General features: G+C 54.4%; 54 protein-coding genes (2 of these 54 cut by a window edge). 36 read left to right on the top strand and 18 right to left on the bottom strand.

The features are described from left to right. From BLR09_RS19395 to BLR09_RS19370, 6 genes are all read right to left on the bottom strand, one after another. Window positions 1-2,194, bottom strand: partial view of a SusC/RagA family TonB-linked outer membrane protein gene (locus BLR09_RS19395; RefSeq protein ID WP_093206036.1) — the 5' portion only. 1,166 nt of this gene lie to the left of the window's left edge; the window shows 2,194 of its 3,360 coding nt (coding positions 1-2,194); the start codon lies at window positions 2,192-2,194; the stop codon falls past the left edge of the window. A 115-nt stretch (window positions 2,195-2,309) separates the two neighbouring features. Next, window positions 2,310-3,275: a FecR family protein gene (locus BLR09_RS19390; protein WP_093206034.1), complete on the bottom strand. Its 966-nt coding sequence runs from the start codon at window positions 3,273-3,275 to the stop codon at window positions 2,310-2,312. A 78-nt stretch (window positions 3,276-3,353) separates the two neighbouring features. After that, entirely contained in the window at window positions 3,354-3,938 is a 585-nt protein-coding gene (locus BLR09_RS19385; protein WP_093206032.1) for an RNA polymerase sigma factor, read from the bottom strand. Window positions 3,939-4,017: 79 nt separating this feature from the next. After that, window positions 4,018-4,521: a hypothetical protein gene (locus tag BLR09_RS19380; protein ID WP_093206030.1), complete on the bottom strand. Its 504-nt coding sequence runs from the start codon at window positions 4,519-4,521 to the stop codon at window positions 4,018-4,020. Beyond that, window positions 4,518-5,321, bottom strand: coding sequence for a fimbrial biogenesis chaperone (locus BLR09_RS19375; protein ID WP_093206028.1), 804 nt, complete (start codon window positions 5,319-5,321; stop codon window positions 4,518-4,520). The genes BLR09_RS19380 and BLR09_RS19375 overlap by 4 nt, the downstream gene beginning before the upstream one ends. Window positions 5,322-5,429: 108 nt before the next feature. Then, window positions 5,430-5,951 carry a hypothetical protein gene (locus BLR09_RS19370; RefSeq protein WP_093206026.1) on the bottom strand — a complete coding sequence of 174 codons (522 nt, stop codon included), beginning with the start codon at window positions 5,949-5,951 and terminating at the stop codon, window positions 5,430-5,432. A gap of 90 nt (window positions 5,952-6,041) precedes the next feature. Here BLR09_RS19370 and BLR09_RS19365 point away from each other — a divergent pair, with 90 nt between their 5' ends. The 14 genes from BLR09_RS19365 to BLR09_RS19305 all read left to right on the top strand — a co-directional run bounded on the left by BLR09_RS19365 (window position 6,042) and on the right by BLR09_RS19305 (window position 25,147). Next, a complete protein-coding gene (locus tag BLR09_RS19365) occupies window positions 6,042-8,756 on the top strand; it encodes a hypothetical protein (protein WP_093206024.1) in 2,715 nt (904 codons plus the stop codon). 72 nt (window positions 8,757-8,828) lie between these two features. After that, a complete protein-coding gene (locus BLR09_RS19360) occupies window positions 8,829-10,352 on the top strand; it encodes a serine hydrolase domain-containing protein (protein WP_093206022.1) in 1,524 nt (507 codons plus the stop codon). Window positions 10,353-10,364: 12 nt separating this feature from the next. Next, window positions 10,365-11,360, top strand: coding sequence for an aldo/keto reductase (locus BLR09_RS19355; RefSeq protein WP_093206019.1), 996 nt, complete (start codon window positions 10,365-10,367; stop codon window positions 11,358-11,360). A gap of 299 nt (window positions 11,361-11,659) precedes the next feature. Next, window positions 11,660-11,983 (top strand): NADH-quinone oxidoreductase subunit NuoK, encoded by a 324-nt coding sequence (gene nuoK, locus BLR09_RS19350; RefSeq protein WP_093206017.1) that lies wholly within the window; start codon window positions 11,660-11,662, stop codon window positions 11,981-11,983. Window positions 11,984-12,032: 49 nt separating this feature from the next. Next, window positions 12,033-13,949 carry an NADH-quinone oxidoreductase subunit L gene (gene nuoL, locus BLR09_RS19345; RefSeq protein ID WP_093206015.1) on the top strand — a complete coding sequence of 639 codons (1,917 nt, stop codon included), beginning with the start codon at window positions 12,033-12,035 and terminating at the stop codon, window positions 13,947-13,949. 27 nt (window positions 13,950-13,976) lie between these two features. Beyond that, window positions 13,977-15,422: a complex I subunit 4 family protein gene (locus tag BLR09_RS19340; RefSeq protein ID WP_093206013.1), complete on the top strand. Its 1,446-nt coding sequence runs from the start codon at window positions 13,977-13,979 to the stop codon at window positions 15,420-15,422. 46 nt (window positions 15,423-15,468) lie between these two features. After that, the gene (locus tag BLR09_RS19335) at window positions 15,469-16,869 is read left to right on the top strand and encodes an NADH-quinone oxidoreductase subunit N (protein ID WP_093206011.1); all 1,401 of its coding nucleotides are present in this window, start codon (window positions 15,469-15,471) and stop codon (window positions 16,867-16,869) included. A 23-nt stretch (window positions 16,870-16,892) separates the two neighbouring features. Further along, window positions 16,893-17,438, top strand: coding sequence for a GtrA family protein (locus tag BLR09_RS19330; RefSeq protein WP_245689953.1), 546 nt, complete (start codon window positions 16,893-16,895; stop codon window positions 17,436-17,438). Window positions 17,439-17,683: 245 nt separating this feature from the next. After that, complete coding sequence (locus BLR09_RS25570) at window positions 17,684-17,860, top strand: hypothetical protein (protein WP_176785614.1); 177 nt, start codon at window positions 17,684-17,686, stop codon at window positions 17,858-17,860. Window positions 17,861-17,918: 58 nt separating this feature from the next. Further along, window positions 17,919-18,515 carry a hypothetical protein gene (locus BLR09_RS19325; RefSeq protein ID WP_093206007.1) on the top strand — a complete coding sequence of 199 codons (597 nt, stop codon included), beginning with the start codon at window positions 17,919-17,921 and terminating at the stop codon, window positions 18,513-18,515. A gap of 60 nt (window positions 18,516-18,575) precedes the next feature. Beyond that, window positions 18,576-21,839, top strand: a complete 3,264-nt coding sequence (porU, locus tag BLR09_RS19320) for a type IX secretion system sortase PorU (protein WP_093206005.1) — start codon at window positions 18,576-18,578, stop codon at window positions 21,837-21,839. Between the two features lie 120 nt (window positions 21,840-21,959). After that, window positions 21,960-23,162 carry a type IX secretion system outer membrane channel protein PorV gene (gene porV / locus BLR09_RS19315; RefSeq protein WP_093206003.1) on the top strand — a complete coding sequence of 401 codons (1,203 nt, stop codon included), beginning with the start codon at window positions 21,960-21,962 and terminating at the stop codon, window positions 23,160-23,162. Between the two features lie 145 nt (window positions 23,163-23,307). Further along, on the top strand, window positions 23,308-24,591 hold the full coding sequence (locus BLR09_RS19310) for a M16 family metallopeptidase (protein ID WP_245689952.1): 1,284 nt from the start codon (window positions 23,308-23,310) through the stop codon (window positions 24,589-24,591). Window positions 24,592-24,712: 121 nt separating this feature from the next. Then, window positions 24,713-25,147, top strand: a complete 435-nt coding sequence (locus BLR09_RS19305) for a CBS domain-containing protein (protein WP_093206001.1) — start codon at window positions 24,713-24,715, stop codon at window positions 25,145-25,147. Between the two features lie 106 nt (window positions 25,148-25,253). On the opposite strand, the gene BLR09_RS19300 is transcribed toward BLR09_RS19305, so the two are convergent. From BLR09_RS19300 to cysS, 3 genes are all read right to left on the bottom strand, one after another. Then, entirely contained in the window at window positions 25,254-25,664 is a 411-nt protein-coding gene (locus BLR09_RS19300; protein ID WP_143011160.1) for a hypothetical protein, read from the bottom strand. A gap of 68 nt (window positions 25,665-25,732) precedes the next feature. Then, window positions 25,733-26,746, bottom strand: coding sequence for a M28 family peptidase (locus BLR09_RS19295; protein WP_093205997.1), 1,014 nt, complete (start codon window positions 26,744-26,746; stop codon window positions 25,733-25,735). Window positions 26,747-26,792: 46 nt separating this feature from the next. Then, on the bottom strand, window positions 26,793-28,283 hold the full coding sequence (gene cysS / locus BLR09_RS19290; protein ID WP_093206100.1) for a cysteine--tRNA ligase: 1,491 nt from the start codon (window positions 28,281-28,283) through the stop codon (window positions 26,793-26,795). A 268-nt stretch (window positions 28,284-28,551) separates the two neighbouring features. Here cysS and BLR09_RS19285 point away from each other — a divergent pair, with 268 nt between their 5' ends. Further along, window positions 28,552-29,727 carry a hypothetical protein gene (locus BLR09_RS19285; protein ID WP_317039236.1) on the top strand — a complete coding sequence of 392 codons (1,176 nt, stop codon included), beginning with the start codon at window positions 28,552-28,554 and terminating at the stop codon, window positions 29,725-29,727. Between the two features lie 145 nt (window positions 29,728-29,872). Here BLR09_RS19285 and BLR09_RS19280 read toward each other — a convergent pair whose 3' ends face one another. After that, entirely contained in the window at window positions 29,873-30,682 is an 810-nt protein-coding gene (locus BLR09_RS19280) for a glycoside hydrolase family 16 protein (RefSeq protein WP_093205995.1), read from the bottom strand. Window positions 30,683-30,824: 142 nt separating this feature from the next. Here BLR09_RS19280 and BLR09_RS19275 point away from each other — a divergent pair, with 142 nt between their 5' ends. From BLR09_RS19275 to ftsY, 6 genes are all read left to right on the top strand, one after another. Further along, entirely contained in the window at window positions 30,825-32,249 is a 1,425-nt protein-coding gene (locus BLR09_RS19275) for a DUF1800 domain-containing protein (protein ID WP_093205993.1), read from the top strand. Window positions 32,250-32,252: 3 nt separating this feature from the next. Continuing rightward, a complete protein-coding gene (locus BLR09_RS19270) occupies window positions 32,253-33,443 on the top strand; it encodes a DUF1501 domain-containing protein (protein ID WP_093205991.1) in 1,191 nt (396 codons plus the stop codon). 46 nt (window positions 33,444-33,489) lie between these two features. Then, the gene (recO, locus tag BLR09_RS19265; protein WP_093205989.1) at window positions 33,490-34,167 is read left to right on the top strand and encodes a DNA repair protein RecO; all 678 of its coding nucleotides are present in this window, start codon (window positions 33,490-33,492) and stop codon (window positions 34,165-34,167) included. Window positions 34,168-34,279: 112 nt separating this feature from the next. Continuing rightward, a complete protein-coding gene (rpmG, locus tag BLR09_RS19260) occupies window positions 34,280-34,462 on the top strand; it encodes a 50S ribosomal protein L33 (RefSeq protein ID WP_093205987.1) in 183 nt (60 codons plus the stop codon). Between the two features lie 104 nt (window positions 34,463-34,566). Then, window positions 34,567-34,719, top strand: coding sequence for a DUF4295 domain-containing protein (locus tag BLR09_RS19255; RefSeq protein ID WP_093205985.1), 153 nt, complete (start codon window positions 34,567-34,569; stop codon window positions 34,717-34,719). 119 nt (window positions 34,720-34,838) lie between these two features. Then, the gene (gene ftsY, locus BLR09_RS19250) at window positions 34,839-35,819 is read left to right on the top strand and encodes a signal recognition particle-docking protein FtsY (RefSeq protein WP_093205983.1); all 981 of its coding nucleotides are present in this window, start codon (window positions 34,839-34,841) and stop codon (window positions 35,817-35,819) included. A 51-nt stretch (window positions 35,820-35,870) separates the two neighbouring features. Here ftsY and BLR09_RS19245 read toward each other — a convergent pair whose 3' ends face one another. Next, window positions 35,871-36,299, bottom strand: a complete 429-nt coding sequence (locus BLR09_RS19245; RefSeq protein ID WP_093205981.1) for a VOC family protein — start codon at window positions 36,297-36,299, stop codon at window positions 35,871-35,873. Between the two features lie 85 nt (window positions 36,300-36,384). Beyond that, on the bottom strand, window positions 36,385-36,858 hold the full coding sequence (locus BLR09_RS19240; RefSeq protein WP_093205979.1) for an Lrp/AsnC family transcriptional regulator: 474 nt from the start codon (window positions 36,856-36,858) through the stop codon (window positions 36,385-36,387). Window positions 36,859-37,261: 403 nt separating this feature from the next. Here BLR09_RS19240 and BLR09_RS19235 point away from each other — a divergent pair, with 403 nt between their 5' ends. From BLR09_RS19235 to BLR09_RS19210, 6 genes are read left to right on the top strand one after another with little or no spacing between them, the layout of a single operon-like run. Further along, entirely contained in the window at window positions 37,262-38,383 is a 1,122-nt protein-coding gene (locus BLR09_RS19235) for a DNA polymerase III subunit (RefSeq protein WP_093205977.1), read from the top strand. A 13-nt stretch (window positions 38,384-38,396) separates the two neighbouring features. Beyond that, window positions 38,397-39,320: a hydroxymethylbilane synthase gene (gene hemC / locus BLR09_RS19230; RefSeq protein ID WP_093205975.1), complete on the top strand. Its 924-nt coding sequence runs from the start codon at window positions 38,397-38,399 to the stop codon at window positions 39,318-39,320. Window positions 39,321-39,328: 8 nt separating this feature from the next. After that, complete coding sequence (locus BLR09_RS19225; RefSeq protein ID WP_093205973.1) at window positions 39,329-40,027, top strand: peptidylprolyl isomerase; 699 nt, start codon at window positions 39,329-39,331, stop codon at window positions 40,025-40,027. 47 nt (window positions 40,028-40,074) lie between these two features. Next, window positions 40,075-40,989, top strand: a complete 915-nt coding sequence (locus BLR09_RS19220; protein WP_093205971.1) for an SDR family oxidoreductase — start codon at window positions 40,075-40,077, stop codon at window positions 40,987-40,989. A 23-nt stretch (window positions 40,990-41,012) separates the two neighbouring features. Continuing rightward, on the top strand, window positions 41,013-41,996 hold the full coding sequence (locus BLR09_RS19215; protein WP_093205969.1) for an aminodeoxychorismate synthase component I: 984 nt from the start codon (window positions 41,013-41,015) through the stop codon (window positions 41,994-41,996). Further along, on the top strand, window positions 41,996-42,595 hold the full coding sequence (locus tag BLR09_RS19210; protein WP_093205967.1) for an aminotransferase class IV: 600 nt from the start codon (window positions 41,996-41,998) through the stop codon (window positions 42,593-42,595). Before BLR09_RS19215 ends, BLR09_RS19210 begins: the two co-directional genes overlap by 1 nt. On the opposite strand, the gene BLR09_RS19205 is transcribed toward BLR09_RS19210, so the two are convergent. Beyond that, window positions 42,590-43,264, bottom strand: a complete 675-nt coding sequence (locus BLR09_RS19205) for an N-acetylmuramoyl-L-alanine amidase (RefSeq protein WP_093205965.1) — start codon at window positions 43,262-43,264, stop codon at window positions 42,590-42,592. The two genes, BLR09_RS19210 and BLR09_RS19205, sit on opposite strands and share 6 nt — an antisense overlap. 148 nt (window positions 43,265-43,412) lie before the next feature. On the opposite strand from BLR09_RS19205, the gene BLR09_RS19200 reads away from it, so the two are divergent. The 3 genes from BLR09_RS19200 to BLR09_RS19190 all read left to right on the top strand — a co-directional run bounded on the left by BLR09_RS19200 (window position 43,413) and on the right by BLR09_RS19190 (window position 46,241). Next, window positions 43,413-44,222, top strand: coding sequence for a lysophospholipid acyltransferase family protein (locus tag BLR09_RS19200; protein ID WP_093205963.1), 810 nt, complete (start codon window positions 43,413-43,415; stop codon window positions 44,220-44,222). A gap of 252 nt (window positions 44,223-44,474) precedes the next feature. After that, window positions 44,475-45,689, top strand: coding sequence for an NADH-quinone oxidoreductase subunit D (locus BLR09_RS19195; protein WP_093206096.1), 1,215 nt, complete (start codon window positions 44,475-44,477; stop codon window positions 45,687-45,689). 27 nt (window positions 45,690-45,716) lie between these two features. Beyond that, entirely contained in the window at window positions 45,717-46,241 is a 525-nt protein-coding gene (locus tag BLR09_RS19190) for an acyl-CoA thioesterase (protein WP_093205961.1), read from the top strand. A 45-nt stretch (window positions 46,242-46,286) separates the two neighbouring features. Here BLR09_RS19190 and BLR09_RS19185 read toward each other — a convergent pair whose 3' ends face one another. Together BLR09_RS19185 and BLR09_RS19180 are read right to left on the bottom strand one after the other, a co-directional pair. Then, on the bottom strand, window positions 46,287-47,357 hold the full coding sequence (locus BLR09_RS19185) for a dipeptidase (protein ID WP_093205959.1): 1,071 nt from the start codon (window positions 47,355-47,357) through the stop codon (window positions 46,287-46,289). Between the two features lie 4 nt (window positions 47,358-47,361). After that, window positions 47,362-47,844, bottom strand: coding sequence for a RidA family protein (locus tag BLR09_RS19180; RefSeq protein ID WP_093205957.1), 483 nt, complete (start codon window positions 47,842-47,844; stop codon window positions 47,362-47,364). Window positions 47,845-48,065: 221 nt separating this feature from the next. On the opposite strand from BLR09_RS19180, the gene BLR09_RS19175 reads away from it, so the two are divergent. Continuing rightward, window positions 48,066-48,824 (top strand): DeoR/GlpR family DNA-binding transcription regulator, encoded by a 759-nt coding sequence (locus tag BLR09_RS19175; protein WP_093205955.1) that lies wholly within the window; start codon window positions 48,066-48,068, stop codon window positions 48,822-48,824. A gap of 1 nt (window position 48,825) precedes the next feature. On the opposite strand, the gene hpt is transcribed toward BLR09_RS19175, so the two are convergent. Further along, window positions 48,826-49,356 carry a hypoxanthine phosphoribosyltransferase gene (gene hpt / locus BLR09_RS19170; protein ID WP_093206094.1) on the bottom strand — a complete coding sequence of 177 codons (531 nt, stop codon included), beginning with the start codon at window positions 49,354-49,356 and terminating at the stop codon, window positions 48,826-48,828. A gap of 182 nt (window positions 49,357-49,538) precedes the next feature. Here hpt and BLR09_RS19165 point away from each other — a divergent pair, with 182 nt between their 5' ends. Genes BLR09_RS19165 through BLR09_RS19155 form a run of 3 tightly spaced genes read left to right on the top strand, consistent with a single transcriptional unit; the run spans window position 49,539 to window position 51,778 of the window. Continuing rightward, window positions 49,539-50,765: a tetratricopeptide repeat protein gene (locus BLR09_RS19165; RefSeq protein WP_093205953.1), complete on the top strand. Its 1,227-nt coding sequence runs from the start codon at window positions 49,539-49,541 to the stop codon at window positions 50,763-50,765. 3 nt (window positions 50,766-50,768) lie between these two features. Continuing rightward, window positions 50,769-51,434 carry a metallophosphoesterase gene (locus BLR09_RS19160; RefSeq protein ID WP_093205951.1) on the top strand — a complete coding sequence of 222 codons (666 nt, stop codon included), beginning with the start codon at window positions 50,769-50,771 and terminating at the stop codon, window positions 51,432-51,434. A 47-nt stretch (window positions 51,435-51,481) separates the two neighbouring features. Beyond that, window positions 51,482-51,778 (top strand): YciI family protein, encoded by a 297-nt coding sequence (locus BLR09_RS19155; protein WP_093205949.1) that lies wholly within the window; start codon window positions 51,482-51,484, stop codon window positions 51,776-51,778. On the opposite strand, the gene BLR09_RS19150 is transcribed toward BLR09_RS19155, so the two are convergent. Then, window positions 51,775-52,884, bottom strand: coding sequence for a C1 family peptidase (locus BLR09_RS19150; protein ID WP_093205947.1), 1,110 nt, complete (start codon window positions 52,882-52,884; stop codon window positions 51,775-51,777). The two genes, BLR09_RS19155 and BLR09_RS19150, sit on opposite strands and share 4 nt — an antisense overlap. A 164-nt stretch (window positions 52,885-53,048) precedes the next feature. Here BLR09_RS19150 and BLR09_RS19145 point away from each other — a divergent pair, with 164 nt between their 5' ends. Further along, window positions 53,049-55,352 (top strand): ATP-dependent helicase, encoded by a 2,304-nt coding sequence (locus BLR09_RS19145; RefSeq protein WP_093205945.1) that lies wholly within the window; start codon window positions 53,049-53,051, stop codon window positions 55,350-55,352. Between the two features lie 245 nt (window positions 55,353-55,597). On the opposite strand, the gene BLR09_RS19140 is transcribed toward BLR09_RS19145, so the two are convergent. Then, window positions 55,598-56,182: a Crp/Fnr family transcriptional regulator gene (locus BLR09_RS19140; RefSeq protein WP_093205943.1), complete on the bottom strand. Its 585-nt coding sequence runs from the start codon at window positions 56,180-56,182 to the stop codon at window positions 55,598-55,600. 308 nt (window positions 56,183-56,490) lie between these two features. On the opposite strand from BLR09_RS19140, the gene BLR09_RS19135 reads away from it, so the two are divergent. Continuing rightward, window positions 56,491-57,089: the 5' portion of a DsbA family oxidoreductase gene (locus BLR09_RS19135; RefSeq protein WP_093205941.1), read on the top strand. Its footprint extends 100 nt past the window's final position; the window shows 599 of its 699 coding nt (coding positions 1-599); it begins with the start codon at window positions 56,491-56,493; its stop codon lies beyond the right edge, outside the window.

Genomic DNA, 57,089 nt, shown 5'->3' with positions numbered 1-57,089 from the left:
TCTTACCCCAGCTCGCGCGGAGCTTCAGGTTCGACAACCAGTTGACGTCTTTCAGGAACCCTTCTTCCATGATATTCCAGCCCGCAGAAAGCGAAGGATACCACTCCCAGCGATTGGCTTTCAGCAACTTGGAGGTTCCGTCGCGACGGATAATCGCCGAGAACAGGTACTTCTCGCCATAGTTGTAGTTAACCCGGCCGACATACGATTCCAGCCCGCGTTCGTACACGTTCGACTGGTCATACACAATCAGCTTGGCATTTTTGAGGTACCGGAGCGACGGATCTTCGTTGTCGAAGCCGGTACCCTTCACCCCGAAGCTCTCGCTCTTGGTGTACTGGTAGGTATGGCCGGCGAGGAGTTCGAGGTTATGCTTGCCGCCGAAGGTATGCTTGTATGTAACCGTCTGCTCGTTGAGGAAGTCGGTCGTCGACGCATTACTCTGGTACAATTCATTGTAATCGAAGATCTTACCCGGCTCCGTGATGCGGACGTTGAACTGCTTGTAGTTGTTCTTGATCTGCGTGATACCCCAGTTGCTGCGGAATTTCAGGTCTTTCAGGATATCCCACTCCAGGTACGGGTTGATGAAAACATTCGACACCGGATTCCGGTTGTCAAGGCGCTTCAGGTAGGCGACCGGGTTGATAAGGTCTCCATATGAACCGGCATATTGCTCAGGTACCCCGCCGAAACGACCGGAGCCGTCGGTGCGGTAGATCGTCGCATTCGGCGGATAGAAAATCGCCGTCAGAATGGCGCCGGTATACGCGCTGTTGGTATTCCCGGTCTGCCCGTTGTTGACAGTATAAGACATGTTTTCGCCAATCGTCACGCCGCGGGCAATCTTATGCGAGGAATTCAGGCGGAAGGTATAGCGATCGGAGAAGGTATTCAGCAGTACCCCTTCGTTTTTACGGTAACCTCCTGAGAAAAAGAAGGTTGACTTTTCTGATCCGCCGCTCACTGACGCATCGATGTTGTAGATTTTCCCGGTCTGGAATACTTCGTCCATCCAGCGGGTTTTGGTAATGCGGGAATCCGGGTTGATGGTAGCATCAAAAGCCGGAATCCGGGGCAGCCCGGCATTGTCGGTTGCCGTGTTCATCGCGTCGGCAAAGCCGGCTGCGTCGAGCGGTTTCAGGCGTTTCGCTACCTGCTGGAATCCCTGCTGATAATTGAGGTTGACTTTCACCTGACCGGCGGCGCCTTTCTTCGTCGTCACCAGAATAACCCCGGCAGACGCCCGCGCACCGTAAATCGCTGCCGACGCATCTTTCAGTACGCTGACCGACTGGATGTCATTCGGGTTGATGGAGCTGAACGTTCCGGGATAGATCACACCGTCGACAACCAGCAGCGGGCTTTCGTCGTTGAGTGAGCCGATACCCCGGATTTTGATCGTGGGCGAAGCGGTAGGATCGCCGCCTTCGTTTACGACCGTCACCCCGGCAACCGTTCCCTGAAGTACTTCGGCCGCGCTGTTGTAGTTCCGGCTGCCGATTTCCTTGGTCGGGATCGTCGATACCGCGCCAAGTACTTCTTTTTTCTGCTGGGAACCGTACCCGACAACGACCATTTCTGACAGCTGGCGGGCGGTAGGCGTCAGGGCGACGTCCACCGATGTACGGCCCTTCACGTCTACTTCCACCGAGTTGTACCCGACGTAGGAAATAACCAGCATCGTATTTTCATCGGGGACATTGAGGCGGAACCGGCCGTCCGCGCCCGTAGTCGCGCCGGTCGTTGTTCCGCGGACGACTACCGTGGCGCCTGAAAGCGCTTCGCCGGTCTGCTGGTCGCTGACCCGGCCGGTGACGATAAAACGCGGACTTTCCGGAGCGGCTTCTTCTTTTTTACTGATTTTCAGAAGAATATGTTCTTCAACCTGCTGATAACCCACGCCGCAGGCCGGTAGTACTTCGTTCAGAACACTGAAGATAGCCCGGTTGCGGGCGTGAACGGATACTTTCTGTTTAAGCGCTTCGCTGAGTGACGAATTATAGACAAACCGGAAGGTTGTCTGATTCTCAAGGCGGGTGAGGACGTCTTTCAGCGGGACGTTAACGGCCTCCAGCGTGATGGTAGCTTCGGGGCGATCCGGCTGGACATGGCCCTGAGCAAGGGGAAGAATGCCGGCGAGGAGCATCAGCATCATCCACACAGTCTTTTTACTCGAATAAATGTGGCGCATAAGGTGATCGGTAAGTAATGTTCAGGGGAGAGTCTTTTTCAGACCTGTACGAAGAGAGGGTGATCTGAAAAGCAGTTGAGCATAGGCAGTTGATGAATTTTGGGTGTGTAAGGGGCTAGTTGCATCCTTTTCCGGTGAGCGTCACGCTGTTTCCATCCTGCCGGTAGCGCGCGCCTACATAGGCGCTCACGACGGCCAGAACTTTCTCCAGGCGCGGATGATCAAATCGGGTAGTCAGGCGGCAGTTTTTCAGTTTTTCGTTGGAAAAAGTCAGGTCAATACCGAAACGGCGGTGAAGCATGCGCCCGATTTCGGCCAGAGAGGCGTTATTCAGGACCAGGTTATCTTCGGTCCACGAACGGTAGATACTCACATCCGGAACGACTTCGCTCATTAGTTTTTGCGACGATTTGTCGAATACCGCCCGTTGTTTCGGCGTCAGGTTTACCGCTGTTTTTTCGTCGTGGGAAACGTTCACTTTGCCGGTGAGAACGGCCACTTCCACCTCCGGCTCGTCGGCATACGCCCGGACGTTGAAGCTGGTACCGAGTACTTTCGTCTGCACGGATCCACTCCGGATCACAAAGGGGTGAGCCGGATCCCGGTGTACTTCGAAGTAGGCTTCCCCTTCCAGTTCAACATTCCGGTCCCGGAAGGATTTGGGGTACTTCAGGCGGCTGTGCGCATTCAGCCATACCCGCGAGCCGTCGGGTAGTGTCAGCCGGGCCGTTTTGCCGGTAGGCACCGAATATTCCGCGTAAACAGGTATTTCAGCCACCTGCGGCACCGATCGGGTAAACCAGTACGCGCCGGCGCCGACCAGTAGCAGCAGCGAAGCCACGGCGCCATAGCGGTACCAGGTAGTCAGGCGGCGGGGCATTCCGCTCCGCAGGCGCGACCAGATACGCTGATACGCTTCCTCTTTATCGTCCTTATCTTCAGCGAATTCCCAGCTTTCCTCCGCAATGACTTCCCGGAGCAAGGCCTCTCCTTCCGGCGTGGCAAGCAGCCGCAGGGCTTCTTCCCGTTCCGGTCCGGTGCACTCGTCTCTCAGGTAGCGTTGTATCAATCTTTTTTTCAATTCGTGTTGCTTTTAACCGCCATACACGAAAGCCCGGGGAGCAGGGTAGTCCGGGGATACCATTTTTTTGAAAAAATTTCAGCGAAAGAGAAATGCGAGGAGCAGGGTCACGTCCAGGTGCCGGCGCAAGACGGCGCGGAGCAGCTTTCCGGCCTTGACCATGTGGTCTTTGACAGCATCGCGGGTGATGCCGAATTCGGTAGCTACTTCTTCGTAGGATTTTTCCTCAAACCGGCAGCGTTCGAATACTTCCCGGCGTTTGGGGGGCAGCAGGGCGAGGGCGTCGCGGGTGAGCTGTTCGTACTCCTGTCCGACGAGCGGGTCTTCGTCGGTCGAAACCGGCAGTTGCCGCGCGGCTTCTCCCGTCAGCCGCTCCCGGCGGGCCTGCTCGCGAAAATGATTGAAGACGTGGTTCCGGGCGAGGGTGTGGAGGTATCCGCCGGCGGACCGGTCAGGGTCGAGCTGCTCACGCGTATCCCAGATCTTCAGAAACACGTCATGCGTAAGTTCCTCAGCCACAGCATCTGATCCGGTCAGGCGAAGGACAAAATGGTAGGTTGTTTTCTTGTAGGCGTGGAAGAATTGTTCGAACGCGGCGGGGTCTCCTGCTATCAGTCGATGCAGCAGTTGCTTCTCGTCGTTTATCCTTGCGTGAATCGCCATGACCTGTCAAATGTCTGCAAAATAGAGGACCTTCCGGAAGAGGCCCCCTACTTCAGCCATTATCTTATCATGAATTTTCCTAGAGACCCGTCGTTGTGACCGTCAGCGTAGTCGTATAATTTCCACCCGGTTTGTAAAAATCTGGCCCTCCCAATGCGCGGTAGCGCACATTGACCGTGATATCAATCGCAAGCAGCGTCAGCAATCCTGTAGCCAGATTTTGATTCACAGTCGAAAGAAAAAATTCCGAGCTGGAGGTCAGCAGCGACACACCTGTACCGGAAAACGAACTGGCATACATCGCCACCTGCGACACGGGAATGGTGTAGCTTCCGTTGGTCAGGTTACCAGAAGCCCGCACCTGTATCGCCCAGGCAAGGCCGAGCGTACCGGTTACTTTGAAGGTATTATGATTGATGGTCACCCCGTTTTTGTAGTCATTGACGGTAACGAACGAGATAGTCGGGCTGCCCAGGGTTGTGACCGTCAGGGCGGCAGGCTTTTCAACCGGCTTATCGCGGTCGTCTGCCTGTGCGTCAGGACATACCCAAAACAGCGTAAGGAGTGCGGCGAGGTACTTCATTCGATTTTCATTTCCAGTTCGGCAACTTTCACGTCGGCATCGGGACCGCTGTCGGCGATGGCTGAGAGCAGGTATTTACCGGGTTTAACAGTTGCCGGCAAATCAATTGTCACCCAAAACGACTCTCCCGGAAGCGAATTGAACGGCACCGGATCGAGTTTGACTTCCGCATCGGTGTCCATATTCAGCAGTTCCAGCCGCATGAAACTCTCCAGCGGGAGGTTGCCTCGGTTTTCGATACGGGCCTGAATCTGGCGGACAGAGCCGTTTTTTGTCGCACGGATATCCGTCACTTCCACCTGCCGGTGTTTATTGGCCGATGGCAGAAAATACGCGTGAACGCCCAGTTGCAGCTTAAACAGCAGCATCGCCTGGGCTTTCGATTTGGCGGCGAGCTCCTTTTCGTTCACCTGAGTCAGGAAAATCATGGCGTTCCGAAGCTGCCGGTCGGCCGGTTCCGGCGCGCGGAAAGACACCAGAACCTGTGCTTCCTGACCGGCGTTGAGTTCAACGGATTCAGGACTGAAGCGCAGGTAGCGGCAGCAGGTAGTAGGCAACTGGCCGGGGTCGTAATAGACCTTGGAGCCCAGGGAGTCCCGCTTCCAGTCGGCACAGCTCAACTGCAGCACAATTTTCTCGGCGGAGGGATTGACGACCCGGATGAAGGCCGTCTGCGCAGTTCCGACCGATTCCGGAAAAAACAAGCGCACCGGACTGACCTGAACGCCGGTCTGCGCCCGGAGGGACAGGGAGATTCCTCCTGCCAGCAGCGTCAGGAGTATACGGGTAAATAGGTTCATAAAACGCGTCAGGCGCCCGGCGGACGTCAGATAACTAAGAGCTCATGCAACTAAGAGGAAGGGTCGCCGGAGCGGCAGCCCTTCCTCCAAATACCTGATACCGCTTTCTTACAGGGCGGTGGCAGTGTACGTTAAGGTGGTCGTATACGTACCGCCCGGCTTGAAGAATGCCGCGTCGCTGCCACCCGGGGTGCTATATCTCAGGTTAAGCGCTTTGGACATGGTCCCCGGAACATTGGAGGCCAGGGCCTGGTCGGCAGTCGTCAGTGCCACACCCGTAGCAGGCGTTACGCCGAGATCCGTGTTCGTGATGGCTACGGTTACTTTTCCAATGGCGATGGTATTGCTGCTCGGTCCGGTGAGATCGCCGGCAGCCTTTACTTTCAGGTCAAAATTCCGGTTGCTGGAAACAACCAGCTGGCCCGCCACATTCACCGTCACTCCGGAGGTATAATCGGCTACTGTCGTATAGTTGATGTCAGTCGTTGCAACCGATGTTGTCAGCGAAAGGATGTTGGTCAGGTTGACATTCAGCGTCACGCTCTGAGCCTGCGCACGGATACCAAAAAGCAATACAATAATCATAAAAGACCAGACGGTCTTCCCGGCGGAAGGGACAATCTTTTTCATGAAGGAGGGGATTTTTTTGTTAGGATTTTTTTTACTTTAGCATCAGGTATTTGTTCCCCCTAGTTTAGAGAATATTATCTGTTCCGCCAAATGCATTTCCGTTTTTTTGGTTTAGTACTCCTTATCTGTATAAGGGCGTCGGGACAGACCGTTCCGGACCAGGCTTTCTCTATACGTTTTACGAAGGATTCGCTGGTCGCCGAACCGGGCACGACCGTCTCCACCCGCCTGCTGATCCGCAATATTTCTGATCGTTCGCTGACGCTTCCCGCACAGTGGGTATATAGCCCTGACTGCAAGAATATTAGTACATTACCTACTCAAATTACATTAGCTCCCGGCGCAGAAACCGGCTTTCCCGTCAAATTTCTCCTTTCGCAAAATCCGCACTCCGGCCAGCAATTGATTACCGTCCGGATTACCACTTCTTCCGGAACGGTACAAAGCACCTTACGTATAAGGTTAAGCGACCCGAATCCGGCATGGTTATTAAGTACCGATCAGGATCAGCCGTCTTTTCTCAATCCGACAGAGGGATTACGCCTTTCCGTACGCATACGCAATCAAACGTTTCGCGCGCGAAATGTCCGGTTCGAGCTCGGCTCCTACCCCGCCGGGTTCGATCTGCCCGCCGCCCGTGAAAAACTCCTGATTCCGGCGCGGACCGATACCACGATTACCGTCTCCTGCGTCACCAACCGCTATGTCAATACCCAGGCCAACTACCTCCTGACACTGACGGTCAAAGACTCCACCGGCGACCACATCGGCTCCCTTCTCTTTAAACCCTTTTTCCAGACCAGCGAGCGGCGTTTTACAAGTGCCGACCCCGGGCGGAATCTGTTCCCGAATGCCATTCAGGCGGGGTTTGCACGACTGGGTTCGGGCATCACGAACCGGGAAATCAGGCTTTGGGGGCAGGAAACCTCCGAAAACGGATCCTTACGCTATCAGGCTCAGTACCTGAACATTACACCCGGCCCGCGCAATGAACTACGTGACGCGTTCGTGGAACTGCAAAAAAAGAGCACCACCATCCGCGCCGGCAATCTTTATGATTACCAGGAACTGGCCCTGCTCGGGCGGGGCCTTCATATAGGAAAGGGCCTGCCTGCCGGCAAACTGGACTTCCGGGTGCTCGACAACAATTGGAACCTGCTCCATTCCTTCCGCGATACGACCAACGTCACTACCTATTCGCTTCAATGGCAGGGATACGCCGGCAAAAACAAACGGCTGCTGCTTGGCCTTTCACCCAACTACCAGACCGGGCACCGGTTTCAAAACGGTCTGATCTATACGACGGCTACCTATCAACCCAATTCCCGCCATTTCTTTTCCCTTGTTCTGGGAGGCAGCAAAACCTGGTCTGCAGACCGGCGCTATGCCCGCGACGGCCAGGCAGCCGGTCTTTCCTATACGTTCGATATTCCGGCGCTTGAATTCCGGAATCGCCTGTACTTCAGCACACCGGGCTATGCCGGTTTTCAGAAAGGCGCCCGCAACATCGATTCCTGGCTCGTCGCCCGGAAATCCTTTCGAAACCGGTATGCCCTGCACCTGAATACGTTCCGGTATGAAGACGCCCGGCAACCGGACCTTCCGCGATACGGCATGACCATCGCGGAAGGCATCTATACCCGCACCTCCGGCCGCTGGGTATTTACGCTGAAGCCGTACTATTTCGGTCAGGTCGGCGGCGATACAGTGGCACGGCGAAGCGATGCCTATCGGCTTGCCTCCTCTGTCGCTTACCAGGCAAAGCAGACCCGCATCGAGGCCGGATACGATCCCGGACGAACCTTCGGTGTGGATCCTGTCTTCAGCCAGCGGTTCAACCTTATCCTGTCATCTCCCGTCTTCGGTCTCTATGCGCTGTATCAGCGCGGGCCGTATTTTCTGACGGATGTAGCGGAACATCCCTCGGATTTTCGTCTTTTCTCTACGACGCCCAGCGTCCATTTCAACGGAAAGACCTTTAAAGGATATGTAGGCGTCAATGCTACGTTTGACACGCGCGCAGGTGGGTGGACAACCCAGCTGGTCGGCCAGATGACCGTCCGCATTACAGACGATGTATTTCTGCTGGGAGAAGCCGCTGCTTTTTCCCGGGATGCAACCCTGTTCCGGCAGCCGGAAACGATCGTCACGACCGGGCCGCAATACCGCCTGAGCGTACAAAAACGGCTTCGCAGTTTCCGGAAGCCTCCGGGACGGACCCTCCGCCTGCGGTTTTTCGAAGACCTGAATCTAAACGGACTGCCGGATACCGATGAACCGGGCTTGCCCCGGCTGGTAGTCCGGATCAACGGCTCTACGCTCGTGACCGACGAAAAAGGAGCGATTGTGTTCAAAGGACTGCCGGAAGACACCTATGAGATACAAGCCTACGGCACCTTCCAGTCAGGCAACCCGGCCATGTACACCGAACGAATTTCCCTGACGCTGTCCGTTTCCCGGGAAATTCCGCTCAAGCGAACCGTACGCGTATCAGGCGTACTCCGGGCGCCGGAACAGAAATACCTGCAGCAAAAGGTGGACTTCAGCCAGTTCAAGCTGGTCGCAAGCGATGCGGCCGGCGTCGGATACCCGGGATACCCGGATCGTGACGGGCATTTCTGCCTCTTCCTGCCGGCAGGAAACTACCGGGTCGATATCCTCGACCTCCGGCGACCGGCAGCGGAAGCTGTGGTGTATTCAGCCCCGCTGACGGTTGAAAGCCGCAAAGAGCCCGGCTCTTTCGATATTCTGCTGGAACACCTGCACCGGTCGGTCGAGGTACGTCGCCTGCAAAGCCGGCTGTGAACAATTACTTCCGTTTTCCGGTCCTTCCTGCTTTCTTTACGGGCATTGGCTCATCGCTTCTTCCTTCCTGCTATGAAAAAACTCGTTACTCCGCTATTGCTGCTGGCCGGCCTGCATACAGCCGCCGCACAGGTTTCGTATCAACCTCCTGTTTTTACGGATGAAAACAGGGCTCAGAAAGTCTCGGCACTCATTCCGGCTGTCGAAAAAATCTACAAGGAGTATGCCGAGAAAAACCACCTGCCCGGCATGGCATGGGGTATTGTGGTAGACGGCAAACTCGTCGCTTCCAATGGATATGGCTACACCGATGTAGCTAAAAAAGTAGCGGCTACACCGAAATCCCTTTTCCGGATTGCGTCGATGAGCAAGAGTATCACAGCGATGGGTATTTTGAAGCTTCGGGAAGAAGGCAAGCTTAAACTGGATGATCCGGTGGCGCTTTATATCCCGGAATTGAAGAAATCTCCGGCGCTGACCAAAGATGCTCCATCGATTACCATCCGCCACCTGCTCACGCATGCGGCGGGCTTTCCGGAAGACAATCCCTGGGGAGACCGCCAACTGGCCGATACGGAACAGGAGCTTCTCGATCTGCTTTCCACCGGAATCGCCTATTCCAACGCTCCCGGGCTTACCTATGAGTACAGCAACCTCGGGTTTGCCATGCTCGGCCGGATCATCAGCGTTGTCTCCGGAAAACCATATCAGCAGTACCTCAATGAGCGCATTTTCAAGCCATTGAGTATGGAAAATACCGTTTGGGAATATGAAAAAGCCCCGGCGCCGTTGCTCGCGCATGGGTATCGGTATGAAAACGATGCCTGGTCGGAAGAGGCCCTGCTGCACGACGGTATTTACGGAGCGATGGGCGGCGTCATTACTTCTGTAGAAGATTTCGCGCGGTATGTAGCAGTTCACCTGGATGCCTGGCCCCCGCGCGACGACCGGGAGACGGGTCCTGTACCCCGCCATGCCGTCCGGGAAATGCACCATCCGTGGAATTTCACGGGGATGTTCAACCGTCCGAAAAAAGACGGAACGCCCTGCATGGCCGCCAGTGCCTACGCTTACGGCCTGGCCTGGAACCGGTATTGCGACGGGAAAGTAAGCATCGCGCACAGCGGCGGGCTACCCGGATTCGGGAGCAACTGGCGCATTCTGCCTGAGTATGGCGTTGGTATTATTTCCTGCGCCAACCTTACCTATGCAAATATGGGGTATGCCAACAGCCTCGTGCTCGACACCCTCTTAACCGTCCTGACGCCCCGGAAACTACCGGTTTCGTCCGTACTCGAACAACGGAAGCAGGCCCTCATTCCTCTCCTTACCAACTGGAGCGGCGCGGAGAAATCGGGGCTGTTTGCGGAGAATTTCTTCGCCGATCAATCCGTCGCCCTGCGTGAAAAACACTGCCGGGAAGTATTCGCACGGGTCGGGAAAATCACCCGGATAACAGCATTAATCCCCGAAAACCAGCTTCGCGGCGCATTCCGGATGGAAGGCGAAAAGGGAACCATTCAGGTATTTTTTACGCTAACGCCGGAGCACAGGCCGCTGATCCAGCAACTCGACGTCTGGGAAGCCCACCGGTAACCAATCAGTTTTATGGAATACAGAACACTGGGGAATTCCCCTGTACAAGCCTCTGCCGTGACGTTCGGGGCATGGGCTATTGGCGGATGGATGTGGGGCGGCTCTGATCGCGCCGATGCCATCGAAGCCATCCGGGCGTCGTTCGACGAAGGCGTTACTTCCATCGACACCGCTCCTATTTACGGCCAGGGACACAGCGAAGTGCTGGTGGGCGAAGCCATCAAAGGTATCCCGCGTGAAAAAGTGCAGCTGCTGACCAAATTCGGTATGCGCTGGGATACCCGGCAGGGTGATTTTGCTTTTCACACGACGGACAACGACGGCAACCCGCTGGATGTATTCAAATACGCAGCCAAAGAAAGTGTGATCCGGGAGTGCGAAGACAGCCTGCGCCGGCTCGGCACCGACTACATCGATCTGCTGCAAATCCACTGGCCGGACAAAACGACGCCCGTCAGCGAGACCATGGAAGCGCTGGAAATCCTCCTTCAGCAGGGAAAGATCCGCGCGGCCGGTGTCAGCAACTATTCGGCGGAGCTTTTGAAAGAAGCCCGCCAGACACTCGCCGTTGCCTCCGATCAGGTTCCTTACAGCATGGTGGAGCGGTCGATCGAGAAAGAACTGGTCCCTTATTGCCTCGAAACGGGTACATCCATCATTGCATACAGTCCGCTGCAGCGGGGGTTATTAACCGGGAAAATCAAACCGGATCATGTTTTTGCTCCGGGCGATCACCGTCCGGGAACGCTCTTCTACCGTCCGGAAAACATCCGCCGGATCAATGCCTTTCTTGACAAAATCCGGCCGCTGGCGGGAGACAAAGGGGTATCGCTCTCCCAGCTCGTTATCCGGTGGACGATCGATCGACCCGGCATCACGGTAGCGCTTGCCGGCGCCCGGAACGCTGCCCAGGCGGCAGAAAACGCCCGTGCGGCGGCCTTTTCCCTCGCTGCTGACGAACGAAACCTGATCGATACCGCACTTGGCGAACTGGTACTGGAAAGCTGATCAGGCGGTTTTACGATAAATCGGGCGGACCTTTCGACAAGGTCCGCTCTTTTTTTATTCAGTTTCAGAGAGATAATCCGGCCGGAAGGGAACGAATCCCGTAAGCTTGCTTTTTCTTTGCTTCTTTAAGCCGAAAACACCTATTTTTGCCGCATCGCATCCGGAAGGAGGACAGAACTGATGTCTCTTTTCTCCTTTCATGTATTGAGCAAAAAACAACCGTTTGCCTGACCGCACGAGTAATCCGGCCCCGAAAAACGGCCGGTGGTCCCCTGCGCAATGGCCCAATTCGCGAAAGCATGATCCCCGAAGTTGTCCAGCGGATACCGCTTCAGTACTACATTTTCTTCGCTTCGGCCTTGTTTGTGATCGGCATCGTGGGGGTATTGACCCGCCGCAATGCGATCATCATCTTTATGTCCGTCGAGCTCATGCTGAACGCGGTCAACTTATTGCTGATTGCTTTTTCGACATACCGGTCCGACCCCAACGGGCAGGTTTTTGTCTTTTTCATTATGGCAGTTGCAGCAGCTGAGGTGGCCGTTGGCCTGGCCATTATCGTTATGATTTACCGGAATGTCCGTTCGGTGGATATCGGCCTTCTCAACAAACTTAAGTGGTAACCTGTTCCGCCGCCCTGCGTGCACGTAATCCATTAGCTGACAGCCATTTATGAATCTTGCCATACTTATTCCCCTCCTTCCTTTTCTGGGTTTCCTGATCAATGGTCTGGGTTTCCGCCGCATTCCCAAGGCCGCTGTCGGCCTGATCGGAACCGGCGCCGTCCTGGGTTCTTTTGCCATTGTGCTGAGCCTGTTCTCGGGCTTTACCGGAACGGCCCAGGTGGTACCCGTTTACGACTGGTTTACCGTCGGCGATTTCAATGTCTCCTTCGGTTTTCAGATTGACCAGTTGTCGCTGCTGATGATGCTGATTATCACCGGCATCGGTTCGCTCATTCACTTGTACAGCATCGGCTACATGCATCACGACGAAGGTTTCGGCAAATTTTTTGCCTTCCTGAACCTCTTCGTTTTCTTCATGCTGCTGCTGGTGATGGGTTCCAACTACCTGGTGATGTTCATCGGCTGGGAAGGAGTAGGTCTCTGCTCGTATCTGCTGATCGGGTTCTGGAACAAGAATCCGGAATACGGCTACGCGGCCCGCAAAGCTTTTGTCATGAACCGCATCGGGGACCTCGGTTTCCTGATCGGTATATTCCTGATTGTAGCCCGTTTCGGCAGCCTGGAGTTCGCATCGGTATTCCCGGCGGCGGCACAGCTTCAAACGGGAGACGCCGGTCTTTTCTGGATTACCTTCTGTCTCTTTATCGGAGCGATGGGTAAATCGGCACAGATTCCGCTGTATACCTGGCTGCCTGACGCCATGGCCGGCCCTACGCCCGTTTCGGCCCTTATTCACGCCGCGACGATGGTAACGGCCGGTATCTACATGATCGTCCGGTCCAACGTACTCTATACCCTGGCGCCTGAAACCCTGCATATTATCGGCTGGGTAGCACTGGCGACGGCCCTCCTGGCAGCGTCCATCGGTCTTTTCCAGAACGATATCAAGAAAGTACTCGCCTACTCGACCGTTTCGCAGCTTGGCTATATGTTTATGGGCCTCGGCATGGGCGCCTATACTTCCGGATTCTTCCACGTGATGACGCACGCGTTCTTCAAGGCGCTGCTGTTCCTTGGCGCCGGATCGGTCATTCACGCCATGAGCGACGAGCAGGATATCCGCTACATGGGCGGCCTGCGCAAGAAACTGCCCATTACGTTTACGACGTTCCTGCTTGGTACGATTGCGATTTCCGGTATTCCTCCCTTTGCCGGTTTCTTCTCGAAAGATGAAATCCTGGCGCATGTATACGAACACAGCCCGCTGATGTGGGGCCTGGCCGTTTTCGGTTCGATGATGACGGCGTTCTATATGTTCCGCCTGCTGTTCCTGACGTTCTTCGGCGAATTCCGCGGTACGCATGAGCAGGAGCACCACCTGCATGAGTCTCCGCTGACGATGACCCTGCCCCTGATGGTTCTGGCAGTCCTCTCAGTTATCGGCGGTTTCTTCAATGTTCCTGAAATCCTCGGCGGGACGGCCAAACTGGAGCAGTTCCTCGATCCGATTTATCAATATGCCCGCCAGGCCAATCCGGAAGCGTTTGCCGGTGTCCACCTGGACCACTCTACCGAATTCATGCTGATGGGTGTGTCGGTAGCCGGTGCGGTTATCTCCATTATTGCGGCCTGGGTTATCTATATCTCCCGGAAGAGCGTTCCGGCGCCCGACGAGCAGGTATCCGGCCTTCAGCAGGTTATTTACCGGAAGTACTATATCGACGAATTATACGACGCCGTATTCGTCAAACCCATTCAAGCACTTTCACGCTTCTTCTACTCTGTTGTAGATAAAGGCGGTATTGATCGCTTCGGTGTGGAAGGCGTAGGTCGTTTCGTCAAAGGCCTCGCCAACGAGTTCCGCCTGTTGCAGACGGGTGCTACCGGTTTTTATGTACTCATGATGGTGACGGGTATCGCCGTTATCCTGGTGTACAGCCTTCGGTCATTGATTTTCGGATAATCGTTCCAACTACTGGACAACAAGTACATGCTTACTCTTGCTCTGATTCTGATTCCTCTCGTGGCGGCCGGTGTGTTGCTGGCGCTGCGTGGTGGTGCGGTAAAGCGGGTCGCCCTGATTGCCTCCCTTGTGGAATTTGGCCTGGCCACGTACCTCTTCACGGCTTTCCGTCCCGATACCTCCAGCCAGTTTGCGCTGTCGTTCGACTGGATCAAATCCGCCGGCATTCAGTTTGCCATCGGTGTCGACGGCATCAGTATCCTGCTGCTGCTGCTCAGCACGCTGCTGGTTCCGCTGATTATTCTGTCGACATTCCATCACAGTTATAAGAATCCGTCTTCGTTTTACGCCCTCATCCTGGCCATGCAGGCCGCGCTGGTGGGTGTATTCGTGGCGAAAGATGCCTTCCTGTTTTACTTTTTCTTCGAAGCGGCGCTGATCCCCATTTACTTCATTGCCGCTCTCTGGGGCGGGGAGAACCGGATTGCGGTGACGTTCAAGTTCTTCATTTACACCATCTTCGGGTCGCTTTTCATGCTGCTCGCGCTGGTGTATCTGTACCTTCAGACGCCGGGTACGCACTCGTCTCTCATCTCTGCTTTTTATGAGCTGAACCTTTCGGCGGCGCAGCAATCCTGGTTGTTCTGGGCGCTGTTCATTGCTTTTGCGATCAAAATGCCGGTGTTCCCGTTCCATACCTGGCAGCCGGATACCTATGTAGAATCACCAACGCCGGCAACGATGCTGCTCGCCGGTATCATGCTCAAAATGGGTACCTACGGGTTGATCCGCCTGCTGCTGCCGGTGGTTCCCGAGGGCGTTCATCAATGGGGTACGGTGGTGATTATTCTGTCGGTGATCGGAATTGTGTATGGTTCCATTATCGCCATCCAGCAGCAGGATATGAAACGCCTGGTGGCGTATTCGTCTTTTGCGCACGTAGGCCTGATGTCGGCGGGGATTTTCTCGCTCACGCTCGACGGTCTTCAGGGCTCCCTCATCCAGATGCTGGCGCACGGTATCAACGTGGTGGGGCTTTTCTTCATCGTCGAAATCATTTTCAGCCGGACGCAGTCCCGGGATCTCCGTCAACTCGGCGGGATTACCCAGCATTCACCCGTCCTGAGTGTATTCTTTATCATTCTGGTGCTGGGCAGCGTTGCCCTTCCGCTCACCAACGGTTTTATCGGCGAATTCCTGCTTCTCAAGGGCGTGTTTACATACAACGCCTGGATCGGGGTAGTGGCCGGTACGACAATCATCCTCGGGGCGGTATATACCCTGCGCATGGTGCAGAAGTCCATGTTCGGATTGCAGACGGCAACAACCGAACAGTTCACGGACGTCAACACCAACGAAATCCTGGTACTGATTCCGCTGGCGATTCTGGTATTCTGGATCGGACTTTTTCCGAATGTGTTTCTGAAGTTGACCGAACCGGCAGTAGCAGACTTGCTTCGTTCTCTGAAATAACCGTTTCCCGGCGATCGATTTCCCGGCGATTCATCCCTATTGAATTATGCTCTCCATCATCTCATTATCGATTTTCGGAATTGTCAACCTGTTTCTGGGCTTCCTGAAATCCCGGCGGATCCTGCTTCCGGCTACCCTGCTGTTTCTGATCGTCGCCCTGATACTGAATTCCATGGACTGGAACCAGCAGGCCCTGTATTTCGGGGATATGCTGCGGGTCAACAACGTGTTCGTCAATTTCGCGGGCATCGTCCTGATCACAGCGCTGCTGATCGTCGGTATTTCCCGGCATTTCGGAAACGATGAAGAACATACGCACCCTGCCGAATATTACGCCATTCTGCTCTTTTCGGTGACGGGTGCGCTGATGATGATCGGATTCGAAAACCTCATCATGCTGTTTGTCGGGGTCGAAGTACTGTCGGTCGCGATGTATGTACTGACGGGTACTGACAAACGGAATATCCGTTCCAACGAAGCCGCGCTGAAGTACTTTCTGATGGGTTCTTTCGCGACGGGCCTTTTGCTCTTCGGCGTAGCGATGGTTTATGGTGCGACGGGTTCTTTCAAGCTCGGAGGGATCGCTTCCTATGTGCAGATGGCCTCTATGTACGGCGCGGTTTCTCCCCTGCTGTATGTCGGACTGCTGTTCCTTTTCATCGGTATGCTCTTCAAGGTATCGGCGGCGCCGTTCCATTTCTGGACGCCCGACGTGTATGAAGGCGCACCGACGATTTTCACGGCTTTCATGTCGACCGTCGTCAAAACCGCCGGTTTCGCCGCGTTCTATAAAATTGCTTCTACAGCCTTTGCCGGCGTATATGGTTTCTGGGCGCAGAGCCTGGCCGTGATGGCGGTACTGACGCTCCTCATCGGGAATATTACGGCGGCCTACCAGGGCAGCTTCAAGCGGATGATGGCCTACTCCAGCATCTCGCATGCCGGATACCTGCTGCTCGCAGTAGTAGCCAAGGTACCTTCGTCGCAATCGGCTATTCTGTTTTATTCGCTCTCTTATTCGCTGGCTACGGTTGCCGCTTTCGGGGTACTGATGGCGGTATCGGAAAGCCGGCAGTTTGAAGGGCGCGGAGACGACCGCTACGAAGCGTTCAACGGCCTGGCCAAAACCAATCCGTTGCTGGCCTTTGTCCTCACCGTATCCATGCTGTCGCTGGCGGGTATTCCGCTGACGGCGGGCTTCTGGGGTAAATTCTTCATTTTCTCTGCTGCGGTTCAGGCTAATCTTACTTCCCTGCTGGTCATCGCTGTACTGATGTCATGCGTAGGGATTTACTACTATTTCCGCGTCATCATTGCGATGTATCTCAAGCCTGCAGAAGGAGAAGGTATCTCGGTAAGTGCCGGATTTACCTTAACTTTGGTGTTGACAACCGTACTTACCCTGCTTTTGGGCGTGTTTCCCGACGTTGTCAAGAATATTTTCTGACACAACCTTCAATTGTCAACCCGTTGAGCAAGTCTGTTGAAACACAATCATTGGAAGCCAAAAACAAGAAGTTACTTAACAAACGTGATCTGATTGCCTATTTTCTCGTGGCAGGTACCGGGGCGGCGGTGCAGATCATTGCAGGAGGCTTTTTCAGAGAATACATGGGGTACGACGAGTCCGTCGCGCTCGGCTATGTTGTTTCTTTCGTCGTTGGATTTACGCTCACCAAGCTATTCGCCTTCGATGTCAAGAAATCCGGACAGACCCGCCGGGAAATGGTGAAGTTTGTCATGGTTTCCGCCCTTTCGTTCGGCATTACCGTCGGCGGCTCCAGCCTCGCTCTTTCTGTGCTGAACTCCTTCTTCCCGGGACAGCGTCTGTTCGTGCTGCCCATTTCCTTTCTGTCCGACAAAGCCAGAACCATCAACCTGAAAGAGTTTGGCGGTCTGCTTTTCGGGATGGGAGCCAGCTTCACGAGTAACTATATTCTGCACAAAACCTTCACGTTCAAGTCTACCGGTTTTTACGACCGTATTAAGGATTACCTGAAGGGAATTCCTGAGTAGAAAAATCGAATTGGACTTTTCCGTCCCGTTCTGCTCCCCGAAAAAAAATTTCTCTTCTGGCTTCGGACTTCGGATGGCCTGTTTGTGGTATGAAAACGGCCTCTGCTCCAAATATTATGAAGATTTTTTCGTGGAAATTCAGAATTTCCTAAACATCCTTAAAAAAACCTTAAAACAGGACTTGCATAATTCAGAAAGACACTCCAACTTTGTCACGGCAATAAACCCTAAAATCATCACACAAAATGAAAAAATTGTTCGCCCTGGCTCTCGTAGGCACAATGGTTTCTCTGGCTGCTTGCCAAGAGAAGAAAGCTGAATCTACTTCTGCTGATACGACTGCTGTGACTGTAGACACCACCAGCGCTCCTGACACGACTCTTGCTGCTGACACGGCTGCTGCTGACACCACCAAGAAGTAATCTTGTCGGAACCCGATTATAAAAAAGCCTTGCCGTAAGACAAGGCTTTTTTCATGCCATGGAAAACCTGTTGCGCCGGTATGTGCCTGCTGAGGCGGTTCTCTACTGCCTCCGGCTCTGGGAAGAACATCCCTTTCATTTTACCGTTACGCGCCCACGCCGGACCAAGTTCGGCGACTATCGGTTTCTGCCTCCTCATACCCATCGCATTTCGGTCAATGGCGACCTGAATCCCTGCGCCTTTCTCATTACCTACCTCCACGAAATAGCGCACCACCGGGTATGTCTGCGGTTCGGCCCGGGAACGGAGCCTCACGGACGGCACTGGAAGAAACAGTTCCGGGACCTGCTGCTGCCGGTTCTTTCCGGTAGTATCTTTCCTTCGTCCGTTCTGGAACCGCTGTCAGACTATGCCCGTTCGCCACGGGCCGCCACCGCCTCTCACCCCGCGTTGTATCAGGCTCTGCGTAGCCTTGACGTGCGTACCGACGGTAGCCTTCGACTGGCAGAGCTTCCCGAAAACCGGTCCTTCCGGATTGGAAACCGCATATTTGTCAAAAACGAAAAAAGAAGAACCCGCTACCTTTGTACCGACCGGGCTTCAGGCCGGAAATATACCGTGCCGGCAGAAGCAATGGTCGTTCCCGTCGATTAATCCCCGTCGTTACTCAATCTTCCGGACTCCGGAGCGTTGTCATTACCACATGGATGTCCGATGCAAAAACTTTTCCCTGTCCTTTTTTGCTGGTTTTTCGGTCTTGGCTGCTGCTTCGGGCAGGGATCTGTCCTGCGGGAAGGTCCCTGGCTGAAAATCGGCATCGTCCGCGACGGTATCTACAAACTCGATGCATCAGCGCTGCGCAGGGCAGGCTGGAATCCCGGTCAAATCAACCCTGCCCTGCTTCAGCTGTACGGCAACGGCGGCGATGTACTTCCGCAAAACCTGTCTGCTGCACGGCCTGTTGATCTCAGGGAAAACGCCATTCAGGTCACCGGCGAAAACGACGGGCGATTCGACGATCAGGATGCCATTCTGTTTTACGGAGCCTCTCCGCATAAAATCCGCCTCGATACGTTGCAGGGAATCTTTTCCCATACGCTGCATCCTTATACAGATACGACCTACTACTTTCTGACAATAGGTACGACGGCCGGCAAGCGGGTCGGTGCATTGCCGCCGGCGACGCCCACGCAAACCCTTACCGCATACGACGACTACCTCTACCACGAATCCGAACAAAGCAACCGGGTAGCTTCCGGACGAACCTGGTACGGAGAGAGCTATTATGTGCTTTCCGAGCGATCGTTTCCTTTTACCGTTCCCAACCTCCCTGCCAATACGCCCTTTATTCTGACGTCGGCGACAATGGGCTATGCCTCCGTACAAACCCGTTTTGATCTGAAAGTCAACGGGATAGCCTTAGGAAGTCAGCCCATACCTGCCGTGACCTATGACCGGTATGATTACAAGGGTGTCGATGCGGTAAACCGCTTCGCGGGGGTACTTCCGGCCGGAAATTCGGTTTCCGTTACCGTTTCATACGACCGGAACGGCGATAATGCCGCACAGGGATTACTCAATTACCTGGGCCTGCAGCTCCGGCGGCCACTGATCTGGAACGGTGAGGCTTTCCGGTTCCGGTCGCTCGACGGCAAATCCGCCGGCGGTTTGCAATGGCAGATTACCGGCGCGCCGGCTTCTCTCGCTGTATGGGATATTACCACGACCATCCGGCAGGCGGGCGTTGCCAATGGTGCATTCAGCTATCAGCCGGGCGGTATGGTCCACGAATTTTTTGCCTTTACGCCGGATCAGGCGCAGGCGCCTGCATCGCTTCGGCCTCTCCCGAATCAGAATCTGCGAAGTACAGCTACGCCCGATCTGCTGATTGTCACGGCGCAGGCTTACCGGGCTCAGGCCAATCGCCTCGCGGCCTTCCGAAGACAACATGATGCCCTGACTACGCTGGTCGTCACCACCGACGAGGTTTTCAACGAGTTTTCCTCCGGCCAGGCCGATCCGAGCGCCATTCGGGATTTCGCCCGACTACTCTCTCAAAAAGGCAAACTGCGCTTTCTCCTTCTTTTTGGCGATGCTACCTATGATTACAAAAATGTATTGGGGGAAAATCAGGCAGCCGGTTATGTTCCGACGTACGAAAGCCGGGAATCCCTTCATCCGATATACAGCTATTCTTCAGATGATTATTTCGGTTTTTTGAAGGATGGGGAGGGCGACTGGCCGGAAGACTATACCGGCGACTATGCGCTCGATCTCGGCGTTGGCCGGTTGCCGGTCAAGAGCGTTGCAGAAGCTACCGACGTAGTCGACAAACTCATCCGGTACGAAGATTCGCGCGGGACCTGGCAGAGCCGGCTGGCGTTTGTTGCCGACGACGGCGACTACAACATACACGTGCAGGATGCAGACCGGCTGGCCTCCGGACTGGATACGCTCGCCTACCAGGCCGACAAGATTTACCTGGATGCGTATCCCCAGACCGGTTCCGGTACCGACCAGAAAAGCCCGAAAGCCTCGATGGCGTTGAACCAGGCCATACGCGACGGCCACTTGATCCTTTCCTTCGCCGGGCATGGCGGCGTATCAGGATGGACGCAGGAGCAGATTCTATCCCTGAAAGATATACTCGGCTGGAGAAACCGGGACCGCCTGCCGCTGTTTCTCACGGCTACCTGTGAATTTGGTCGTTACGATGACCCCGGGGTCGTTTCCGGAGCGGAACTGACGCTGCTCAATGCACAGGGAGGGGGTATCGGCCTGCTGACAACGGCGCGGCCCGTTTTTGCGAGCAGTAACTTCCTCGTCAGCGATGCGTTCATGAAGGCAGTATTCCGGCGGCTGGACGACGGGACACGCCCGCGGCTCGGTGATCTCATCCGTATCACCAAGAATAATAGCCTGTCCGGACGAGTCAACCGTAATTTTACCCTACTCGGCGACCCTTCCATGCACCTGGCCTATCCGGATGAGGAAGTACAGGTACACGTGACGGATACCCTGAAAGCCGGAGCTGTGGCGACGGTTTCCGGTACAGTACCTTTTGACGGCACCGCCTGGATTGAGGTAGCGGATCAGCCAGCGGTATTGAAGACGCTGGGAGACGAAAGCCAGCCGTTTTCCTACACCTCGCGCAACAGTATACTGTTCAGCGGTTCAGTGCCGGTAACAGGCGGGCGGTTCAGTACCTCGTTTGTCGTTCCGGTTTCGATGATGGCAGGCTCAGGGAAAGCAAGAGTGCGGGTATTCACTTGGAAATCAGATAGTACTGCCACGGCACTCGGCGCAGCCTTTCCGGCCACGGGCGGTACATCCGTTAATCCGGTGAAGGATACAACCCCGCCTGTGATAGCGGCAGTTCTGAACGATGACAATTTCCGGGATGGCGACGTGACAGATCCCAACCCGCTCCTGCTTGTTTCCGTTTCGGACAATACAGGTGTCAGCCTGACGCAGGCGCAACCGCTGACGGTCGTTTTGAACGATACCCTCACGCTGACGCTCAATGACCGGTATACTCCGGCAACAGATAAAAGCGGAAAGGCTAGCTATCCCTTCCGGTCACTCCCGCAGGGAAATCACCGCCTTCTCGTCCGGGCCTATGACGTCTTGGGAAACCAGGCGGAGAAAATGATAGAATTTTCCGTCCAACCGTATACCAAAGCAAGTCTTCGCAACGTTACCGCAATGCCGAATCCTTTCCGGGAAAGGGTTCGTTTTTCCTTCAATCACGATTTTCCAGATGAAGACACCGACATCGACCTGTATCTGTATGACCTGACCGGCCGGCTCATCCGGCACCAGCATCTGCAAAGCTTCGCAACTCCTTCCCCATTCGAAGAACTGACACTGGAGAATCCGGAACTTCCGACGGGATTATACATTTATCGTATTTTTGTACGTGCCGATTCCACCGGAAAGCTATTGTCCGGTAGCGGGAAACTTTCCCATATAAACTGACTTTTTGTAACTTTGCTACCTAACAGATCCCCACGAATGTTTTACGCTCCTGTTCGTTCGTCCCGACTGACGACAACACCCAACCTACGGTCTGAATTTAACTGCTTAACCCAATCTCGGATGAAAAGACTTCAATCCCGGTTATTTCTAGTTGTTGCTCTCTTCAGTAGTTCATCCATCGCCTGGGCCCAGTCGGGTACCGGCGTAAATGGCCAGGTCAACAGCGACCGGGTGCCGATTCCGGCCGTTCCCTTTCTTAACATCTCTCCGGACGCCCGTTCCGGTGCACTGGGTGAAGCCGGTGTGGCGCTGAGCCCGACCGACGCAAACGGTACCTTCTGGAACGTCTCCAAACTCGCTTTCGCCGAGAAAGACGCAGGCGTTTCCCTGACGTATACCCCATGGCTCCGTAACCTGATCGGAGACATGTGGCTTTCCTACCTGTCCGGCTACAAGAAAATCGGCAAGAACCAGGTAGTAGGCCTTTCCCTCAATTATTTCAACATGGGCCAGATTCAGTTCACCAACGATCAGGGACTGGAAACGGCACAGTTTGATTCCAAGGATTTCAGTGTGGCCGGTTCCTATGCGCTTAAGCTGTCCAACAAGCTTGGCCTCGGCCTCAGCCTCCGGTATATCAACTCCAACCTGACCGGTAACCAGGTCATCAACGGAGTAGCTACCAAGCCCGGGAGTACGGTTGCCGGCGATATCGCCCTGTTCAGCAACGGATACAGCCCCGAAAAGAAATGGTATGCCAACTACGGTGTGATGATTCAGAACATCGGCGGTAAAATCAACTACGGCGGCAGCCAGAACCCGTACTTCATTCCGACAAACCTGAAGATCGGTACGGCCATTACCAACCGTCTCGACGAGAAAAACTCGCTGACCCTGGCCGTTGACCTCAACAAACTGATGGTACCGACGCCGCCGCAACGCGACCAGAACGGCAACATCATCAAAGGCAAGGACACGGATAAACTCGGCCTCTTCGAAGGCGTATTCGGCTCCTTCGCCGACGCTCCGGGCGGATTCAAGGAAGAACTGCAGGAAGTGACCATCTCGACCGGTCTGGAATACGATTGGAACAAGATTCTTCAGGCCCGCCTCGGGTACTTCTACGAAAACCCGAAAAAAGGCAACAGAAGCTATATCACCGCCGGTTTTGGCGTACGCTACCAGTCGCTGGGTCTTGACTTCTCCTACCTCTTCCAGGGTAACGGACAGCAAAACCCGCTTAACAATACGCTGCGGCTCTCGCTCTCGTACCTGATCGACAGCAAGGTCCGGATTCCGGAAGCGCCGCGGGACGAGAACTAAGCACATTCCGCTTTTACGAAAAATGGCACTGAACAGGTGCCATTTTTCTTTTGTCCCCGTTTCCGTTTCTCTTTACCGGATTCGGGCTAACTTTCCGGATCATACGGGGCCAGCTGTCGCCACCGCCCTGTCATTACGCCAGCACATGATGAGTTTGGATCGCACAAAAGCACCTGATTTTCAATTAACTGATCGGATTTCTCTCGTTCAGGCCGCGCCCTACCGGCTCGATAACGGAGTACCACTGTACCTGATCCGTGCCGGGGAGCAGCCTGTCGTACGGGTGGAGTGGGTATTCGAAACAGGCGGATGGGACGAGCTCCTTCCTAACGTCTCCTGGTTTACCCTCCGGCTTCTCAACGAAGGCACGCGGCAACGGAAAGCAGCGGAGCTGGCTGAGTTTTTTGACCAGTACGGCGCTTTCCTGGAGTTTCAGCCTACGGCCGACCGCTCTACGGTGACGCTTTATGCCCTCCGCAAGCACCTGCCGGTATTACTTCCCGCCGTTCATGAGTTTCTGAACGACGCTATTTTTCCGGAAGAAGAGCTGGAAACCCAGCGCACCATCGCTCTCCAGAACCTGGAAGTAAACGAAGGGAAAACCTCGTTTCTCGCAGGAAGAGCCTTTCGCGAACAACTCTTCGGCGCCGATCACCCCTATGGCAAAAGCCAGACCCGTGAGAACCTGCGGGGCTTCGGAAGGGAAGACCTTGTTTCCTATTTCAATACGCGGATTGCCGGAAATCCGTTCCGCCTCTTTGTAGCCGGGCTGGTAGATGAAACGGAAGTATCGCTCCTCAATCGGTATTTCGGGCAGTCGGCGCTTTCGCCGGCCCCGGATCGCCGCAGCTATGCCGATCCGCACCTGGGAGATCTGCAAAGTATTCTGCTGCGCGTGGAAGACAAAATGCAGTCGTCCATCCGCATCGGGAAGCGCATGGTTAACCGGCTGCATCCCGACTATTACCCCGTGCTCGTCACCAATGAAATTCTCGGTGGCTATTTCGGTTCCCGCCTGATGAAAAACATCCGGGAAGACAAAGGCTATACGTACGGTATTTACTCCCAGATCAACCACTTCTCCCACGCGAGCCAGCTCTTCATCGGAACCGATGTCAATAAAGAAGTAACCCGGCAAACGCTCGACGAAATCCGGAAGGAGATTCTCCGGCTTCAAACGGAACCCGTACCCGCCGAAGAGTTGCAAACAGCGAAGAACTACATGACCGGCCAGTTTGTCGGCTCGCTGAATACGCCTTTTGAAATCGCCGACCGGCATAAAGTCCGCATTCTGAACCAGCTTCCGGACGACTATTCCCTTCGTTTTATCGAGCGGATTCAGGCCGTCACGGCCGAGCAGGTACTCGACGCGGCACAGGCGTGGTTTCAGTGGGAAACCCTCGTGGAGGTCGTCGCCGGCGATAAATAACTACCTCAGATTCAGGAAACAGCCCATCTTCGGACGGGCTGTTTTTTTATTGTATTTATTTGGAAAAAGTTTTCATTTTTCGGTACTTTAAGAAGTGTCAAACCTTAAACCACAGGGAGTTATGAACAAGGTATCGAATCTGATTTACCGCAAAGGCAACACGGTTCATACCGTCGACGCCTCCGCTTCTGTGTACAGAGCGCTTGAAATGATGGTATCCAAAAACGTCGGAGCGCTGGTGGTTTATCACGAAAATGAATTTGTGGGAATTCTGACGGAACGGGATTATGCCCGTAAAGTCATCCTGAAGGGAAGACACTCCGACGAAACGGCCATCGCCGAAATCATGGATTCAAGGCCGGCAACCGTTTCGTTCGACGACTCCATTGAGCACTGCATGGCGCTCATGTCGGACAAGCATATCCGTTATCTCCCGGTGCTGGCCGACGGGCATGTAGTCGGCCTTGTGTCGATGGGAGACCTCGTACGATTCATCATCGACGATCAGAAAAGTACGATCCAGCAATTGCAGAATTTTATTTCGGGGAGTGTGTAGCGAAAGCTGTAGGCAATAGGCAATAAGCTGTAGGCCAGGGGTTTGACGACCTTCTGTAATCGTCGGAATCCCTGGCCTACAGCTTATTGCCTATTGCCCAAAAGCCTCAATCCAGCTTCCCTGTCCGGAAAACTTCATACAGGCTTTGGGCGAAAATCAGGATCAGGATGACGGGCAGCAGGTGTGCGCCCCAGATGAATCCTTTACCGGTATATTGATACGTTCCGGAAGAAAACTGAATAAAGACATTCAGGAAGATCATCGCCGAAATCACCAGCATGAGCGCCAGCACGAGTACAGCCGTTCGTACAGGTAAAAAGCGCTTGACTGTCTCACTGATAATCAAGCCAATACCTACCGCCAACAGCACAAAAAACAGCGCCCGCGGGAATGTTTTGATGTAAGTGTATTTGTACAGCCAGATGCCCACCCGTCCGACAAGGTTGGGATGTGACAACAGCCAGGCGTCCGTCACGGACAATACCAGATAGAGCAAATAGTGGGAACGAAATCGCATGCGGTTGGCAGGTTATCCGTAATCGCCGTCAATATATCATTTTCCGGCCATACCTTCTTCTATCCCGTTTATTGCTCCTGATAGAGTACCTGGGTAACGGTCTGGCCGACAGCCTTCAAAACGTTCCTATCAATTACTTCCATATTGTCGGCATGAGTATGGTGGTACTCGCCGAAGGTTTTGGGGGAATTGACCTTCATTTCCACGATATCGACCATCGGAATTTTCGCTACTTCGTTGACCGCTACGTGGTCGTCCGTCAACCCGCCTCCCGGAACCGGCAGGAAGTACGGATCATAGCCGAGTTTGCTGGCGGTATTCCAGATATTCTGCACGATGCTTTGCGCATACTGGAGGGAATTGGCTTCCTGCGGGAATTGAGCACCTTTCGCGCCAACCAGATCGAGCAGAATACCATAGTAGGCACTGTAACCCGGTTTATGCAGGTTTTTGGCCCAGTACTGTGAGCCGAGCGCCCAGTTTTCGCGGTTACCGGAACGCTCTACGCCTTCTTTCTCTCCCCAATCCTCAATGTCAAAAAAGATGATATCGATTCCGACATTACCGAGCGGTTTCGCGTGCAGGTTCCGCGCGATTTCGAGGAGAACCCCTACGCCGCTGCCGCCGTCATTGGCGCCGTCAAACGGTTTGTCCTTGTACTTCGGATCGGTATCCTTGTCGGCAAACGGGCGGGTATCCCAGTGCGCAGTCAGCAGGATACGCTTGGCTGCGTCAGGGTTGAAGCTCCCGATGATATTGCGGGCATTCAGTTTGGTACCGTCGTACGCCGTTTCGGTAAATTTCTGTTCGGTTACCGTAAAGCCGTAGCCTTTCAGCTTGGCAACGAGCCAGTCGCCGCACGCCTGATGCGCTTTCGAGTTCGGAATACGGGGACCGAAATCTACCTGCTTCTGAATGAACGCATACGCCGAGTCAGCATTGAATACAGGCGCATTGACGAGCACTTCCTGGGTTGCTGAGCCGCCATCGGTCGACTCCGTTTTCTTCGAATTTTCCTTGCAGGATTGCAGGGACGCCGCCCCGAGCACGAGCAGGAGGGCTAAAGAGGGGAAAAGCTTCATAGGTACCGGTTTAGGGCGGGTATGCTCCGCATACCCGCCCGGGGTATTATTCTTCGTAGGCCCAGTCGATCCGATGCTTCAGATCTTTGATCACAAGCCCGTTTTGTTTGAATACGGAACGAATCTGATCCACTTTGTCGTATTGCTTCTCGGATTTGAATCCCCGGTAAAGGTCCAGAAGGCCGTCAATAAGCGGTTCAAACGACTCATTGCGCTCTTCCTTCAGACCGAGAATATCCGCCAGGAATGTCACATAAGTGTTTTTCAGGCGTGTAAATACCTCTTCTCCGAGCTGCGCCGGGCGCACCTGCTGCATGTACAACTGGTTGATTTTCTTCACCATCGCGAACAAGTGGGCAATGGCAACGGCCGTATTGAGGTCGTCATTCATGCCTTCATAGGCGCCTTCTACCGCTTTTGTGACCTCTTCTACCTGCGCCGGATCAATGGAGACAGCTTCGTCGGCGATGTACTCCATATCGCGCAGCAGGCGCAGCCCGTTCATCAGGCGCTTGTAACCCTTCTGCGCGGCCTTGAGCGCGTCGTTCGAGAAATCCAGCGTAGAGCGATACTGGCTTTGCAGCATGAAAAACCGGACGGTCATCGGCGAGTAGGCCTGCTCCAGCAGGTGGTGGCTTCCCGCGAAAAGTTCCGCCGGAAGGAAGGAGTTACCCAGTGACTTGGACATCTTCTGCCCGTTGACTGTCAGCATGTTGGAGTGCATCCAGTAGCGCACGGGCTGGACGTCGTTCAGGCCGGTTCCCTGAGCGATTTCGCACTCGTGGTGCGGGAATTTCAGGTCCATCCCGCCGCCGTGAATGTCGAACTGATTGCCCAGGTACTTGGTACTCATGCAGGTACATTCGAGGTGCCAGCCGGGAAAACCAAGTCCCCACGGGCTCGGCCAGCGCATGAGGTGATCCGGCGCCGCCTTTTTCCAGAGCGCGAAGTCAAGCGGATTCCGCTTTTCGCCAACGCCGTCGAGGTCACGGGTTTCGGTCAGCAGGTCTTCCAGAATACGACCGGACAGACGTCCGTAGTCGTTCCCTTTTTCGTTGTATCGTTGGATATCGAAGTACACCGACCCGTTGGATTCATAGGCCAGTCCTTTGTCGATCAATGACTTAACGGCTTCAATCTGCTCCACGATGTGGCCGGTGGCCGTCGGTTCGATGCTCGGCGGCAGGAAGTTGAATTTCTCCAGTACCTGGTGAAAATCATTGGTATACCGCTGCACGATCTCCATCGGCTCGAGCTGCTCCAGGCGCGCCATACGGCCGATCTTGTCTTCGCCTTCGTCGCCGTCGCCCGTCAGGTGCCCTACATCCGTCAGGTTCCGCACATACCGGACCTGATAACCGATATGACGGAAATAGCGGACGAGAACATCGAACGTCATGAACGTACGGACATTACCGAGGTGGACGTAATTATAGACCGTCGGACCGCAGACATATAACCCGACATAGGGAGGATTGAGGGGTTGAAACAGTTCTTTCTCCCGTGTCAGGGTATTATAAATTCTCAGGGATTGCATGAAAATGACATTGAATGAGGCTGTACCGGAGTACAATAGGGAAACAAAACGGCCGGAATCGGGACCGTCTCAACATCGGAATACGGGGAAAGAAAAGGAAAGAAGAGCCACGTGATTCATGTTTTCCGTTACAAAGGTAAAATCTTCAGGGGAATGCGGGCAAATCCGGAAAAGTTTCCGTCCGAATACTTCGTCAATCGCCCCGGGGAACCCGTTTAAGCAGGAGATTGTATATTTGATGACCGGTTTGAACCGGTTTTCTGTAGGCATGGCTCTGAAACTTTATGAAGTCGGTTCTGATCCGGCCCGTGTCCGGGCGTTTCTCGAACTACCCGTCCGTCTTTACCGCAACGATCCGAACTGGATCCGCCCCCTCGATCAGGATGTTGAATCCGTTTTCGATCCGAAGAAAAACAAAGCCTTCCGCACCGGAGAGGCTATCCGCTGGGTATTGGAAGACGCTTCCGGGCAGGTAATCGGCCGGGTGGCGGCCTTCTTCAACCGCGAGCAGCAGGAAGAGCAGCCGACAGGCGGCATGGGTTTCTTTGAATGTATCGAAGACGAAACCGCGGCCTTTACCCTTTTCGATGCCTGCCGAAACTGGCTGGCAAACAAAGGCTTCGAAGCGATGGACGGCCCGATTAATTTTGGCGAACGGGATTCCTGGTGGGGACTGATGATCAAAGGCTGGGACCACGAGCCCACGTACAAAATGCCGTGGTCAAAACCGTACTACATTCCGTTTTTCGAAAACTACGGCTTCAGGGATTACTTCCAGCAGTATGTGTATACCTCGCCGATCCGCGAAGTAGTCGTAGCGCCTTCTGTCGAAGAAAAGGCACAGCGGATTTACACGAACCCGGAATTTACGTTCCGTTCCATCGACAAAAAACAGTTACCCAAATTCGCGGAAGACTTCCGTGACATCTACAACCAGGCCTGGGCCAAGTTTCCGGGTGTACACGCCATGACGCGTGAACAGACGCTCGCCCTCGTCGGGACGATGAAACCCATTATCGACGAGCAGCTGATCTGGTTTGCGTATGCCGGCGAACGTCCGGTCGCTTTCTTCATCGTTATTCCGGATCTCAATCAGGTTGTCAAACACCTCAACGGCAAATTCGGACTGCTCGCGAAGCTGAAATTCCTGTATTTACTGAAGTTTAAGAAGGTTGTGACCCGGACATGCGGCGTCATCTTTGGCGTCATTCCGGACTACCAGGGCCGCGGCGTGGAATCTGCCATTGCCCTTCGCTTCCGCCAGGCCGGCCGCGACAACCCTGATTATCAGTACCATACGATTGATATGAACTGGGTCGGCGACTTCAACCCGAAGATGATGCGGTTCGTCTCCCAGCTCGGTACCAAAATCGAAAAAAGCTACGTTACCTACCGCTTCCTGTTTGACCGGGAGAAGGAGTTTAAGCGGTGTCCGAGGGTGTAGCGGGGGCTGTAAGCTTTAAGCTATAGGCTTTATGCTATTGGCTGGTGAGCAAACGGGCTCGAAACGGCTGGTATTTAGCTGTAAGCTCCAATGCGAACTACTCCCGCCTATAGCCTATAGCTTAAAGCCTAAAGCCCACGACACGCTACTCCCTCTTCATCCGATACACCCGCACATATTCCACTTCCATTTTTTGCGGGAAGATCGATTCGTCGACGCCTTCCTTTCCACCCCAGTTTCCGCCGACGGCGATGTTGAGAAGCAGGTGCTGCGGCTTGTCAAACGGCCACTCCTGCCAGCCCTTTCCGGTATTGGAAAACGTGAAATACTGTTCGCCGTCGATAAAGGCTTTGATGGACGCAGGCGTCCATTCAATGGCATAGTCGTGGAAGCTTTCCATCGCATCCGGAATGACCTTCTGGGCGTTTTTCTGGGTATGGATGACGTGGTTAAAAGCCTTGGTATGAACCGTAGCATGGATGCGGTTGGGATCATACCCGACATGCTCCATGATATCAATTTCACCGTTATCCGGCCAGTAGGTTTTGCTGAGATCGCTCTGACTGGCCAGCGTCCAGATCGCCGGCCACGTACCTCGCCCTTTCGGCAGCCGCGCCCGTACGACGATCTTTCCGTAGGTCCAATCGCCCTTGCCCTTCGTAACCAGCCGGGCCGAAGTATACTGCCGGCCCTGGTAGTCTTCCTTCCGGGCTTCGATGATCAGTTTCCCGTTTTCGACACGGGCGTTTTCGGTACGGTCTTTTGTGTAATACTCCAGCTCGTTGTTGCCCCAACCGCCTCCACCGACGTCATAGCCCCATTTTTTAGGATCAGGCAAGCCGGAGTAGTTGAATTCATCTGACCAGACGGGCGTCGTTTCAAAGGAATAACGGGGATCTTCTTTCCCGCAAAAGAGCAGGGAACCGCTGAGGAGTAGTAACAGGCTGCGTTTCATAGTCGAGGTTATTTCCGGCAAGTTACAATCTGGCCGGTACCTGCCCTGTTTTTTATATACCTTAAAATGAAACGAGTGCGGTTAAACCTGCCTTCCATATGCGTATCTCAGGAAACAAACGCCGACACGTTTTCCTCTTGCCATGAACATACACGAAGCGAAACACCTGTTTCTCCGGGCCGGCTTCGGCGCCACGCCGGAAGAGCTCCGCGAAGCCGGGCGGCATTCCACCCGAAAGGTCGTGCGCCGGCTGCTCGAAGATGCTGACAATGCGCTGACGCTCCATTCCATCGATCCGCAGCAGGTAGGCTATTCCCGGAAAAACCTGCTCGAAATGGTCATGCAGCGCGACAGCCTCACCGCTGAACAGCGCAAGCAGATGGTGCGGGAAGTACAGCAGCAGGACCGCGACCAGATCGGAGACCTCAACTTCGCCTGGCTCACGCAGATGGGTCAGGGGAAAAGCGCCCTCCGGGAAAAAATGACGCTATTCTGGCATGGGCATTTCGCCTGCCGCAGCAACAATCCCCTCTTCGTTCAGCAACAGAATAACCTCCTGCGGGAACATGCGCTCGGGAAGTTCGGCGACCTGCTGGGAGCGATTTCGAAGGATCCGGGCATGCTTCAGTTTCTCAACAACCAGCAGAACCGGAAGCAAAGTCCCAATGAAAACTTCGCCCGGGAAGTCATGGAGCTATTCACCACCGGGCGCGGCGCGTATTCCGAAAAAGACATCAAAGAAGCCGCCCGGGCCTTTACCGGATGGGGTTTCAATCCGAAAGGCGAGTTTGTCTTCCGGAAAAACCAGCACGACGACGGCGAGAAACTGTTTCTCGGCAAGCGCGGAAATTTCAATGGGGAAGATATCCTCGCCCTGTTGCTGGAACGCCCCGAGACTGCCCGGTTCGTCGTCGGGAAAGTATATACCTATTTTGTCAACGACGTTCCCAATCCGGCGGTCATAGCCGACCTGGCCAAAGACTTTCACAAAAAAGACTATGACATTCGCTGGCTGATGGAGGAGATTTTCACCTCTTCCTGGTTTTATGAACCGCAGAATGTCGGCGTCCGGATCAAATCTCCGGTGGAATACCTCGCGGGCCTGCAACGTACGCCGGGTGTCTCCTATGGCAGCAAGCAATCCGTCTTATATGTGCAAAAAGCGCTGGATCAGGTCCTTTTCTACCCGCCGAATGTAGCGGGCTGGCCGGGCGGTACTGCGTGGATCGATTCGTCGAGCCTCCTTCTGCGCATGAAACTGCCTGAAGTGATTCTGCAATCGGCAGAATTGAATTTCCGCGCGAAATCGGACGGCGACGTCAACACCGACTATCTCTCCAAACGTGGCGCCAGGCAGTTCCGGGATGCCCAACTGGATTGGAGTGTATTCGGAAAACCGTTTGAAGGACTTTCCGGGGAAGGACTTCTCGACGCCCTGACTGAGACCCTGCTCCAGCGCCCGCTCAGCCCGGCACAACGCCAGCTGATTCTCCGGCGCCCGCGGAAAACAGAGCTGCGGGATTTCACCCTCGCTCTCCTGACACTTCCCGAATTTCAACTCTGCTGAGCCATGAACCGAAAAGAGTTTCTCCGCCAATCGGCCATCGCCGCCATCGGTACCTGGCTGGTACCCGACTTTGTCAAGGCTTACGAACACCGCTCTCCCCTCCGTCAAAACGATAAAATACTGGTCGTTTTGCAGTTTTCAGGCGGAAACGACGGGCTCAATACCATCATCCCCTACCGCAATGATATTTATTACCGGGAGCGGCCGCGGCTGGCGATACAGGCGACGGAATCACTCCCCTTCACCGACGAAATGGCCTTTCACCCGGCCCTGTCGAAGCTCCGGAAATGGTACGATGACGGTTATTTCACGGTGCTGTCGGAAGTCGGGTATCCCAACCCCGATCGTTCTCATTTCCGGTCGATGGATATCTGGCAAACGGCCAGTGATTCAGCCGACTACCTCCGCACCGGCTGGATCGGGCGATACCTCGACGCCCAGTGCAACGGCGCCTGCCAAGCATACCATGCGGTGGAAATCGACGACCAACTCAGCTTATCGATGAAGGGTACCGCGGTGAAAGGACTGGCTGTTTCCGACCCGCAACGTCTTCACAATCAAACACAAAACAAGTTCTACCAGGAGCTTGCGAAAGTCAATCACGAAGAGTACCACAATGTGGATTACCTCTATAAAACCCTGGCGGAGACGATTTCCTCATCGGATTACCTGTATGCCAAAACGAAGGTAACCGAGCCGCCGGCGGTATACCCGGCGCATGACCTTGGGCGGAAAATGCGGACGGTTTCCGGGTTTATCCGGTCAGGCGTCGAAGCCTCGGTATTCTACGTATCCCACGGCAGTTTCGATACCCATGTCAACCAGAAACCCCAGCAGGATCGCCTCCTCGGGCAGTATGCGGAGGCGCTCGACGCCTTCCTGGCTGATATGAAGAAACTCGGCCGGCTCGACGACGTCATCGTGATGACCTTCAGCGAATTCGGACGGCGCGTCCGGCAGAATGCCTCGAACGGCACCGATCACGGAACGGCCAATTGCCTTTTCTGGGCAGGTGGTACGCTGAAACCGGTGCCGGCGCTGTCGGCAGCACCCGACCTATCCCGGCTCGACGAAGGCGATCTGCGCTACCGTACCGATTTCCGGGATGTATACGCGACGCTGCTCGACAAATGGCTTCAGGTGGATTCCACCGCTATTCTCGGCCGGAAATTCCCCGGGTTACCTCTGGCCTGAGCCGCCTGCGTCTTTTCCGGACGGCGCCGAAGCGGTATGTTTGTGTATGCTTCAGAAAACCCGCGGCCTCGTGCTGAATTACATCCGGTACAAGGAAACGTCGATCATCGTCCGGATTTACACGGAAGAGTTCGGCCTGCAGAGCTACATCGAAAACGGCGCGAGAAGCAGCAAGGGAAAGAATAAAATGGCACTGTTTCAGCCCCTCACCCTACTCGACCTGGTGGTGTATTTCAAGGAAAGCGGGGGGCTGCAGCGGTTGTCCGAAGTGAAGGTAGGATATCCGTACCGCAGCATTCCGTTTGACATCGCGAAATCATCCATTGCGCTGTTTATGACGGAGATACTGGGCCGTACGCTGCGCGAGGAAACCGGAAACCCGCTTCTCTACCGCTTTTTATCCGAAAGCCTGACCTGGCTTGACCAGGCGCCTGACGGGTTTGAAAATTTTCACGTCTGGTTTCTGCTCCGGTATAGCTTCTACCTCGGCTTTGAGCCGCAGACGGCGGCGCAGCTCTCGCGGGAGCTAAAAGAAGCAGGCTATCCTATTCACGATGAAGAGACGCTGGTGCTGCTCGATGCACTCCGGCATAATCCCGACCTGCGCCTGAACCGGGCCAAAAGGCATTATTTACTCGAGGTACTGCTCAAATTTTACGAACTTCACGTGGCAGATATGGGCGAGATCAAGTCCCTGGAAGTACTCCGCACTATTTTTACCTGAAACAGCACACAAAAGATCGCTTTTTTTCGGAGCGCGGCTTGGCGGCTTGCCAAACTATTGCTACTTTTGCGTTCCAATTTCCGAAAGCACTGATAAACTAAGCAATACGCTCATGGCAAAGAAAGGCAACCGCATTCAGGTCATCCTCGAGTGCACCGAGCAAAAAAATTCTGGCGTTCCGGGCATGTCACGGTACGTAACGGTGAAAAACCGCAAGAATACCACTGCTCGTATTGAACTCAAAAAGTACAACCCTTTCCTGAAGAAGCACACGCTCCACAAGGAAATCAAGTAATTCCTGATCTCAGCGATCCGGTTGAGTTATCGGTTCACGGCAATCGCCGGCAGATAACTTGAAAACTGCTGAGCCGCATTGTTCACTGATAACATTTTACTGCAATGGCAAAGAAAGTAGTAGCAACCCTGAAGAAAGAAGGGGGCGTTAAATACGCTAAAGTCATCAAGGCTGTGAAAAACCCGGCTACTGGTGCTTATACCTTCAAGGAAGAAATCGTTCTCCAGGACGAAGTTCAGTCTGCGCTGAAGAACTAGTCGACCATGACGCGTCATTCCTGATCCTCCGAATATTCTTCGGGGGATTTTTTATTGTAGATTTGGGACGGGTATGGCCTGTCGCCGCAAGGAAGGCCGCCCTCTTAACAACATAACTAATGGGCTTATTCGATTTCTTCACCAAGAAAAAGGAGCAAATTCAGCAGGAGCAGGCGGAGTCGCTCGACAAAGGTCTTGAAAAAACCAAAGAGGGTTTCTTCTCGAAGCTGAGCCGGGCCATCGTGGGCAAGTCGAGGGTGGATGAAGAAGTACTCGATGAGCTGGAAGAAATCCTGATCTCCTCCGATGTCGGGGTCGAAACGACGGTCAATATCATCCGCCGGATCGAGGCCCGCGTCGCTCGTGATAAATTCACCAGCACCACCGAACTCGACTCCATCCTCCGGGAGGAGATTGCCGGGTTGCTGTCTGAAAGCCGGTCGGCCGACGTTTCCGGCGATTTCGACACACCTCTGGGCGTCAAGCCGTATGTGATCATGGTTGTCGGCGTCAACGGCGTCGGCAAAACCACGACAATCGGCAAGCTGGCGGCTCAATACCACAAGGCAGGCAAGAAGGTAGTCCTCGGCGCCGGCGATACGTTCCGGGCCGCGGCCGTAGACCAGCTCAAACTCTGGGGCGAGCGGGTCGGCGTACCGGTCATCGATCACGGCATGAATACCGACCCCGCGTCGGTAGCGTATGACGCCGTGAAGCAGGGCGCGGAAACGGGCGCCGACGTCGTTATCGTCGATACCGCCGGCCGTCTCCATACCAAAATCAACCTCATGAACGAGCTATCGAAGATCAAGCGCGTCATGCAGAAGATTTCCCCGGAGGCGCCGCATGAGGTACTGCTGGTACTCGACGGCTCAACCGGCCAGAACGCATTTATCCAGGCGCAGGAATTTACCAAGGCTACGGACGTGACATCCCTTGCGATCACCAAGCTCGACGGTACGGCGAAAGGCGGCGTTGTGATTGGTATCTCTGATCAGTTCAAGATTCCGGTGAAGTACATCGGCGTCGGGGAGCGTATCGAAGACCTCCAGGTATTCAACAAGCGGACTTTTGTAGACAGTCTGTTCAAGAAAGACTGATCTATTTCCGCTTTAAACGAAAAAGACAGGCTGTGATGGCCTGTCTTTTTGCTATTTCTTCATCTCGTTGAGTTCGACGAGGTATCCGTCCGGATCGGGAATATAAATCTGCTTGACGCCGTCGAAACGCACCTGCGCGTGATACGGATAGTTTCGCGCCTTGAGGTATGCTTCGGCTTTCTCCATCGATTCCACGAAAACAGCGAAATGGCTGCCATTGCGGTCGTTTACCACCGGCTCGGTACGCCCGGCAAGCAGGTGGATCTGCTGGTCGGTCCCGATTTTAAACCAGGCGCGGATCGCCTTCAGATCCGCCGGAACTTCAATCCGTTCGAGGCCGAGGAAATCCCCGTAAAACTTTGCAGAGGCCTGAATGTCCTTTACCTGCAATGCCAGGTGGTTGTGCTTGACGATACCGATCTTGTCCTGAGCTGATAACGAGAGGGATACTCCCAAAAAGAGAAGCAGAAAAAGCCGCATGCGCATAAGAGGAGTTAGAGGCATAAAAAAACGTTATCCGGAATCCGGTTAGACTCCCAGATAACGTATTTGTCAAATCAGCGCATCAGGGGATGGGCAGTACCTTGCTTTCCTTGAAGGTCGACAGGATGACCATCGTCTGGGTGCTGGCAACTTCTTCGATCTCGTTGATCTTTTCCAGCATGAGGCGCTGGTAAGAAGAAATATCCTTCGAAATCACCTTCAGCAAAAAGTCTCCGGAGCCGGTAATGTGGTGGCATTCCACTACTTCCGGAATGGAATTGATCTTTTCAACGAAGGAATCGGTTACCTGCTTTTTGTGTCCGACCAGGGTGATCTGCACAAATGTTGTCACACCGAGACCGACCTTTTCCCGGTCGAGCTGCGCATGGTAACTCTGAATGATCCCGGAGGTTTCCAGTTTTTTTACTCGTTCCAGCGTAGGAGCAGGCGAAAGACCGATTTCCTTGGAGAGTTGCGCGTTGGTAATCTTGGCATTGGACTGCAATATCTCAAGTACTTTGCGGTCGATGTGGTCGAGTTTCTGAAGTGTGTTCATATACGCGGAATTGCGAGAATTTTATTCGGTGAGTGGCAGAACTTTTGCCAGCAAATTTCAAAAAAATACGGCAAAAAAGCATTAATGTAAAATATAATTTTTTTCTGCCCCCTAAAACAGGATGTAATCCCTTCCAAAAGACGGCGGAGCAAAAACGAAGATTATTCGGATTTAAGAAGCCATAATTGGATTCTGGCCGGATCCTTTGAAATCGGGGGTGCAAATTTCGTCATTAGACTCCCCCCCTTGTCAAGTTTTTTCGGGATTAAACTTTTAAACGGCGGATAGACGGATTCTTTACCCAAATTCGGGGAGCGGTGCGCGGGGGATTTTACGGGGCAGACTAGCCTTCCGTGCAAAAGGGATGTACCTTTGCCTTTTCACTGTCCTGCTCTGAAGTACCTTGCTATTCCGCGACGTTCCCGGCCTGCCCGAACTCAAAGAAACCCTGATCCAGTCGGTCAGGAACGACCACGTGGCACATGCCCAGTTGTTCCATGGTCCGGTCGGAGGCGCCGGGCTTCCACTGGCTATCGCTTTTGCTACCTACCTCAACTGTGAGAACCGCGGAGAAAACGACGCCTGCGGCTCCTGCGCTTCGTGTGTTAAAATGCGGAAGCTGGCCCATCCCGACGTCCATTATATCTTCCCCGTTGCCATTACCAAAAAAGTAAAGGACAACGAATCCGACGCCTACATGCCGCTCTGGCGGGAATTTATGGCGGCCCAGCCGTATGGTTCGCTGTCCGACTGGCTGACGTTCATCGGAGTGGAAGGCAACCGGCAGGGAAATATTTCCGCAGAAGAAGCCCGGAATGTCATCCGGAAGATTTCCCTCAAGGCATATGAGGGAGAATACAAGATCCTGATTCTCTGGCAGCCGGAACTGCTCAATGTCTACTCGGCTAACGCCCTTCTGAAAATCCTGGAGGAACCGCCCGCAAAAACGGTATTTCTGCTGGTGACAACGGATGCGAACCGGCTTCTGACGACGATCATCTCCCGAACCCAGCGAATCGGGGTACGGGCGTTTACGGAAGAGGAAGTAGCAAACTACCTGTCGGCCACAACCGATGCGAAGCAAGCGAAGCATCTGGCCTACCTCAGCGAGGGAAACCTGGCCAAAGCCCTGGAGCTGGCAACCGGCGAAGGCGCCGAAGAACACACCTGGTTTGCCACCTGGATGCGCCATTGCTACCGGGGATTGCCGTCGTTTCCCGATGTGGTGAAACTGGCCGACGAATTCGACTCGAAATCCAAAGAAGCCCAGAAAAACCTCATGGCCTACGGCCTCAACGTCTTCCGCGATCTGCTGCTCTGGCAGGGAGGTACGCCGGAACTGGTACGACTGGAAGGAGACGAGCTTACCTTTGTTCAGAATTTCTCAAAAGTAATTGTCCCCGAACGCATTGCGTTCATTGTGGAAGAGCTCACCACAGCTTACTACCACCTGGAACGAAATGTCAGGGCTAAAATGATCTTTCTCGACCTTTCGCTTTCGCTGGCGAGACTGATGAGAAAGTAACAGTATTGACGCTATGAAAATCAGAATTGGTTCCCGGGGTTCCCGGCTGGCCCTCTGGCAGGCCGAATACGTTGCCGAGCAGCTCCGCCACGGCGGGCTCGATCCGGAAATTGTCATCATTGAAACCCGGGGAGACAAAATCCTCGACCGCTCCCTTTCCAAAATCGGCTCCAAGGGCGTGTTTACGGAAGAACTGGAAGAGCAGCTGCGCTCCGGGGAAATCGACATTGCCCAACACTCTGCCAAGGACCTGCAGTCTTCCCTCGCCGAAGACCTCGAAATCATCGCCTTTACGCCCCGGGAGGCCGTCAACGACGTGCTTTTCAGTCTTAACCCGGAGCTATCCCTTGAATCGGGAGAGCCGTTCGTCATCGGTACCTCCAGTACCCGGCGTGTCGCCACCCTGAAGCGGTATTATCCGCATATTCAGGTCGTAGACATGCGGGGGAACCTGCAGACGCGTCTTCAGAAACTGCAGAACGGCGCCTGCGACGCGCTGCTGCTGGCCTATGCGGGCGTCCACCGGATGGGATATGAAGAGTTTATTGCGGAACATTTATCTACAGATATTTTTACGCCGGCCGTCGGGCAGGGAAGCGTCGCCATCGAATGCGCCGCCAGCCTCGATCCGGTCAAGAAAGCCCGCGTCCGGGAGCTGCTCAACGATCCCGTCACCGAGCAGTGTATCCGAGCCGAACGGACGTTTCTGGCCGTACTCCAGGGTGGATGCAGCGTGCCGGTATTCGGACTGGCTACGCCCCACGGCGACCGTATCGCCCTGACGGCCGGTATTATTTCACTGGACGGAAAACAGGAACTCAGGCGCACCGAAATCAACGATGCCGGCAAGGCCTCTGACATGGCGCAGCAACTGGCCGAGCGCCTCCTCCGCCAGGGTGCTGCCGAAATCCTCCGGGAAATCCGTTCCGCCCTTTGATCCGACTGATGCGCACCTATCTGCTCTCCGCCATACTGCTACTGGAGTTACTGTCTCCCGCCATTGCCCAGCGCCGTGACTACCTCGTCACGATCAAAACGCCGTACGGCCCTGTTCAGGCTGTTTTGTTTGACCAAACGCCGAAGCACAAGGCCAACTTTGTCAAACTCGTCAAAGCGCATTTTTACGACGGCGTCCTGTTTCACCGGGTTATTCCCCAGTTCATGATTCAGGGCGGTGATCCGAAGTCGAAAGGCGCCGAAGCCGGCGCTCCTCTTGGCTCAGGCGACGTTGGGTATAAAGTACCGGCCGAGTTTCACACCGGCCTGTTTCACCGCAGGGGTGCGCTGGCTGCTGCGCGCGACAATAATCCGGAAAAAGCTTCTTCCGGGTGCCAGTTTTACATCGTTCAGGGGAAAGTCTATACCGACTCGACGCTCGCGCCGCAGCTAAAGCGTGCGGGCAGAATGCCGACTGATGAGCAGAAAAACGTCTATAAAACCGAAGGAGGAACTCCCTGGCTGGATGGCAATTACACCGTCTTCGGGCAGGTAATCAGCGGCCTCGCTGCCGTCGACAGTATCGCAGTGCGCCCGCGGAATGCCGCCAACCGCCCCTTGTCTGACGTAGCGATGACCATGACGGTCAGGAAGATAAGCAAGAAAAAGATTCGCCGGCGGTATGGTTATGTTTTCCCTGCCTTCTAATTTTGCTGCGGGCTATCGGCTAATATTCCTTTCTTCTCCCCACAGAAATGACTCAGAAAAAAATACTTATTACCGGTTCCAACGGTCTGCTTGGACAGAAACTGGTTTCCCTTCTTCTTCAGCAACCTGACATCTCTCTGATCGCAACCGCCCGCGGCGCAAACCGCCTGCCGGATACGGAAGGGTACGAATACCGGGAAATGGACATCACGGATCCGGAGCAGGTAGCTGCCGTGATGGATGCCGTCCGGCCGGACGCAGTTATCCACACCGCCGCGATGACGAATGTGGATCAGTGCGAATCCGAAAAAGAACTCTGCTGGGCGATGAACGTCCTCGCAGTGGAATACCTCGTAAAAGCCTGCGAAGCACATGGAAGCTTCCTTTGCCACGTATCGACCGATTTTATTTTCGATGGAAAAAACGGTCCCTACCCCGAAGAGGCCGCTCCGAGCCCATTGAGCTTTTATGGCTGGAGCAAATATGCTGCCGAGGAGGTCGTCAAGCGTTCCGGTATCCGATGGGGCATCGCCCGTACGGTACTGGTCTACGGCATCGCCGCCGACATGAGCCGGAGCAATATCATCCTCTGGGTAAAAAAATCGCTGGAAGACGGGAAAACGATCAAGGTGGTAACCGATCAGTTTCGCTCTCCGACACTGGCGGAAGACCTTGCCCAGGGCTGCTGGCTCATCACCGACAAGGAAGCCCAGGGTATCTTCAATATCTCCGGTAAAGATTTTCTGACGCCTTACGAAATGGCGATTGCGACGGCAGACTACTTCGGGCTGGACAAATCTCTCATCACCGAGGCTGATTCCAGTACGTTTACGCAGCCTGCCCAGCGCCCGCCCCGTACCGGCTTCATTCTGGATAAAGCCGTCAACGTTCTCGGGTATAAGCCGCATTCCTTTGAAGAAGGTATCGGCATTCTCGCCCGCCAGGTCGCGGAACGCGGATAACCCGATCCGCGTTGTACAGGGAAATGGAAGAACTTCTGAACGCATACGGACGGGAACGAAAACCCTGTCTGTTTGTGCTCGATTACGAATTGCAGCACCCGCTGGTCTGGCCGCTGGACGACGTCCCGTCCGGGCACGTGTGGTATGACCTCGGCGGCAGGACGAATGTCCCGCCGCTGGCGGTCAGGCCGGACGCCTTTTCCTTTTCCCGCTTTCCTGTTCCTTTTGAAGAATTCCGGCGAAAATTCCGGTATGTACACGACGAATTGCTGGCCGGGAATTCCTTCCTGACCAACCTCACCGTCCGGACGCGGGTGGAAACCTCGCTTTCTTTCCGGGAAATCTTTCAGCGAAGCCAGGCGAGGTACAAACTTTACATCGACTCCCTGCCGGAAGGCAACCCCTGCCCGCCTTTTGTCTGCTTTTCTCCCGAAATCTTTGTCCGGATCGAAGGCAACCGGATCGCTTCCTATCCGATGAAGGGAACGATGGACGCCACCCGGGAAACCGCGGCGGAAGAACTTCTCGCAGACGAAAAAGAACGGTTTGAGCACGCGACGATCGTCGACCTCATCCGGAACGACCTCGCCCGGATTACGACCACGCGCTGGGTCGAACGATTCCGATACCTCGAAGAAATCCGCACCAATGGCAAGCCGCTGCTCCAGGCCAGTTCGGAAATCGCCGGTACCCTGCCCGAAGGCTGGCAAAACCAGCTCGGCACCCTGCTTGCCCGCCTCCTTCCCGCCGGTTCGATCACCGGTGCGCCTAAACCCAAAACCATGGACATTATCCGGGAAGCCGAAGGCGAACCCCGGGGCTATTATACCGGTATTGTCGGTTTGTTTGACGGGAAAAACCTCGATACCGGCGTACTGATACGCTTTCTGGAACAAAGAGACGACGGCCTGTGGTTTCGGTCCGGCGGCGGGATTACCTTTCTGAGCGAAGCGGAAAAAGAATACCAGGAAGTCATCGACAAAGTATACCTCCCCATCCTCTCCTGATGCAACTGCTCGAAACCATCCGGTATGCCGGCGGAACGCTGGAAAACCTGTACTACCACAACGACCGGCTCAACCGGAGCCGGAAAGCACTCTGGCAGCAGTATGATCGTCTCGATCTGGAGGACCTTATCCCGATACCGGATAACCTGGCCGACGCGCCTGTATACCGCTGCCGGGTACTTGTCAGTGAAGCGGGTATTGACCTGGCGGAGTTTATCCCCTATACCAAACGGGAGGTACGCTCTTTGCAGGTAAGAGATGCCGGAGAACTGGACTATGCCCACAAGTACGCGGACCGGACAGCGCTCCAGGAAAAAGCGGAAGGAATCGAAGCCGACGAGGTATTATTTGTCCGGAACGGCCTGCTCACAGATACGAGCTATGCCAATGTTGCTGTTTTCGACGGAAGTGAATGGTATACCCCTCATCAGCCGTTGCTGGCAGGTACGCACCGCGCCCGGCTGCTCGCCACGGGGCGTGTTATTCCCGAACGACTGGCCGTCGACGACCTGAAGTACTTCCGCGAAATACGCCTTTTCAATGCCATGATGACGTGGGATGAGTCGCCTACCCTACCCGTCACCGCGATCCGGCTATAGCGCCGGTTTTGATTTCAATTTCAGACGACGGACCTTTTTCCGGACTGCTTCCATGAACGCGTTTCCGGGATCGGTTTTCTGAGTGATGTAGTTGGGATCTGTTTCTTTCCACAACGGCGTATTCCGGAACGCATAATACTCGTGATGCCCGATGAGGTATTCCAGCGGGTACCGGGCAGCCAGGTACTTCACGATGCGGATATTGGCTTTGACCTGCGCTTCGGTCAACGGATGGCCGCCGCCGTCTCCCACGTTTTCCACCCCTACTGCCATGTAGTTCAGGCCGATGCAGTGCCGGGCAAAGGTCGTATCCGGAAGAAGACGGTAGATGGTGCCGTCGTAATCCACCAGAAACTGCACGGACACATTGAGCGCGCTGTTGGTTTGAAGATTGGCGCGACCTTCCAGTACCGGCTTGTCGAACGCCCGGAATGAACCTTCCAGCGTCGGGATAGCGGTCCAGTGCAGCACGACCATTTTCGGAATGATCGTTGGCTCGCTTTTTTCGATACCGTGCCGGCGGGAAAGGTATTCGAGCGAGAGTGCCCGGCGGGTGGAATCCCAGACAATGGGTCGGTTGACGACTTTCAGCGTCGGGCGACAGGATGCAAGCGCCGCCACGAAGGCGAGCAGGAGTATGTTGTTGAGAAGAAGTAACCGCTTTTCCATTTCCCGAAACTAACCCAAAGAACGACGGAATCCGCAGCGGCCGCGCCGAAATACCCCGCCTTCCCTTCCAAACGGTAAAAAGCCGGGACGAAGGCACGGAAAATCCCGGCGCAATCGCCTAACTTCCCGCTGTTCAGCCTTACGCGCAATGAAATCCCTGCTTAAGAAATTCCTCCTCATGGTCGACGTGTTCGGGTTCTTCGAACGCGACCCGTTCGGCAACCTTGTTTTCACCAAGCGGGTGCTGATCGCCAGTCTGGGGTTTCTGACCTGGAGCCGGTACATGTGGACGAACAAAACCCGTATTTCCGGCACCGAACACCTCGAAAAACTACCGCAAAACGGGGTTCTTTTCCTCTCCAATCACCAGACGTACTTCGCCGACGTTATCTGCCTGTACCATATCTTTTGCAGCGTCAAATGGGGATTCCGGAACTGGATCGGGCTGCCGGTATACCTGCTGGCGCCGAGAGCGCGGATGTACTATGTCGCCGCCAGCGAAACCATGAAAGACAGCGGCCTGATCCCGAAAATCTTCGCGCAGGCCGGCGCCCTGACCGTCAACCGCTCCTGGCGGGCAAAGGGGCAGGACGTTCACCGGGAAGTGGATAAATCGGCAGGAGACAAAGTAGGCAAAGGACTTTCCGACGGCTGGGTAATCAGTTTTCCACAGGGAACTACGAGTCCATACGCTCCCGTTCGGAAAGGAACGGCGTTTCTCATCAAAGAACATCATCCGATTGTGGTACCCGTGGTCATCAACGGCTTCCGCCGGGCGTTTGACAAAAAAGGATTACTGCTCAAAAAACGGGGTTCCATCCTCTCCGTTACCTTCAAGGAACCCATTGAATTTGACCCGTCACTCTCCGTCGAAGAAATCACCGCCCGCATCGAAGCCTTCCTCGAACAGGATTACCCGGAAGGGAAGGAGTGGTTTAGTCGGGTGAAGGGGAGGTGAGGCGGGTTTTCAGTTTTCTGTTTTCTGTTTTCTGTTTTCTGTTTTCTGTTTTCTGTTTTCTGTTTTCTGTTTTCGGTTGGCAGTTGGGGTGAGACCGTGGGCTTACATAACCCGGCGTAACCAGCTCGGCAACAAGTGTTTGATTGTCCCGGCTCCGCACTGCCGGAGGAAGCAGTCGCCAACCGAAAACTGAAAACTGAAAACCGAAAACCGAAAACCCTCCCTACTTTTGTCCCCTTCCGCATTCCCGATATGAATTCCATTCAATACGACTATAAACCCGACCACCACGTCCGTTCCGACCCGAACAAGTACCGGGTCGAAAACCTGAGGTCGGAGGAGATGATTCTCAGCCTCGGGCCTCAGCACCCTTCTACCCATGGCGTACTGCGCCTGGAGGTGGTGAGCGACGGGGAGCTAATCGTTGACGTGGTTCCTCACCTGGGTTACCTGCACCGGTGTTTCGAGAAACATGCGGAGAATCTTCCGTTCAATCAGATCATTCCGTTTGTAGACCGGATGGATTACCTCGCCGCGATGAACTCCGAGCATGTTTATGCCATGGCTGTTGAGCGGATGCTGGGAATCGAGAACGACATTCCGAAGCGGGTGGAATACATTCGGGTACTGGTCGCAGAGCTGAACCGGCTGGCCTCGCACTTTGTCGCCATCGGTACCTATGCGATGGATATTGGCGCCTATACGCCGTTTTTGTGGCTCATGCGCGACCGGGAGCACATCCAGCGCATGCTCGAATGGGTCTGCGGGGCGCGGATGCTCTATAACTACATCTGGATCGGCGGGTTGTTTTACGACCTGCCCGTCGGGTTTGAACAGCGCTGCCGCGAGTTTCTCGTCTACCTGAAACCCAAACTTCAGGAGTTGCAGGAACTGGTGATTGAAAACGAGATTTTTGTCCGCAGAACGGCGAACATCGGGGTACTTCCCCTTTCGATGGCCATCAACTACGGCTGCACAGGGCCGGTTTTAAGAGGCTCCGGCCTCCGCTGGGATTTGCGCCGGGCAGACGCCTATTCGGTGTACCCGGAGCTGGACTTCGAGATTCCTGTGGGGCAGGGATTGGTTGGCACCGTGGGCGACTGCTGGGATCGCAACCACGTCCGGGTACTCGAATGCCGGGAGTCTCTCCGGATTATCGAGCAGTGTCTTGATCAGCTGGAAGGAACGTACAAGCGGACAACAGACTTTGACCCGCAGGCTTTCGTCCCGAAAAAAATACGTCCGAAAGCCATGGAATTCTACGCCCGTGGCGAAGGAGCAAAGGGAGAATTGGGCTTTTATATCAAAACGGACGGTAAATCAGACGTACCGGTTCGGATGAAAGCCCGCGGGCCTTCGTTCCATAACCTCTCCGTTATCCATGAACTCAGCCGGGGGGCACTGCTGGCCGACCTGGTTGCAGTAATCGGTTCGCTGGACCTCGTCATGGGGGAAGTGGACCGCTGAGTATCCATTCACTTCAAACAAAAAACCATGTTCCGTCTTGACCCAGAGCGCAATTATCCCAAGAAAACCGAATCGCATTCGATCATCCGGTTTCAGGATTGCGACCCGCTCCAGCACCTGAACAACGCCAAATACCTCGATTACTATTTCAACGCCCGGGAGGACCACGTCTTTTCGATCTACGGATTCAAGACCGACTATACCTTCCGGAAGTACAATTGCAGTTGGGTCGTCTACAACCACCAGATCGGATACGTCCGGCCGGCGAAGGTCAGCGAATGGGTGACGATCATTACCAGCGTGATTTATTTTGATGAAAGCACGATGGTAACGGAATACGTCATGACCAACGAAAACAAAACCGAGCTGAAGAACGTGATGTGGACGACGTCGAAGTATATCTCGGTTCCGACGGGTAAAGTAGTCCCGCACCAGGAAGATATTCAGCAGTTTCTCAAAACCGTTTCCGTAGAGGGTGTGGATTTTCCGGAGATTACTTTCAACGACCGGATCAGGCAGATTAAACAGGCGCTGATCGAGGGAAGGTATTGATGCTATAAAACGAGCGGGGGCGGCCTTCGGCCGCCCCCGCTCGTTTTATCCCCACGCCTTTCGCAAAAACCGCAGCCAATTCCCGTGAAAAATCCCCTCTATATCCTCTTCCGAATAGCCTCTTTTCCGGAACAGGTCGGGCAGTTTCTGTAAATCGGCAATGGTTTCGAGGTCGTACGGGCATTGTTCGCGACCGAACGCGCCGTCCAGATCCGTACCGATCCCGATATGCCGGGTATTTCCGACGACCTGGCAGATGTGATCGAGGTGGTCGATGAGTACGTCGAGGTTGCAATTCATCCCCTCCGGCGTTGAAACGCCCCGTACCCAGTTCGGCACCATCATCCAGGCATCGAGCGCGCCGCCGATAACCGCACCGCGGTCTGCCAGCGCCCGGATCATTTCGTCGCTGAACTGCCGGTTATGGTTGACGAGGCTGCGGCAGAGGTTATGGCTGGCCCATACCGGACCGTTGAAGTGGTCGAGCGCTTGCCAGAAGCTGTCGTCGCACAGGTGCGTGGCATCGAGAATGATGTTCAGCCGCTCCATTTCGCGGAGCAGCCTGAGACCGGCCATATCCATAAAACCCGTCGCGTCGGTTCCCTGCGCATAGCGGCCGGGGCCGTAGTGAGCGGGGCCGATGGCCCGAAGTCCATAGTTCCAGGCACGTTCTACATGCCCGACGGTTACGAGGGAATCGGCGCCTTCCAGGCTGAGTATGTACCCGATGGGCTTGCCATCGTTCGGTGTACCGTCGTTCCAACGGGCCAGGTGTGCGTCAAGCGTAGCCCGATTGGTGATGGGCGTCAGCTCTCCGGCTTCTTCCATGGCCTTGTACCAGGCCACCTGGGCCTGGGTCTGAGCCCAGGCCTGCTCGGGCGAATGCCAGCCGGGCAGGGGATTGCCGGGCGCTACGTACCGGGCAATCTGCGTGGCGACAACAATACCGATATTTCCGCGGCGAAGCTCCGGAAACGAAACGGTGGCTTTGCCGCGGTCCGGCTTGTCGGTCATGCCGGCCTCACGGGCATTGATATCGGCGACGGGCAACCGGAGGTCCCGGTTCCACTCCATCGCGTTCATGCTCAGGTCGAGGTGCGCGTCAAACGTAAACATGAGGTCAGGCGAGTTCAAAAAGGGCTTCGATTTCTACCGGAATGTTGTCGGGCAGCGAGCCGAACCCTACGGCGCTGCGAACGCCGATGCCGTTTTCTTCTCCCCAAACCTGCGCAAACAGCTCCGAACAGCCGTTGATGATATACGGATGCCGCTCAAATTCCGGCACGCAATTCACCATTCCGAGTACCTTGATGACCCGCTTTACGCGGTCGAGACTGCCGAGGTGGGTTTTGATCGTCGACAGGATCGTCAGCCCTACCTGACGGGCTGCTTTCTTACCCGCTTCGGTGTCGATATCGCTGCCGATCCGCCCGATAATCAGGCTTTTATCGTCCTGAACCGGACCATGCCCGGAAACATACAGGTATTTCCCGTCGATCAGGTACGGCTTATACACACCGAGCGGCAGAGGCGCCGGCGGCAGGTGGAGGCCCAGCTGGGCAAAAGAAGCTTCGGGGCTAAGGCGTTCGGAGGTTGTGCTCATATCACAAAAGGGTTTGCATCTTTTGCAAACATAGCGAAGTATCCCTTCTGAAACTGCGGGAAAGAAGGAAAAAATTCCACCCGAACCGCGTCATATTTTGCAGTATCAGCAAATAAAATGCAAATTTTGCAACAAACCGATCAGAACCAAACCGTTCGCTCAGTATGCCGAATATCCTTCGGTGCTTTTTCTACCTTTGTTGATCCATCACTTCTTACCGAATGGCCGTTGTTTTGTTGAAGGAAGATCGCAAGAACCTGATCATTAATCAGTTAAATCTGCATACCCGGATATCCCTGTCCGATCTGGCGCAAATTTTGCATGTTTCGGAAGACACCATCCGCCGGGACATCAACGACCTGGCCGAAGAAGGAAAGCTGATCCGGATACGGGGTGGCGCCATGTCGAAAGCGTACCACTACAATGCCGGTCCGGTTGAAAACTATTCACAGGAGCAGAAGGCCCGCATCGCCGAAAAAGCAGCGGCGCTGGTAAAGGAAGGGATGCTAGTACTGATCGGCGGCGGCACGACCATCCGGGAATTTATCCGGGCGATTCCGGACGACCTCCAAGCTACCTTCCTGACAGTCAACCCATTAACCGCTGTCGAATTACTCGACAAACCCTTACTGGAGATTATCCTGATCGGCGGCCCGGTTTCCCGACACAGCCGGATGACGGTCGGCGCCGACGTCGGTGAGCGGCTCTCCGAAATCCGGGCAGATCTCTGTGTAATGGGTACTACGGCGCTCGACGCGCAGGCCGGTATGACCGACTCCCACTGGGAAACCGTGCAAACGAAAAAGGCCATGATCCGCGCCGCCAAAAAAACGGCCGTTCTTTCCATCTCGGAAAAGATGAACTCGGTACTGTCCCTCAAGGTCGCAGACCTGCGGGATATCGACTACGTGGTGACCGAACTGCCGCCCGATTCTCCGGGTCTGGCGCCGTATAAGGAAGCAGGTACTACCCTGCTTTGAGCTATTCCACCAACTGGTAAATGCAGGGGAGATTCCGTCCGAGGCCATCGTAATCCAGGCCATACCCCAATACAAAGCGGTTTTCGATAGCAAAACCCACGTATTTCAAGTTGACCGGAATACGCGTAGCTTCCGGCTTGTGCAGCATCGTAGCGATCTCCACCGAACGGGGTTTGCGGGCGGTAAGCTGCCCGAGAAGCTCGGCCATGGTATGACCCGTATCCACGATGTCTTCAATGATGATGACGTCCCGGTCCCGGATGTCTTCGTTCAGCCCCAGGACCTGCTTGACGACGCCGGAAGTTCCCGTTCCCTGATACGAGCTTACCCGGATGAAGGTAATCTCGCACGGTATTTTGAGGGACTTCATCAGTTCGGCAACGAAGAGGAACGACCCGTTCAGAACAGCGATGAGCAGCGGCTGGCGATCCGAATAGTCGGCATTGATCTCCGCAGCGAGGTACGCAATGCGGTGTTCAAGGGTTTCCTTGTCAATAAAAACGTCGAAGAACTTATCGTGGACCTGAATCACAGCCATGGAAGTTTGGATGAAAGAAAGGGCGAAAATACGCGGTTCCGGAATAAAATGCCGCAATCCACGCCCGGCGTTCGTACCTTTGCGGACAGAGAATTTTCCGGCCGCTCATACAACTACCCTTCCGATACCGTTGAATAGGCGGATGGTCATGAACGACACCGGAATCCACACAAGTCATGAAAATCAAGGCCTTATTCTTTCTTCTTTTTCTTCCTGCCTTCGTCTTTGGCCAATCTTGGTGGGAAACAACGGAAAAAAACGAGCAGGAACGCTCGGGTGGCATTCTGCTGAAACGCATGGAAGTGCAGATCGAAGCTACCGAGGCGATCAATGCGATGTATAATTACAACTTCCCGGAAGCCACGCGGGAATTTGGATACCTCAAAGCGAAATTTCCGGAGCACCCTCTGCCCTACTTCCTCTTTGGGTTGTCGGAATGGTGGAAAATCGTCCCGAATACCGACAATACCATGTACGACTCCAAGTGCGAGCTCTACATGGATCAAGCTATTGAAAAAGCGGAAGTTTTGTACGAAAAAGGCGGTAATGAGCAAATTGAAGCAAGTTTCTTTCTCGCAGCGGCCTATGCCTTCAAAGCCCGTCTGTATGCCGAGCGCAAAAAATGGCTGAAAGCCAGCGGCGCCGGAAAAAGCGCGCTCAAGTACTTCGATAAGTGCAAAGGGCATCAGGACTTTTCGCCGGAACTGGCTTTCGGCGACGGCCTTTACAACTATTACCGACAGTGGGTCCCCGAAAACTATTCGGCGTTGAAGCCTATTTTCTGGTTTTTCCACGAAGGAAATAAAAGCCAGGGGATCGGTCAGCTGGAGTGGGTATCCCGGAATGCGTTTTACACCCGGACCGAAGCGCAATACTTCCTGCTGCAGATCTATTCCATGGAAAACCAGCACGAAAAAGGCTATCAACTGGCCCGGTACCTGCATACGACCTATCCCTGGAACCCCTATTTCCACCGGATGTATGCCCGGGAATGCTTTGTAACCGGTCGTATTCAGGAAGCGGAGACTTCCGCCAAAATGCTCCTCGAGCGGTTCGACAACAAGCAATATGGCTATGAGCCGGTTGGCGGGCGCTATGCGTCCTATATCCTGGCATACTACAATCAGTACTTTTATCACAACTATTCCGCTGCGAAGGATTACTACAAGCGTACAATTTCCTTCGCTGAAATGAACGATGCGAATGAATCGGGCTATAATACGTCGGCCTTGCTCAACCTCGGGAAAATAGCTGACGCCGAAGGAAACCTCGAAGAAGCGAAGCAATACTACGAGAAGGTAATCGACTACGCCGATCGCAAGACCGCGCAGCGGGAAGAAGCGAAAAAGCTCCTGGCAGAGAACCGGAAAAAGTTGAAAGCCCTGCGCAAAGCCCAAAAATGAGCCATGAACGTCCTCGCCATCGGAGACATACACGGGCGCCGGAATTGGGAAACCCTCCGGTTTGAGGACTATGACAAGGTCATCTTTGCAGGCGATTATGTCGACTCCTATCACGTCGACGAAGCGGAAATCACAGACGTCTTTACCGCCATTCTTGCCCTGAAACGCAACGATCCCGATCGGTTTGTCCTGCTTCTTGGCAACCATGACGTTCATTACCGGTATTTTCCGGAATATCCCTGTTCCGGTTTCCGGCCGGCAGCGCAGTCCGTGTGGAGCCGTCTTTTCCGGGACAATGAAGACCTTTTCCAGGCCGCATGGCAATACCGGAAGTATCTCTTCACCCATGCCGGCGTTTCGGAGCGCTGGGCCCGCAAACATGGCATTGCCCCGTCTTCCGATCTGTTCAACAGTATGCTTAGTCACCGCGACGGCAGGGATATCCTCTTCGAATGCGGTGCGCTGCGTGGCGGAGCGCCGTCGGCGCTGAGCGGTATTGTATGGGCCGATCAGCGGGAAACCTACCGGGATTTTTACCCGGGCCTGCACCAGGTAGTGGGCCATACGCCGCAGCCGTTTATCCGGCGGGTCGGTGATGAAGACGGTTCTGTCACCTATATCGATGTGCTGGAACGGACGACTGCCTTCTGGGAAAAAGTACTTGCATAACGTCCTTTTTTTCAGTTGGTTTGACGGGCAACCTGACTTCTTCTCCCATGCATTACTTCTTCCGGCTCATTGCTCCGCGTACGACCTACCACCTGGATATGTCTGACGCCGAACGAGCCCTCATGACACAGCACATCGACTACTGGAAAGCACTGACCGATGCAGGAACTTCCCTGCTGTTTGGCCCCGTTTTCGATCCGAAAGGGGCGTTCGGAATGGCCGTTATTGAGGTTTCTTCGGAGGATGAAGCCCATGACCTTTCACAAAAAGACCCCGTCATTGCTGCCGGGGTCTGTACGTATGAGCTGATTCCGATGCGTATCGGCGCGATTCGGAAAGCCTAGTGAATTTTCGCCTTCAGGTCTTCCGGAAGCACGGCTTTCGGCACAATCACCGTCACCGTATTGAGCGCGAAGTAGGGTTCCGAAACATAGATATAGCCTTTGTACGGACCTACTTCGCCCCAGGAGTTTTTCACGAGATAAAACTTTTTGCCGGAAGGACTGGCGGCCATACCTGTGATCTGCATGAGGTGGTCGTCGGTCGTGACCTGCGTATCAAACAGGCGCTGACGTACCTGCTGATCGGTGGGCTTTTCCGGGGCATCGGGTTCCGCTGAAGACGGTTTCGACACATATTCCAGGGCATATCCTTTGTCCTGACCCCAGCCGGGATTGCTGACATCAGCATCCCACATAACTGTATAACCTGCTGATACCGAAGTTTGTACAACAGACGAAAGCTCTTCCAGCGGAACATTGAGGTAGCTGCCGTTCGCCCAGTTGTCCGGAATTTCAACGATAAACGGCTGGTAGAACGGGTGGTGAGAAAAGCTGGTCAGGCCGATATAATCGTCGGCATGAAATTGTAATACTTCCTCTGCAAACTGTCGGGGCGTATAGGTTTTCCCCTGGTAGTCAAACTGTTGCGGAATAGCGCCCAGGCGTTCGTCCAGGATACGGACAAAGCCGGTTTCCCAATCTGCCGGAACCGGAGTTTTCTTCAGGATATCCGTCAGGTATGCCCGCAGGTCTTTGACAAGCTTCTGATGATCGTGCGTCCGCGCGCCGTTGACCAGCCCCGAATAGGCTGATTCGGGTACGGCTCCGTATTGCGCAATCGCGTTCAGGACGTCGTGACCAAGACCGCCTTCGTCGAACTGCGCCTTTCCCTGCCGCCGCACATAATTCCGGGCCTTCTCCAGGTAAATATTACGGACGATGTACATCTCCGAAAGATCAAATTCCCCCAGGTTTTTACGCAGGCATTCCGATTCGACGACAGCCGTCGTGGAAAAGCACCAGCAAGTACCTGTAGATCCCTGGTTTTTTACAGGGGTTGCAGGTAGCTGGCGGGTGATGTGTACGCCGAGTTCGGGGGTTTGGGCGAGGGCGGCCCCGCCCGACAGCAGGCAGGCGACCAGCACAAAAGAACGTTCAAATACCTTCATAGTCTGCAATCTACCGGAACCGGCAGAGTCCTTCTGTCCGGTTCCCTGTTTGTTTGTATCTTTGGTTGATGAAATGATTCATCCAAAATACGACAAAAGACAGGAGGCTCCGTCAACAATGGTCCGGCTTTCTGTCTTTTGTCTCTTTTTCCTGTGCGAAAGCCATGTTCGAAGATTTAACCAAAGGCCTCAACGATCCCCAGCGGGAGGCTGTGCTGCATACCGAGGGGCCGCTCATGATCATCGCCGGCGCCGGCTCCGGCAAGACCCGCGTGCTGACGCAGCGGACCGCCCACCTTATCAAAAAAGGCATCAATCCGTTTTCCATTCTCCTGCTGACCTTTACCAACAAGGCCGCCGGTGAAATGCGGGAACGGATCGAAAAGGTCGTTGGCCACGACGCCCGTGCCATCTGGATGGGTACCTTCCACAGCGTCTTTGCGAAAATCCTCCGGTTCGAGGCCAAATCCCTTGGCTTTACGTCCGATTTCTCGATCTACGATACTGACGACTCCAAGTCCCTCCTTAAATCCATTATCAAAGAGCGGGGTCTGGACGACAAAGTCTACAAACCCAACGTGGTGTTCAACCGGATTTCCGGGGCGAAAAACCGGCTGGTTTCCGCTGATGCGTACCTGGCCGATCCGATTATTCAGGCCGACGATGCCGCTGCCCGCCTGCCGGAAATCGGTCGGTTGTACAAACTGTATGTCGACCGCTGCTTCAAAGCCAACGCGATGGACTTTGACGACCTGCTTTTCAATACCAATATCCTTTTCCGCGATTTTCCTGACGTACTCAACAAATACCAGCATAAATTCAAGTACGTGATGGTTGATGAGTTTCAGGATACCAACGTTTCCCAATACCTCATCACCCGCAAACTGGCTGCTATTCACGAGAATATCTGCGTCGTGGGCGACGATGCGCAGTCGATTTACGCCTTCCGCGGCGCCAACATCCAGAATATTCTCAATTTCGAAAAAGACTATCCCGGCCTGACGACTATTCGTCTGGAGCAGAATTACCGGTCGACCAAAACCATCGTTGAAGCGGCCAATTCCGTCATCGCCCGTAATAAACGGCAGCTTCGCAAGGAAGTATATACCGAAAACGAAAGCGGACAGCTTATCGAGGTAATCAAGGCCGCTTCCGATGTGGAGGAAGGCCGCCTCGTTGCCACGTCTCTTTTCGAAGAAAAACTCAATAACGGACTCATTAACAGCGATTTTGCTGTTCTGTACCGGACCAATTCCCAGTCCCGGGCATTCGAAGAATCCCTCCGGAAACTGAATATCAAATACCGGATTGTCGGGGGATTATCCTTCTACCAGCGCCGGGAAATTAAGGACCTGCTGGCTTACCTTCGTTTCACGATTAACCAGAACGACGAAGAAGCCTTCAAACGGATCATCAACCTGCCGAAACGCGGAATAGGCGACCAGACGGTGGCCAAAATCGCGGTGACGGCGGCGGAACAGAACGTGACGGTCTGGGATGTTGTCGCTAATATTCAGCACTATAACGCCGGTCGTTCGGCTTCAGCGATTGAAGGATTCTCGGACCTGATCAAGTCGTTCAAGCTGATGATCGACAAAAAGGATGCTTACGAAGTCGCCAGCCATGTAGCCAAGGCTTCCGGCATCCTCAAAGAGCTTTACGAAGACAAGACCGTGGAGGGCCTGAGCCGGTACGAAAACGTACAGGAATTGCTTAACTCTATCAAGCAGTTTGTTGATAATCAAGACAATGAAGATAAGTCTCTCGGTGCTTTTCTCCAGACGGTATCCCTGCTCACCAACGCGGACGAGTCGGACGAGGACGGAGACAACGACCGTGTCACGCTGATGACCATTCACCAGGCGAAAGGGCTGGAATACAAGGTTGTATACATTGTCGGGCTGGAAGAAGACCTGTTTCCGAGCCAGATGATGCTACAGTCGAGCGATGATCTCGAAGAAGAGCGCCGGCTGTTTTACGTAGCGATCACACGTGCAGAAAAACGCCTGTACCTGACATACGCCGAGACAAGGTACCAGTACGGGCGATTGAAACCCTGTGAGCCCAGCCGGTTTATGGATGAAATAGACGGCAAATACATTCACCTGAGCCGTGCCGCTGCCCGCCGCATGGCGGAAATGCAGCGCAGTACGGAGCGGCCAACTCCGGCAGCGTTCCTCCGCAACGTCGCCAGCAAGGCGGCACAGAACGGCGGTTCGCAGGAAAAACGGACGCCGCCTACCCGTTCGGCTACGCCCCAGAGTACCCACGTACCCAGTCCGGATTTTCGAGCGTCTGATCCCCGGAAACTGGCTTCCGGCCAGCGGGTCGAACACCAGAAGTTCGGTTATGGTACCGTCAAGCTGATTTCCAACGACCAGAACGGGGCCAAAGCGGTGATTCAGTTTGATAATCAGGGAGAAAAAACACTTCTGCTGGGATTTGCGAAGCTCAGAATAGTGGAGTAAAGCAGCAGGCAGTAAGCCATAGGCTTTAAGCGATAGGCATATAGGTGCGGCCTCTCCAGGCAACTGCTTAACGCCTACAGCTTAAAGCTCTCCACAAGGCACAAAAAAACACGGATGGCCGCCACCATCCGTGTTCGTAAAGTTTGTCTGCTCTCGTCAGAGAAGACAAAACAAAGATACATTTCTTTTTTTATAATTCTTATGACCCTGCCAAGCCGAAGGCAAAAAAAAAATATATCTCCCGTTTAGAAAGTAGTCACTTTCCTGCGGATACGGCTCAGGCTGTCCGGGTGGATCCCTAAGTAGGAAGCCAGGTCCTTGATCGGGATGTGCCGGACGATATTCGGATCTTCGGTCAGAATCTGTTCATAGTTTTTCTCCGCATTCATCGTCAGCATTTTCATCTCCTTCCTCAGCTTGTTGAGGTAGAATTGTTCGGTCAGCAGACGGACGAAACGCTCGGCTGACCGGGACTGATCGATCCATTCCTGGATAGCTTTCCGGTGAATACGGAACAAGAGAGTGGGGGTCAAAGCCTGAAGGCTGACCTCTGAAGGTTTCTCTGTGAAATAGGAAATAAACGAGCAAAATACCTGGTTTTCGAAGGCGAAATCCAGGCATATGTCACGTCCTTCCCTTTCCACAAACATCCGGACCAGGCCCTTGAAAACAAAATAGACATGTTCCTCCGGCTGCCCCGCAGCCAGAATCAGGTCCCGTTTCCGGATAGGTTTTTCTTCAAAATGGGTTGACAGAAAGAGCCAATCTTCCTTAGTCAATAGCGACACGCGGTCAAAAGCTTCCCGCATCGCGACAGGAATCACAATCATACAGCGGGACGAGGTTTGTTGTGGCGGCAACTGCACCTGAAGGAGGGCTTCAGATAACCGTCCGTTATACGTATACGTTGTGCTAATATAGTCGAGAAAAAGCGATCCGGAATTATTTTCCGGACAAAAAGGTTACCATCTTCGACGTCCGGCACAGGTCTTTTCCCGGAGACTTACGAATTTTACGGGGGCCCGGCCTGACGATGTCAACCGTACACGATACTGATTCTCAAAAGACTGCACGCTTCCGGACCGGAAGCGGACAACGGTAAAAAAATCGAAAAACCGGCAGCTATAATTTAAAAAAAATGTCTCTTCCCATTCGCGTGGATGTCGTTTCTGACATCGTTTGCCCCTGGTGCTACATTGGAAAACGCCGGCTCGAAGCCGCGCTGAAGACGCTGGAAAACGAGGTTTCCGCGGAGATTGTCTACCACCCTTTTCAGTTGGACCCTACGTCTCCCAAACAGGGACGTCCCTTCCGCCATCACATGGAAAGCCGGTTTGGCCGGGAGCGGGCGGCGACGATGTTTTCGCATGTGGAGCAGGTCGCTTCTGAAGTAGGCCTGGATTTCAATTTTGCCGAAATCGCCAAGGATTTCAATACGCTCGACCTGCACCGCCTGCTGACGGTCGCCTATGAAAAAGGGTTGCAGTCGGTCACCAAAGAAGCCCTGATGGACGCCCATTTTGTCCGCCGGGTGGATCTGACAGATGAAGCTACCGTGATCGCCACGCTGACAGCCGTTGGCTGGTCGGAAGAAGACATCCTCGACGTTCTGAAATCGGACAAGGGATACGAATCCGTGCAGGGGGAGCTGGAGTATTTCCGGCAACTGGGAGTCACGGGCGTGCCGTTCTTCATTCTCAATAACAAATACGCACTTTCCGGCGCCCAGCCGGAGTC

It is taken from the genome of Siphonobacter aquaeclarae (assembly GCF_900103285.1).
Taxonomy (GTDB): Bacteria; Bacteroidota; Bacteroidia; order Cytophagales; family Spirosomataceae; genus Siphonobacter; species Siphonobacter aquaeclarae.
Note: the sequence above shows the minus strand (reverse complement) of the source record. Positions and strands in the feature narration are given on the sequence as shown.

What these genes read in the sequence shown, in the direction of transcription:
- BLR09_RS19385 (WP_093206032.1), bottom strand. Translation starts at nt 3,938, where the DNA reads ATGGCGATTCACGCAAGGATAAACGACGAGAAGCAACTGCTGCATCGA.
- BLR09_RS19155 (WP_093205949.1), top strand. Translation starts at nt 51,482, where the DNA reads ATGCATTACTTCTTCCGGCTCATTGCTCCGCGTACGACCTACCACCTG.
- porV (WP_093206003.1), top strand. Translation starts at nt 21,960, where the DNA reads ATGAAAAGACTTCAATCCCGGTTATTTCTAGTTGTTGCTCTCTTCAGT.
- BLR09_RS19310 (WP_245689952.1), top strand. Translation starts at nt 23,308, where the DNA reads ATGATGAGTTTGGATCGCACAAAAGCACCTGATTTTCAATTAACTGAT.
- BLR09_RS19280 (WP_093205995.1), bottom strand. Translation starts at nt 30,682, where the DNA reads ATGAAACGCAGCCTGTTACTACTCCTCAGCGGTTCCCTGCTCTTTTGC.
- BLR09_RS19160 (WP_093205951.1), top strand. Translation starts at nt 50,769, where the DNA reads ATGAACGTCCTCGCCATCGGAGACATACACGGGCGCCGGAATTGGGAA.
- BLR09_RS19165 (WP_093205953.1), top strand. Translation starts at nt 49,539, where the DNA reads ATGAAAATCAAGGCCTTATTCTTTCTTCTTTTTCTTCCTGCCTTCGTC.
- BLR09_RS19370 (WP_093206026.1), bottom strand. Translation starts at nt 5,951, where the DNA reads ATGAAAAAGATTGTCCCTTCCGCCGGGAAGACCGTCTGGTCTTTTATG.
- BLR09_RS19325 (WP_093206007.1), top strand. Translation starts at nt 17,919, where the DNA reads ATGGAAAACCTGTTGCGCCGGTATGTGCCTGCTGAGGCGGTTCTCTAC.
- cysS (WP_093206100.1), bottom strand. Translation starts at nt 28,283, where the DNA reads ATGCAATCCCTGAGAATTTATAATACCCTGACACGGGAGAAAGAACTG.
- BLR09_RS19355 (WP_093206019.1), top strand. Translation starts at nt 10,365, where the DNA reads ATGGAATACAGAACACTGGGGAATTCCCCTGTACAAGCCTCTGCCGTG.
- BLR09_RS19245 (WP_093205981.1), bottom strand. Translation starts at nt 36,299, where the DNA reads ATGCGGCTTTTTCTGCTTCTCTTTTTGGGAGTATCCCTCTCGTTATCA.
- BLR09_RS19240 (WP_093205979.1), bottom strand. Translation starts at nt 36,858, where the DNA reads ATGAACACACTTCAGAAACTCGACCACATCGACCGCAAAGTACTTGAG.
- BLR09_RS19375 (WP_093206028.1), bottom strand. Translation starts at nt 5,321, where the DNA reads ATGAACCTATTTACCCGTATACTCCTGACGCTGCTGGCAGGAGGAATC.
- nuoK (WP_093206017.1), top strand. Translation starts at nt 11,660, where the DNA reads ATGATCCCCGAAGTTGTCCAGCGGATACCGCTTCAGTACTACATTTTC.
- nuoL (WP_093206015.1), top strand. Translation starts at nt 12,033, where the DNA reads ATGAATCTTGCCATACTTATTCCCCTCCTTCCTTTTCTGGGTTTCCTG.
- BLR09_RS19210 (WP_093205967.1), top strand. Translation starts at nt 41,996, where the DNA reads ATGCAACTGCTCGAAACCATCCGGTATGCCGGCGGAACGCTGGAAAAC.
- BLR09_RS19295 (WP_093205997.1), bottom strand. Translation starts at nt 26,746, where the DNA reads ATGAAGCTTTTCCCCTCTTTAGCCCTCCTGCTCGTGCTCGGGGCGGCG.
- BLR09_RS19300 (WP_143011160.1), bottom strand. Translation starts at nt 25,664, where the DNA reads ATGCGATTTCGTTCCCACTATTTGCTCTATCTGGTATTGTCCGTGACG.
- BLR09_RS19305 (WP_093206001.1), top strand. Translation starts at nt 24,713, where the DNA reads ATGAACAAGGTATCGAATCTGATTTACCGCAAAGGCAACACGGTTCAT.
- hemC (WP_093205975.1), top strand. Translation starts at nt 38,397, where the DNA reads ATGAAAATCAGAATTGGTTCCCGGGGTTCCCGGCTGGCCCTCTGGCAG.
- porU (WP_093206005.1), top strand. Translation starts at nt 18,576, where the DNA reads ATGCAAAAACTTTTCCCTGTCCTTTTTTGCTGGTTTTTCGGTCTTGGC.
- ftsY (WP_093205983.1), top strand. Translation starts at nt 34,839, where the DNA reads ATGGGCTTATTCGATTTCTTCACCAAGAAAAAGGAGCAAATTCAGCAG.
- BLR09_RS19180 (WP_093205957.1), bottom strand. Translation starts at nt 47,844, where the DNA reads ATGAGCACAACCTCCGAACGCCTTAGCCCCGAAGCTTCTTTTGCCCAG.
- BLR09_RS19225 (WP_093205973.1), top strand. Translation starts at nt 39,329, where the DNA reads ATGCGCACCTATCTGCTCTCCGCCATACTGCTACTGGAGTTACTGTCT.
- BLR09_RS19185 (WP_093205959.1), bottom strand. Translation starts at nt 47,357, where the DNA reads ATGTTTACGTTTGACGCGCACCTCGACCTGAGCATGAACGCGATGGAG.
- BLR09_RS19275 (WP_093205993.1), top strand. Translation starts at nt 30,825, where the DNA reads ATGAACATACACGAAGCGAAACACCTGTTTCTCCGGGCCGGCTTCGGC.
- BLR09_RS19145 (WP_093205945.1), top strand. Translation starts at nt 53,049, where the DNA reads ATGTTCGAAGATTTAACCAAAGGCCTCAACGATCCCCAGCGGGAGGCT.
- rpmG (WP_093205987.1), top strand. Translation starts at nt 34,280, where the DNA reads ATGGCAAAGAAAGGCAACCGCATTCAGGTCATCCTCGAGTGCACCGAG.
- BLR09_RS19150 (WP_093205947.1), bottom strand. Translation starts at nt 52,884, where the DNA reads ATGAAGGTATTTGAACGTTCTTTTGTGCTGGTCGCCTGCCTGCTGTCG.
- BLR09_RS19200 (WP_093205963.1), top strand. Translation starts at nt 43,413, where the DNA reads ATGAAATCCCTGCTTAAGAAATTCCTCCTCATGGTCGACGTGTTCGGG.
- BLR09_RS19215 (WP_093205969.1), top strand. Translation starts at nt 41,013, where the DNA reads ATGGAAGAACTTCTGAACGCATACGGACGGGAACGAAAACCCTGTCTG.
- BLR09_RS19340 (WP_093206013.1), top strand. Translation starts at nt 13,977, where the DNA reads ATGCTTACTCTTGCTCTGATTCTGATTCCTCTCGTGGCGGCCGGTGTG.
- BLR09_RS19255 (WP_093205985.1), top strand. Translation starts at nt 34,567, where the DNA reads ATGGCAAAGAAAGTAGTAGCAACCCTGAAGAAAGAAGGGGGCGTTAAA.
- BLR09_RS19140 (WP_093205943.1), bottom strand. Translation starts at nt 56,182, where the DNA reads ATGATTGTGATTCCTGTCGCGATGCGGGAAGCTTTTGACCGCGTGTCG.
- BLR09_RS19285 (WP_317039236.1), top strand. Translation starts at nt 28,552, where the DNA reads ATGGCTCTGAAACTTTATGAAGTCGGTTCTGATCCGGCCCGTGTCCGG.
- BLR09_RS19220 (WP_093205971.1), top strand. Translation starts at nt 40,075, where the DNA reads ATGACTCAGAAAAAAATACTTATTACCGGTTCCAACGGTCTGCTTGGA.
- recO (WP_093205989.1), top strand. Translation starts at nt 33,490, where the DNA reads ATGCTTCAGAAAACCCGCGGCCTCGTGCTGAATTACATCCGGTACAAG.
- BLR09_RS19195 (WP_093206096.1), top strand. Translation starts at nt 44,475, where the DNA reads ATGAATTCCATTCAATACGACTATAAACCCGACCACCACGTCCGTTCC.
- BLR09_RS25570 (WP_176785614.1), top strand. Translation starts at nt 17,684, where the DNA reads ATGAAAAAATTGTTCGCCCTGGCTCTCGTAGGCACAATGGTTTCTCTG.
- BLR09_RS19335 (WP_093206011.1), top strand. Translation starts at nt 15,469, where the DNA reads ATGCTCTCCATCATCTCATTATCGATTTTCGGAATTGTCAACCTGTTT.
- BLR09_RS19270 (WP_093205991.1), top strand. Translation starts at nt 32,253, where the DNA reads ATGAACCGAAAAGAGTTTCTCCGCCAATCGGCCATCGCCGCCATCGGT.
- BLR09_RS19175 (WP_093205955.1), top strand. Translation starts at nt 48,066, where the DNA reads ATGGCCGTTGTTTTGTTGAAGGAAGATCGCAAGAACCTGATCATTAAT.
- BLR09_RS19380 (WP_093206030.1), bottom strand. Translation starts at nt 4,521, where the DNA reads ATGAAGTACCTCGCCGCACTCCTTACGCTGTTTTGGGTATGTCCTGAC.
- BLR09_RS19360 (WP_093206022.1), top strand. Translation starts at nt 8,829, where the DNA reads ATGAAAAAACTCGTTACTCCGCTATTGCTGCTGGCCGGCCTGCATACA.
- BLR09_RS19190 (WP_093205961.1), top strand. Translation starts at nt 45,717, where the DNA reads ATGTTCCGTCTTGACCCAGAGCGCAATTATCCCAAGAAAACCGAATCG.
- BLR09_RS19365 (WP_093206024.1), top strand. Translation starts at nt 6,042, where the DNA reads ATGCATTTCCGTTTTTTTGGTTTAGTACTCCTTATCTGTATAAGGGCG.
- BLR09_RS19205 (WP_093205965.1), bottom strand. Translation starts at nt 43,264, where the DNA reads ATGGAAAAGCGGTTACTTCTTCTCAACAACATACTCCTGCTCGCCTTC.